Here is a 56,316-nt window from a genome sequence, read left to right on the forward strand (position 1 = left end):
GCGGGTCTCGCGCATGCCGGCGACAGCGTCGATCCGGCGATCTCCAAATTCTACGGCGACATCTCGGAGCGGCTGACGGCCGCGTCGACGCATCTGCTGTTCTTTCCGCTCGAGCTCAACCGCATCGACGACGCCGTGATCACGCGCGCGATGGAGACGCCCGCGCTCGGTCACTACCGGCCGTGGATCGAGGATCTGCGCAAGGACAAGCCGTATCAGCTCGAGGATCGCGTCGAGCAATTGTTCCACGAGAAGTCGCAGACCGGCTATTCGGCCTGGAACCGGCTGTTCGACCAGACCATCGCCGGTCTGCGGTTTCAGGTCGGGGCCAAGGAGCTCGCGATCGAGCCGACCTTGAACTTCCTGCAGGACCGTGACGGCGCCAAGCGCAAGGCCGCCGCCGAGGCGCTGGCCAAGACCTTCAAGGCCAATGAGCGAACCTTCGCGCTGATCACCAACACGCTCGCCAAGGACAAGGACATCTCCGACCGCTGGCGCGGTTTCCAGGATGTGGCGGATTCGCGCCATCTCAACAATCGCGTCGAGCGCGAGGTGGTCGATGCGCTGGTGGCCTCGGTGCGCGCGGCCTATCCAAAACTGTCGCATCGCTACTACCAGCTCAAGGCGCGCTGGTTCAAAAAGAAGAAGCTCGCGCATTGGGACCGCAACGCGCCGCTGCCGTTCGCCGCCAATGCCACCATCGCGTGGCCGGAGGCGAAGAGCATGGTGCTGACGGCCTATCGCGGCTTCTCGCCGGAGATGGCCGACATCGCCCAGCGCTTCTTCGATCACAGCTGGATCGATGCGCCGGTGCGCCCGGGCAAGGCGCCGGGCGCGTTCTCGCATCCGACCACGCCCTCGGCGCATCCCTATGTGCTGATGAACTACCAGGGCAAGCCGCGCGACGTGATGACGCTCGCGCATGAGCTCGGCCATGGCGTGCACCAGGTGCTGGCGGCCAAGAACGGCGCGCTGATGGCGCCGACGCCGCTGACGCTCGCCGAGACCGCGAGCGTGTTCGGCGAGATGCTGACCTTCAAGCGGCTATTGTCGGAGACCAAGGATGCCAAGCAGCGCCAGGCGCTGCTCGCCGGCAAGGTCGAGGATATGATCAACACGGTGGTGCGGCAGATCGCGTTCTATTCGTTCGAGCGCGCGGTTCATACCGAGCGCAAGAATGGCGAACTGACCGCGGAGCGGCTCGGCCAGATCTGGCTCTCGGTGCAGACCGAGAGCCTCGGCGAGGCGATCGAGATCAAGCCGGGCTACGAGAACTTCTGGATGTATATCCCGCACTTCATCCATTCGCCGTTCTACGTCTACGCCTATGCGTTCGGCGACTGCCTCGTGAACTCGCTCTATGCCGTCTATGAGCACGCCGCCGACGGCTTCGCCGAGCGCTATCTGGCGATGCTGTCCGCCGGCGGAACGAAGCACTATTCGGAGCTGCTCGCCCCATTCGGGCTGGACGCCAAGGACCCCAGGTTCTGGGACGGCGGCCTGTCGGTCATCGCCGGCATGATCGACGAGCTGGAGGCGATGGGGTAGGGCTGTTAAACATTTGTTGAACGGCAGAAAGGGGTGCGTTATACGTCTGTATAACACGCCCCTTTCTCGCTACCGGACCTCACCATGAAGATCGAGATCAAGAAGATCGGCAATTCCGATGGCCTGTTGCTGCCGCGCGAGTTGATGCAGCGGCTCGATCTCAAGCGCGGCCAGCAGTTGCATATCGTGGAACTGCCCGGGGGCGGATTCCAGGCGCTCCCCTACGATCCGGATTTCGAGCGGACGATGGAGATCGCCGACGACATTATGGATGAGTACCGCGACACCCTCGCCGCGCTCGCCAAATGAGCGACCAGCAAGAGCCGCTTTGGATCACCTACGAGCAGGCGATCGCGATTCACGCCCGTCAGTTGCGCCGCTTCGGCGGCGCGCCAGGACTGCGCGAAGAAGGAATGCTGCGGTCGGCGTTGGAGCGTCCAGTCAACAAATGGAGCTATGAGCAGGCGACGCTGCCGGAGCTTGCCGCGGCCTACGCATTCGGGCTCGCCAAGAACCACGCCTTCGTCGACGGCAACAAGCGCATCGCGTTCATGGCGATGATGACGTTTCTGCGCAGAAACGAAATCGCGTTCGCGCCCGACCCTGCGCAGGCAACTGCCATGATCCTCGCCCTCGCCGCCGGCGAGGTCAGCGAGGCCAGCCTGACGCGCTGGATCCGTGACAATTGGCCTGGCCAATAGCCCGATCGGAAAAGCCGATAAAATCGCCTTGCATGCCAGCCGTTGCCCTTGCATCGGCTTTGAGGTATGCGACCTTAACAAAGCAATTTTTCTCTGGGGGACCCCGATGGCAAACCATGGCGAGATCGCCTACTCGACGGCTGACGGCAACGACTACGTGGCACATGAGGCCACCTATGAGGGCTTCATCAAGCTGGTGAAGTACGGCACGATCAGCGTCGCTCTCATCGTCATCTTGATGGCTATTTTCCTCGCTTAATGTCGCTATGGGCCCGCCGGCATCTCCGCCGGCGGGCCTTCAGCTGACTGGCCGGGCCGATCCGCCGTCATGCTGAAGCCATGGACGTCCCGCCCTTTTAAGCTCGCGCGCGCATTCGCGCCGGAGGCCTCATGAAGATTGCCGTCGCCAAGGAAATCGACCCGTTGGAGCCGCGGGTCGCCGCCTCTCCCGACACGGTGAAGAAGTTCAAGGCGTTGGGTGCCGAGATCGCGGTCGAGCCCGGCGCCGGCATCAAGTCCGGCCTGCCGGATTCGGAATTCACGGCGGCAGGCGCAACCGTCAGCGCCGACGCGCTGAAGGACGCCGACATCATCATCAAGGTGAAGCGGCCGGAAGCCTCCGAACTCGCCAACTATCGGCGCGGCGCCTTGGTGTTCGCGATCATGGATCCCTACGGCAACGATGCCGCGCTCAAGGCGATGGCCGATGCCGGCATTGCCTCGTTCGCGATGGAACTGATGCCGCGCATCACCCGCGCCCAGGTGATGGACGTGCTGTCGAGCCAGGCGAACCTCGCCGGCTACCGCGCCGTGATCGAGGGCGCCGAGGCGTTCGGTCGCGCCTTCCCGATGATGATGACCGCGGCCGGCACCGTGCCGGCGACCAAGGTCTTCGTGATGGGCGTCGGCGTCGCCGGCCTGCAGGCCATCGCAACCGCGCGCCGGCTCGGCGCCATGGTCTCCGCCACCGACGTGCGCCCCGCCACCAAGGAGCAGGTGGAGAGCCTCGGCGCCAAATTCCTGGCGGTCGAGGACGAGGAGTTCAAGAACGCGCAGACGGCCGGTGGCTATGCCAAGGAGATGTCCAAGGAGTACCAGGCCAAGCAGGCGGCGCTGACGGCGGAACACATCAAGAAGCAGGACGTCATCATCACCACTGCGCTGATTCCCGGCCGTCCGGCGCCGCGCCTCGTCACCATGGAGATGGTGAAGTCGATGCGCCCTGGCTCGGTCCTGGTCGACCTTGCGGTCGAGCGTGGCGGCAATGTCGAGGGCGTCAAGCTCGGCGAGACCGTCGAGATCGACGGCGTCAAGATCATCGGCTACCCCAATCTCGCCGGCCGGGTCGCAGCGTCCGCCTCCGGCCTCTACGCCCGCAACCTGTTCTCCTTCATCGAGACGATGATCGACAAGAAGGAAAAGACACTGGCGGTGAACTGGGACGACGAGCTGGTCAAGGCCACGGCTTTGACAAAGGATGGCGCCATCGTCCACCCGAACTTCCAGCCGAAGGCCTAAGGAGCAGAGCCATGGAACATGTCGTCCAAGCCGTCGACCCCTTCGTCTTCCGGCTGTCGATCTTCGTGCTGGCGGTGTTCGTCGGCTACTTCGTGGTGTGGTCGGTGACGCCGGCCCTGCACACGCCGCTGATGTCGGTGACCAATGCGATCTCCTCGGTGATCGTTGTCGGCGCGCTGCTGGCGGTCGGCGTTCCCATGCTGTCGAGCGGCAGTGGTCTGGCGCGAGCGTTCGGCTTCATCGCGCTGATCTTCGCCTGCGTGAACATCTTCGGCGGCTTCCTCGTCACCCAGCGCATGCTGGCGATGTACAAGAAGAAGTCCAAGTAACAACGCCGCACGACGCGGGATGACAGGCACAACGGGGCATCTGCAATGAACGCCAATCTGTCGGCACTCCTTTATCTCGTGGCAGGTGTGCTGTTCATCCTGTCTCTTCGCGGGCTGTCGAGCCCGGCCTCCAGCCGGCAAGGCAACTTCTTCGGCATGGCCGGCATGGCGATTGCGGTCGCCACCACGCTGGCTGGGCATCCACCGGCGGATGCGATCGCCTGGATCCTCGTGATCCTCGGCGTTGCGATCGGCGGCGGCATCGGCGCAGTCATTGCGCGCCGGGTGCCGATGACGTCGATGCCCGAGCTCGTCGCCGCCTTCCATTCGCTGGTCGGCATGGCCGCGGTGCTGGTCGCCGCCGGCGCGTTCTTCGCGCCGGAAGCGTTCGACATCGGAACGCCCGGCAACATCCATCCGCAGAGCCTGGTCGAGATGTCGCTCGGCGTCGCCATCGGCGCGCTGACCTTCACCGGCTCGGTCATCGCCTTCCTCAAGCTGTCCGCGCGGATGAGCGGCGCGCCGATCATCCTGCCGGCGCGTCACATCATCAACATCGCGCTCGCCGTGGCGCTGGTCTTCTTCGTGGTCCGCCTGGTGATGACGGGCGGCGGCTTCGACTTCCTGATGGTGACGCTGCTGGCGCTGGCGCTCGGCGTGCTCATGATCATCCCGATCGGTGGCGCCGACATGCCGGTCGTGATCTCGATGCTGAACTCCTACTCCGGCTGGGCGGCCGCGGGCATCGGCTTCACGCTCGGTAATTCGGCGCTGATCATCACCGGCGCATTGGTCGGCTCGTCCGGTGCGATCCTGTCCTACATCATGTGCCATGCGATGAACCGGTCCTTCATCTCGGTCATCCTCGGCGGATTCGGCGGTGAGACCGCAGCGGCGGGCGGTGGCACCGGCGAGCAGAAGCCGGCCAAGCTCGGCTCGGCCGACGATGCCGCCTTCATCATGAAGAACGCCTCGAAGGTGATCATCGTGCCCGGCTACGGCATGGCGGTCGCCCAGGCGCAGCACGCGCTGCGCGAGATGGCCGACACGCTGAAGAAGGAAGGCGTCGAGGTGAAATACGCGATTCATCCGGTCGCTGGCCGCATGCCCGGCCACATGAACGTGCTGCTCGCCGAAGCCAACGTTCCCTATGACGAGGTGTTCGAGCTCGAGGACATCAACTCGGAATTCGCCCAGGCCGACGTCGCCTTCGTGATCGGCGCCAACGACGTCACCAATCCGGCAGCCGAGGAGGACAAGTCCTCGCCGATCTACGGCATGCCGGTGCTGCAGGTGTGGAAGGCCGGCACCGTGATGTTCATCAAGCGCTCGCTGGCGTCGGGCTATGCCGGCATCGACAATCCGCTGTTCTACCGCGACAACACGATGATGCTGCTCGGCGACGCCAAGAAGATGACCGAGAACATCGTCAAGGGCATGTAGCCGGCGGCATCGGGAGCCATGACGTTTCTGAAATGGCTCCTGATCGTCGTGGCGGCGGTCTACGGCATCGTGCTTGCGGCCCTATTCGTCCGCCAGCGTGCGGTGCTGTTCCCCATTCCGCCGGTGGGCCGCACGGCACCGGCTGCAGCCGGGTTTCCTCAGGCTGAGGAGCATGTGCTGACCTCGGTCGATGGCGAGCGGGTCATCGTCTGGCATGTGCCGGCGAAGCCTGGCCACAAGGTCGTTCTGTACTTCCCGGGCAATGGCGATTTTCTCGCGGGCGTGGTGTCGCGCTTCAAGGCGCTCACGGCCGACGGCACCGGTCTCGTTGCGCTGTCCTATCGCGGCTATGCGGGGTCCAGCGGCAGTCCCAGTGAGCACGGGCTGCTGCAAGATGCCGCAGTCGCCTATGCGTTCACGACACAGCGCTACGAGTCGGGACGGATCGTCGCCTGGGGCTTTTCCCTCGGCAGCGGCGTGGCCACCGCGATCGCCGCGGAGCATCCGGTCGCCAAGCTGATCCTCGAAGCGCCCTATACATCCACGGTCGATGTCGCGTCGGAGATGCTGAAGGTGGTTCCGGTCAGTCTGCTGATGCTCGACAGCTTCCATTCCGATCGGCGCATCGCCGATGTGCGTGTGCCGCTCCTGATCATGCATGGCGAAAGGGATCCGGCGATTTCGATCCGCTTCGGGGAACGATTGTTCGCACTTGCGCATGACCCCAAGCGCTTCGTACGGTTTCCCAACGGCGGACATAATGACCTGGATCTTTTCGGTGCGACTGAGACGGCCAAGAGCTTCATCGACGGCTTGTAACGTTCATCGATCGCGGTGGCCGGCTCTCCTCGGGATCGTCCTGCTCTTTGGGAGCCTGCCGGTGCAGGCGCATGCCGCCGGGCTGAACGGCGCGGCGATGACCTGGCCGTTCGCACTGCCATTCGCGGGACTGCTGTTGTCGATCGCGCTCGGGCCGTTGCTGTTTGCCAGGTTCTGGCATCATCACTACGGAAAGATCGCCGCGGCATGGGCCTTGGTGGCGTTGGCGGCGTTGACCTGGAATGCAGGGCTTGGCACGGCGCTCGCTGCCTTCGTCCACGCGCTGCTCGCCGAATATCTCAGCTTCATCGTGCTGCTGTTCGCCCTCTATACGGTCGCCGGCGGCATCCTGGTGACCGGCGACATCAAGGGCACGCCCGCGACCAACACCGCCATCCTGGCGCTCGGCACGATCATCGCGAGCGTCGTCGGCACGACGGGCGCCGCGATGATCCTGGTGCGTCCCCTGATCCGCGCCAATCTGAGCCGGCCGCATAATGTGCACGTGCTGATCTTCTTCATCATTCTGGCCGCCAATGTCGGTGGTGCACTGAGCCCGCTCGGCGATCCGCCACTGTTCGTCGGCTTTCTGCGTGGCGTCGACTTCTTCTGGACGACGCAACACCTCTGGCTGCAGACCGCGATCGTCGCCGGCCTGTTGCTCGTGATCTTTGCCGCGATCGACGCATGGCGCTTCCGTGCCGAGAAGCCTTCGAGCACGGATGGCACGAGCGAGCCGGTTCGTGTTCGCGGGCTCGTCAACGTCGTCCTGATCGCGGCCATCGTCGTCAACACGCTGGTATCGGCGACCTGGAAGCCGGGCATCTCCTTCGACGTCTTCGGCACGCATGTCGAGCTTCAGAATCTCGTGCGCGATGCCGTCCTCGTGGCGATCGCCGGCCTGTCGCTCTGGCTTACGCCGGACGAGCACCGCGAGGCGAACGGGTTCAACTGGGAGCCGATCCGAGAGGTCGCCAAGCTGTTCGCGGCGATCTTCACCGCGATCGTTCCGGTCATCGCCATGCTGAATGCGGGTCGCAGTGGCTCTTTCGGCTGGCTGTTGGATGCCGTGACGACACCCGCCGGCGCGCCGCGGGAGGTCGCCTATTTCTGGTCCACCGGGCTGATGTCGGCCTTCCTCGACAATGCCCCGACCTATCTCTTGTTCTTCGAATTGGCGGGCGGCGATCCCAAGGTGCTGATGGGCGAGCTCTCGGGAACGCTGGCGGCGATCTCGATGGGCGCAGTCTACATGGGCGCACTGACCTATATCGGAAATGCGCCGAACTTCATGGTCGCAGCGATCGCCAATGAGCGGGGCATCCAGATGCCGAGCTTCTTCGGCTACATGCTGCGGGCAGGTGCCGTCCTCATTCCGCTGTTCGTGCTGCTGACCGTGCTTCCGATTCATCCGCTGCTCAGTCCGCATTGACCTGATCGACGGCACCTTCAGAGACCGTCCTGGTTGAGACCCTGTCACGGCCGGACCGCGTGACGATCGCCTCGCTGTCGCGCATAGTCGGACAGAACGGATCGAAGGACGCGAATCATGAGCGTGAAGGGCGCAACGCCCGCATCATCGGTGATCTTTCCCGGCTTGGCGGTCGCGCTGGTCGCGATCGTCACGGCGACGCATTATGACTTCACGCCTTCGGCCGCTGGCGTGGTCTTCGCCGCGGTGCTGCTGGTGGTCCTGTTCGGCACGGTGTTCGCGGCCGTGCACCATGCCGAGGTGATCGCGCATGAGATCGGCGAGCCGTTCGGCACGCTGCTCCTGACCCTGGCGGTGACGGTGATCGAGGTGGCGCTGATCGCCACCATCATGCTCGGCGACAAGGCTGCGCCGGCGCTGGCCCGCGACACCGTGTTTGCGGTGGTCATGATCGTGTGCAACGGCCTGGCCGGCATCTGCATCTTCATCGGCGGCCTGCGCTATCGCGAGCAGGACGTGCTGGTCTCCGGTGCCAATCTGTATCTCAGCGTACTGTTCACGATGGCAACCATCACGCTGGTGCTGCCGAATTATACCTTGACGTCGCCAGGTCCGGTGTATTCTGCCGTGCAGATCGCCTTCGTCAGCGTCGTGACGATCCTGCTCTACGCGGTGTTCCTGTATACGCAGACCACCCGCCATCGGGATTATTTCGTCGGCAACTCGGCGGGGTTCGCCGATGACGATGTCAGGCTGCCGCGCGCGAAGCTGTTGCTCAGTGTCGGGCTGCTGCTGGTCGCGCTGCTCGCCGTGGTCCTGCTTGCCAAGAAGTTCTCGCTGGTGGTCGACGCCGGCGTTGCCGCAACGGGTGCGCCGCAGGCGGTCGCAGGCGTGCTCGTGGCGCTGTTGATCCTGCTGCCGGAGAGTGTCGCCGCCCTTTCGGCCGCCCGCGCCAACGACCTGCAGAAGAGCATCAATCTCGCGCTTGGCTCCTCGCTCGCCACCATAGGACTGACCATCCCGGCAGTGGCGGTCGCCGCCCATGTGCTCGACAAGCAGCTCGTCCTCGGGCTGGGCCCGCAGGGAATAGTGCTGCTGGTCCTGACCTTCGTCCTGAGCATGCTGACCTTCGGCACCGGACGGACGAACATCCTGTTCGGGCTGGTGCACATGGTGGTGTTCGCGATATTCCTGTTTCTGCTCTTCGTCCCCTGATTCAAGAGATCCAGCATGCTCAGCGCCCAGTCCGACGTCCAGGTCGATACGCCCGAAGTCCGCGTCACGGAGTGGCGGCTATTGCCCGGCAGTGCCACGGGGCGCCATGTTCATGAGATGGATTACGTGATCGTGCCGGTCACCGCGGGCGAGATGACGATCGTGGCGCCGTCCGGCGAGCGCTCGAAGGCGCAGCTCGCGGTCGGCAAATCCTATTTCCGAAAGGCCGGGGTCGAACACGATGTGCTGAACGAGACCGGTTCCGAGATCGTTTTCCTCGAAGTTGAATTGAAGCCGTAACCAATTGTTTACCGGGATGCCGCTGATTGTGGTATCTTGAGCCGGCGATCCGGAAGCTGTGGCAACACCCTCGGATTGCTGCACGGCTCCGGTTCGAAGGGTTTCAGGAAACGACTTTTCGGCGGTCGCGGCTGCACGGAGTGCAGTCCGCGAGCTCCGGAAGGTGTGGGATGGTCCCTTAATTGTGCCTCAAAGTTCCCGCAAATACCGCGCGGGAGTGGTCAGCATGCTGAAATATCTCACAAAGTTCGCCATGGAGATCATCCCGTCGGTGGTTGCCACCATCATCGGGGCCTACATCGTCAATCACTACATCAACACCAAGCCCGACTCGCCGCCATCGACCATGGCGGCGGTGGCCTCGGCTGCTTATGCCAAGCTCACAGGCTCAAAGAGCGACGCTCCGAAATCCACGGGCAAGGGGACCGACCCTGCCAAGCTGGACGCGAAGGCCGATCCCAAGTCTGACGCCAAGCCGGCGGAAACGTCGAACGAGGTCTCCAGCATTCCCGCTCCCGGCATCAAGGCCAAGGGCGTGTCGGAGAAGTCGCTGGCCGACAAGGCCGCCGAGAAGGCCGTCGAAGTGAAGCCGACCGAAACGGCGAGCCTCCCGGCCGATCCGCAGGCCTCGCGCCATCCTGCATCGTCGAAGGAAAAGCTGATCGTGCGTGGCACTTCGGCCGAGGCCCCAGCGACCCAGCAGGAAGATCGCCGGGATGCTGCCGATCTTGCCCGCGCCGCGATCGAGCGGTTGCGCGCGAGCGAAGGTGCCGGCAAGGCGGCTGCCGAGAAGCCGTCGACCGATGCAGCCCGCGGGGCTGGCGAGGCGCCGCGCGTCGCAACCGTGTCACCTCAGGTGTCGCCGGTTCGTCCGCTGCCGCCTCCGGTGACGGTCTCCGCGCCTCCGGCCGAGCAGGGTTTCATCATGCCGTCGGCCTCGAGCCCGACCTACACGGGATCATTGCAGCCGGACGGGCGCCCGACGCCGCCCGCGGAGATCCCCGTCCAGCAGTTGCGTCCGCTCGACCTGCGTGCCGACAAGTCCGATCCTTCGATCAAGGACCAGATGTCCAACGTGGCGCAGGACATGATGTCGGCGGCGAAATCGGTGTTCCACTCGGTGCTGCCGAAATAATTGATCGGCATTGCTCTCGAACGAGATCGAGCGGCGGGCCTGCTGGTCCGCCGCTTTTTCTTTGGGGCGTGCCGTGCTCTGCATCGTAGCGACGGGCGGGAACACCGCGGCCGGCTCCGGACGCCGGATGGCAGGGAGGCGCGAAATCAAAATGAGGTGCCCAAAACAAAAACGCGAGCCAGAGGCCCGCGCTTCAGACGACGTCAGATCTATCGGGCCAGATCAGCGCGGCGCGCCGGGACGGGCACCTGCGCCCGGACCACGACCAGCACCACGGTCACCGCCGGGGCCAGCGCCAAACACCGGCTTCGGCTTCATCGGCAGCAGGCCTTCACGCTGCAGCTTCTTGCGGGCCAGCTTGCGCGCACGGCGCACGGCTTCGGCCTTCTCGCGGGCTTTCTTCTCGGACGGCTTCTCGTAATGGCCGCGAAGCTTCATCTCGCGGAAAATGCCCTCACGCTGCATCTTCTTCTTGAGCGCCTTGAGGGCTTGATCGACATTGTTATCGCGAACGAGAACCTGCACGCGGCATCCTCTTTCTCAGTCTATCGGTTTGAAATCTGGTGAAGCCAGGGCTGGCAAATGGCCGCGCCCTTAACCTTGAGGGCGCCCGTGTATCAGAGGACACCGTCGCTGTCCACCCGCTGACGGGCTCTTGACCGCAAGTTTAACCCGCCCGAGCGGTTTATTTCAGCCCTGCCTCGGCGGCAGGGGCGAGACCTGGGTCACATGCCCCATCTTGCGACCCGGGCGGGCGGCGCCCTTGCCGTAAAGGTGCACGGTGGCGCCGGGAACCGTGAGCCACTGCTCGTAGGTGTCGATCTCGTCCCCGATCAGGTTCGTCATCGTGACGTGGCCATGGCGCAGCGGCTTGCCGAGCGGCCAACCTGCGATCGCGCGGATGTGCTGTTCGAACTGGGAAATCGAGGCACCGTCAAGGGTCCAGTGGCCGGAATTGTGCACCCGGGGGGCAATTTCATTGACCAGGACGCCGGGCGCAGGTCCATCGGATACCACGAACATCTCCACGGCGAGCACCCCGACGTAATCGAGGGCGGTGGCGATCCGGCTGGCAATGTCCCGGGCCTCGTCGGCGAGCGGATCGGGGATGCGGGCTGGCGCCCGCGACACCTTCAGGATGTGATCGCGATGCTCGTTCTCGGTGACGTCGAAGCACTCGACCTGGCCATCGGCCGCGCGGGCCGCTACGACCGAGATCTCGCGCTCGAACGGAACGAACGCCTCGAGGATCGCCGATTTGGTGCCGAGCTCGGCCCAGATCCGATCGAGATCGTCACCCTGGCGGATCTTGATCTGGCCCTTGCCGTCATAGCCGAACCGCCGTGTCTTCAGCACGGCCGGCAGGCCGATCCGAAAGGCTGCTTCGCGCAACGTGGCGAGTGAGGACACGTCGGCATAGTTCGCCGTGCGGATACCGAGCGAGGTGACGAAATCCTTCTCGATCAGCCGATCCTGCGTCGTCTCCAGCGCAGAGCGGCTCGGCAGCACCGGGCGCCTTGCCGCCAGCACCATCGCGGCCGCCGACGGGACGTTCTCGAACTCGTAGGTGACGACGTCGACGTCATTGGCGAACAGCTCGAGCGCCTCGACGTCGGCATATTCGGCGCAGGTGGCGTTCAGCACGACGTCGAAGGCGGGCGAGTCCGGGTCCGGCGAGAACACCTGGCAGCGCAGCCCGAGCCGCGCCGCAGCCAGCGCCAGCATGCGGCCGAGCTGGCCGCCGCCGAGAATACCGATGGTGTCGCCGGGCTTGAGCTTCACCCGATTGGAGCCGGTCACGCCGTGCCCTCCGGACGTTCGGCGATCGCATTAGTCTGCGCCTGCCGCCAGGCCGACAGGCGGCCGGCGAGCGCGGAATCCGAGAGAGCGAGCACGCTGGCCGCCAGCAGCGCTGCGTTAATGGCGCCGGATTTGCCGATGGCGAGCGTTCCGACCGGAATTCCGGCCGGCATCTGGACGATGGAATACAGCGAATCGACCCCCGACAGCGCCTTCGACTCGACGGGCACGCCGAACACGGGCAGTTCCGTGAGCGAGGCCGTCATGCCCGGCAGATGGGCGGCGCCGCCGGCACCGGCGATCACGACCTTGTAGCCCGCCGCCTTGGCACCCTTGGCGAAAGCATACAGCCGGTCCGGGGTGCGGTGCGCCGAGACGATCCGGGCGTCGTAGCTCACGCCCAGGGCTTCGAGCGTCTCGGCGGCATGGCGCATGGTATCCCAGTCCGACTGGCTTCCCATGATGATGGCGATCGGGGCGGTCATGACCTCAATTCTTCTCGGGAATCCATCAGCATGGGCCGGAGTATAGGATCGGTCCTGACAGCGGCAAGCCATGGCATGAAGGTCCGAATGGACTATCCTGTCTTGGTCAAGCCCGGCAAGCCCAAACGGTGGCGCGGCAGGTGTCCGATGAAAAAGAAGCGCATGGCGGCCGCGTGGCGAGCCGGGAAGCGAAGAACCCGGTACCGTCATCGGCCTTCGCGGCGCGCGCGGGCTCCTGAACCCGGTTCCGTACCGGCAGGCGCGCGGCAGACGATCCGACGCCTTAATGCCGAGTTGGCGACAGCACAGGCCCGGATCGCCGAGCTGACGGCCTCCGCTGAGCGCGACTTCCTGCTCGACATCTTCAATCGTCGCGGCTTCGCCCGCGAGCTCCATCGTTCGATCGCCTTCATCAAGCGCTATGACGCGACCGGTGCCCTGGTCGTGCTCGACGTCGATCGGCTGAAACCGATCAATGATACGTTCGGCCATGCCGCCGGTGACGAGGTCCTGAAGGCGGTTGCGCGTGTCCTCAGCGAGCATGTCCGATCCTCCGACGTGATCGGCCGGCTCGGCGGCGACGAGTTCGGCGTGCTGCTCTGGCATCTCAGCGCGGCGGACGCCCATGCCAAGGCGGCGGAACTGGAGCAGGCCATCGACAGCCTGACCTTCACCTTCGGCGATCAGACCGTGCGTGCCGGCGCGTCGGCCGGGATTGCTCTGCTCGACAAGCGCGTCAACCCGGTGCGTGCGCTGGAGGAAGCCGACCGCGCGATGTACATGCGCAAGGCCCAACGAAGGTACGAGAGCCCAGCGCACGCAACGGCCCGGTCGGGCGACCAGCGGTGACGCTCCCGGGCCATCCGCGCCGATGACAGAGCTTGTGGTGCACGGCGCTCACAACTCGCCGAGATCGTCGGGCAACTCGCCGAACTTGTGCAGCAGCCGGGCGTCGCTGAATTCCCCCATCAAGGGATCGCCGCTGCGGCTGAAGGCAATGGCGCCGATGTTGTCCGGCAGGCGCGACATCGCTTCGGCACGACGCAGCGCTGCGGACGAACTCTGGCATTCCTCGGCCGCGCCTGCGACCAGCATCCCTGCCTCGTCCCGTCTGAACGGCATGGCGACGTAATAGGTGATATCAGGCATTGCACGCACCTCCCGGCCTTCGTCGAAGCTGCGAGCGAGCGCGGTGGCAATCGTCCGGAGAGTCTCGACGGCCCGAGGACTCAGGTAAGACTCAGGCAGGGCTCAGGCCGCATTGCTCTCCGGACCGTCCGAAGCGGTGTTGGGCACGCAGCCGCAGGAGATCGCGGCCCGCAGCTCCTGCAGCTCCAGCTCGAGATACTCGTTCGCCATGATCAGCGCCTTGATCGTGGAGCGCAGATTGCCGTCGCACATCGCGATGGCCTGGTCACAGGCCTGTTCGTAGAGCCGATCCTGTGGGGAGAAGGAGGCGGGCATCACAACCATCCTTGTTGTCGTCAGGGGACGAGGGATGACCTGATTGTTCTCTTTTTGTTCTGTTTGTCAAGGCGCCTCGGCATATCCTGCACCGCTGATGCATATTGCCTGTGTGCATACGGTCAGGCGTGCTGACGCTTCGCCTCAGGCGATAATGTCGGGCGTGATCTGGTCTTCGATGAAGGCGATCCGATCGCGTAGCAGAAGCTTCCGCTTCTTCAGTCGTTGCAGCCGCAACAAATCGGGGGCGGGCGATTGATGCAAAGCGTCGATCGCCGCGTCGAGATCGCGGTGCTCCTGCTGCAGGCGCGCGAGTTCGGCCTGCAGTTCGCGCTCGTCTTGGTCAGCCATGATCTATGATAGCAAAAAAGCGGAAGGAAGTGGAAAGCCTTGCGAAGGCGGGCGCAAATATTGCGCCTGCGAAGCTGATAAGCAAGCCGCGCCCCTCAAGATCCGTGCAGCTGTCCCGTGAATTTCAGGTTGGCACCGGCGTTAGATTCGTCCGGATCTGCTCACGGTTCGTTACACACGGCGCTCAAATTTGCATGTGCGGTCTTTTGGCCCCATCGACAGGTCAAGCGACTTGTGTACACTCATTAGCCCTGGTCGAATCTCAGGTTCACCTACCGAGGAGGTTTCGAATGGCCATTCAGGCGCATCTCGTTGAACTGGAGCGTAAGCATAAAGTTCTTGAAAGCGAATTGCATGAAGCTCTCCTGCATCCATCGACGGACGACCTGCGAATTGCCGAACTGAAGCGACGCAAACTGATGGTGAAGGACGAGATCGAGCGCTTGAGACAGGTAACCAGCGAAACACTTCACTGACATGTGACCATCACCCGCCGTACCATCCGATCGTAAGACCGTGCGCCTGGGATGGTGACTGTCCATCCCAGACGCAACTTCAATCAAATTAGTTGCGATAGACTTAGTTGCGATAGACGATGACGCGAACGCATCTGCCTGCGTTGTCTCCCGCTATCGCCACACGCCGTTCATCCCGATATCGGGGTCTTCAGCTCAAGGCGAGATCGCGGACGTGAGCCGCAATCGCCAGCGATGACGTCAATCCAGGCGATTCAATTCCGAACAGATTGATGAGTCCGGGCACCCCGTGATCGCGGGGGCCCTGAATGACGAAATCCTGCGACGCCACGGCCGGCGGTACGATCTTCGGCCTGATGCCCGAATAGCTCGGCATCAGCGCCCCATCCGGCAGCGACGGCCAGTACTTGCGGATCGCCGGGTAGAAGCGCTCGGCGCGCGCCGGATCGACCGTATAGTCGATCCGGTCGATCCACTCGACGTCGGGGCCGAATCTGGCTTGGCCTGCCATGTCGAGCGTGAGGTGCACGCCGAGGCCGCCTGGTTCCGGCACCGGGTAGATGAGCCGGCTGAACGGTGCCCGGGCGCTGCAGCTGAAATAGTTGCCCTTGGCGAGATAGGTCATCGGCACCAGCGGCGACGGCATGCCGTCGATCAGCCGCGCCAGCTCGGGCGCGTCGAGGCCGGCGGCGTTCACCAGCAGCCGGCAGCTCAGCCTCATCGGTTGCGCGCCGCCCGCATCGACCTCGATCGATCCCCCCGTCACCTTGGCCCGCAGCAACGGCGTGTGGAAGGCGAAGGCACCGCCGGCGTCCTCGATCTCGCCGCGCAGCGACAGCATGAAGGCATGGCTGTCGAGGATGCCGGTGGATGGCGACAGCAGCGCGGCCTGGCAGGCCAGGGCCGGCTCCAGCGCCAGGGCTTCGGACCCGGGCAGCAGCCGCATCCCTTCGACACCATTGGCTTCGGCGTGCGCGCGGATGCCCTGCAGCTTCTCGGTCTCGGCTGGATTGGTTGCAACGATCAGTTTCCCGCAATTGCGGTAGGGCACGCCATGCTCGTCGCAATAGCGGTAAAGCATGCGCTTGCCGGCCACGCAGAAGCGGGCCATCAGGCTCCCGGCCTTGTAATAGATGCCGGCGTGGATCACTTCGCTGTTGCGAGACGACGTGACGGTTCCGATGCCCTCGGCCGCCTCGAGAACGATGACCTCGCGTCCGGCCCGCGCCAATTGACGGGCGACGGCAAGTCCGACGACGCCGGCGCCAACGACCACGCAATCCACTTTATCCATGCATAGTCCTGAGACGATTAGGAGAAGTCATGTCTCTCTGCAATCCCTGGTAGGTGGAGCCTCGGTCCGGAGTTCGTCTGCCCTTAGCAAACCATTCATCATAGGGCGGCCATTGACCAAATTTGCTTCGTCTTTTTCGAAGTTTGCGGAACCCGTTTACCCGATCCCAATAGGTGAAGCCAGATACTGTCGCCGAATACCGCGGGTGATTGATGGCTGGCAAGAATTGGCAGGCGAGCGACCGAAACGCGTTTTCTGCGCGTGTCGTTGCGGCCTCGGTGGCCGCCATGGCAGCGTGGGCGGCTGCGCCGACGCGCGCCTGGGCCGCTTCCTCCGATTTCTCGCCCTCCGGCTACCTGGGCACCATCGAGCCGGACGTGCTCTGGAAGGTGTTGATCGCCGGCGTTGTCGTCTGCGCCTTCCTCGCGTCGGTCGTGATCTGGATCCATTCGGCCTTGCGGCGCGCCAAGCGGGCACAACTTCGGCGTAACGTTTTCATCAGCTCCGCGCTCAACAATTTGAGCCAGGGGCTGATGCTGACGGACGCCGCCAACCGCGTCGTCTTCTACAACCACCGCTTTCTCGAGATCTACGGCATGAGCCGGGCCGACATTCCGCCCGGCTGCACCGGCCGGGATCTGGTCGAGTTGCGGCGGCAGCGTGGCCTGCTCAATCTGACGGTCGAGGACTATGCGCGCCAGGCGCGGCAGCCGGACGGGTGCCTGACCGAGCTGCCCGGCGGACGTGTGGTGCGCGCCCAGATGTTCCGTCTTCCGACCGGCGGATCAATCGGCATCCATGAAGACTGTACGGTGCAGCACCGGCTGGAGCGCGAGCTCGCCTCGACCAAGCAGTTCCTGGAATCGGTGGTCGATCAGGTTCCCGTCTGCGTCGCCGCCAAGAACATCGAGGACGGCCGCTACATCTTCGCCAACCGGGCGTTCGAGCAGTTCGCGCAGGTGCCGCGGGATCAGATCATCGGACGGCGCCCGAGCGACCTGTTCGGCGAAGAGACCGCGGCCGACATCGCGGCTGCCGACCGCGAAGCGATGCTGGCGCCCGGCACCACCTATTGCAGCGAACTCGTGGTTCAACGCGGTGACGAGAAGCGCATCCTGGACGCCCACCGGGTCGTTGCACGCAACGACAAGAACGAACCGCAATTCCTCATCGCGCTGTTCGACGATGCCACGGAGCGGCGATCGCTGAGCCGCGAGCTGGAGAACAGCAAGAAGTTCCTGGAACTGGTCGTCGACAACATTCCGGTTTCGCTCATCGTCGAGAGCGTCAGCGACGGCCGCTATCTGCTCGCCAACCGCAGCGCCGAGATCATCCTCAACCGCAAGCGCGAGGACGCCACCGGCCTGACCACCGCCGACATCTTCAATCCGCGCGAGGCCAGACTGATCACGGCGCGCGACGAAGCCGCCATCAAGAAGCGCGGCCTTCTGACCGAGGAACATCCGATCTCGACCAAGGACGGCCTGCGGCTGTTCCTGACGCGGCGGGCAACCGTGCTGGGCGAGACCGGCCAGCCGCAATATCTGATCAAGACCTATGAGGACGTCACCGATCGGCGCCAGACCGAATCGCGGATGGCGCACATGGCCTATCACGACGGCCTGACCGATCTGCCGAACCGCGCCGCGTTCCTGCAGGCCCTGAGCCAGATGATCGAGGCCTGCGCGGATACGGACGAGGAGTTTGCGGTCCTGAACGTCGATCTCAAGGGCCTGAAGGACGTCAACGACGTCTTCGGCCACGCCATCGGCGACAAGCTGTTGATCGAGGTCGCCCGTCGCGTCCATGCCGTTGCCCGGGGCGGCGTCGTTGCCCGTCTCTCGGGCGACGAGTTCGGGCTGATCATCGACGGCAAGCAACCGGAAACGGGCAGGGCCCTGGCCGAGCAATTGGCGGCGGCGATCGCGGTGGACTTCCAGATCGAGGGCAAGTCGATCCGCACCGCGCTGACGACGGGCATCTCGGTGTTCCCGCACAATGGTTCGGATCCGGCGTCGCTGCTCGCCAATGCGGGTGCCGCTCTGTTCCGCGCCAAGGCCAAATCGCGCGGCAGCATCACCTTCTACGAGCCTGAAATGGATCAGCAGATTCGCGACCGCCGCGTTCTGCATCAGGAACTGTCTGTCGCGATCAAGCATGGCGAACTGTCGCTGTACTTCCAGCCGCAGGCCGTCTCCGGCCGCACGGTCGACGCCAGCGAGATCATCGGCTTCGAGGCGCTGGCGCGCTGGCAGCACCCGGTCCGGGGGTTCGTGCCGCCGAGCGACTTCATTCCGCTCGCGGAAGAGAGCGGCCTCATCGTCGAGATGGGCGAGTGGATCCTGCGCGAGGCCTGCCGCGAGGCGGCGTCGTGGCCGAAGCCGCTGCAGGTCGCGGTCAACCTGTCTCCGGCGCAGTTCGTCCATGGCGACCTCGTTGCGCTGGTCCACTCGATCCTGATCGAGACGGGGCTCGCGCCCGGCAGGCTCGAGCTGGAGATCACCGAGGGTGTGCTGATCGAGGATTTCGATCGCGGTGTCGCGCTGCTGCGCCGGCTGAAGGCGCTCGGCGTTCGCGTCTCGATGGACGATTTCGGCAGCGGCTACTCGTCGCTGAGCTACCTTCAGGCGTTCCCGTTCGACAAGATCAAGATCGACCGCGCCTTCGTCATGAATATCGGCCGCAACCCGCAATCGGCGGCGATCATTCGTGCGGTCATCGGTCTGGGTCACGGCATGAACATGTCGATCGTGGCGGAAGGCGTCGAGACGCCGGAGCAGCTCGGCTTCCTCGCCGAGCAGGGCTGCGACTCGGTTCAGGGCTATCTGCTCGGCAAGCCCCTGCCGATCGCCAAATACGACGGCATTGTCGGTCGCGCTCACGACGACATCGCCTCCGTTCGCAAGACGGGCTGACCTGGCACTCGTGCTCAGAGGCGGTTGCGCAACAGCGCGGATTTATCCGCGCGCATGACGGCTGGGCCGCTACGAGAATCATCTCCGTCGCTCTACGATCGCTCGTCCTGGGACGCTCGAAGACCTTGCGCATGGCGGACTACGATCTGGCGATCATCGGCGGAGGTCTGAACGGCGTCAGCCTGGCGCGTGATGCGGCTGGCCGCGGTCTGCGCGTGATCCTCGTCGAGCAGGGCGATCTCGGCGGCGCCGCCTCGTCGGCGACGTCGCGGCTGGTGCATGGCGATCTCGCAGCGCTGGAGCGCCGCGGCTTTCTGCGCGTGCGCCGTGCGCTCGCGGAGCGCAACGTCTGGCTCACGGTCGCGCCGCATCTGGTGCGGCCGATCCGCTTTGCGATTCCAGCTCACGCCAATGAGCGGCCGCCATGGCAGCTGCGCGCAGGGCTCTGGCTCTATGACCGCCTCGCTACGCGCAACCGGCTGCCGGCCGCTTCGGCGCTCGATGTCACGCATCATCCGATCGGCGATGCCCTGAAGCGTCCGATCGGGACGGCGTTCGACTATTCCGATTGCGTGGTCGACGATTCCCGCCTGGCGGTCCTGACCGCGATGGATGCCGCCGAGCGCGGTGCGGAGATTCGCACCGGTGCCCGCTGCGTGCGGGCCGATCGTCATCACATATGGCAGCTCGCCATCATCGACCGGGGCCATCGCCGCATCGTCACGGCGCGCGCGCTCGCCAATGCTACCGGCGCGTGGAGCGTCTCGACGGCGGAAACCGTGCTGCGTCAGCCGCCGCCGCGGGTCACCGCGCGGCAGGTCAGCCAGATCATCGTGCCGCGGTTGTTCGACGTCGAAGCGGTCTACGTGTTCCAGAATTCGGATGGACGGCTGATCTTTGCCCAGCCCTACGAGCAGGATTTCACCCTGATCGGCACGGTCTCCCACGGCTTCAAGGGCGACCCAGCCGTGGTGGCGGTGCCGGCGGCAGACGTGGCCTATCTCTGTAAGGCGGCGAACCGCTATTTCCGCTCGGACATTCAGCCTGCGGACGTGGTCCGGAGCGTGGCTGGCGCCAACATGATGGTGCTGCGCGCCGCCGACAGCGGACGGTTGGAAACGGTCGTGTGCCTCGATGCTGGACGCGCCAGGGAGCCGGCCAAGGCGCCGCTGCTGACCATGTGCGGCGGCGACGTCACGACGGTCCGGCACCGGGCCGAGCAGGCGGTCTCCCGCCTCGCGCGCTTCTATCCAATGTCGCCACGCTGGACTGCGAGCGCGCCGCTTCCTGGGGGCGACTTCGCCTGGGACCGGTTCGAGGATCTCGTCGATGACGCACGGGACCGCTGGCGCTTTCTCGGCGAAGCCGAGGCCCGGCGGCTGGTCGGCGCCTATGGCACCCGGCTGGCGAAGATCCTCGGCGAGGCGAGATGCCGGGACGATCTCGGACAGGCGTTCGGGCCGCAGCTGACCGAGGCGGAGGTCCGCTACCTCATGACGCGCGAATGCGCACGCTTTGCCGACGACGTGCTGTGGCGGCGAACCAAGCTGGGCCTGACGCTTCCCGCTGCCGACCGCGACGCGCTCGCTGCGTTCATGGCCGCTGCGACCTGTGGCCGGAGCACGCCGCAGGCGGCTGACGCGAGCGGGGATAGTCCGGCCCGTGCGGTTGAGCTGCAATCCGCGGGCGGCTAGCTTGCCGACTGGCCCGGCGTTGTGGCCGGGCAGGGTGACTAGATCAGGACATGGCTGACGAGACCGCAAATCCAGCACCCGCCGAGGAGCCGGTAGCATCGCCACCGCCGGATCCGCGCCCCGATCCTCAGCCGCCGCTCCTGCGCATCGAGAACGTCGTCAAGACCTTCGGCAGCTTCCGCGCCGTCGATGGCGTCTCGCTCGACATCCGCGCCGGCGAGTTCTTCGCGCTGCTCGGCCCCAGCGGCTGCGGCAAGACGACCTTGCTGCGCATGCTGGCCGGCTTCGAGACGCCGGATGAAGGACGCATCCTGCTGTCGGGCGAGGACATCGCGCAGGTGCTGCCGCATCAGCGGCCCGTCAACATGATGTTCCAGAACTACGCGCTGTTCCCGCATCTGAACGTGCGCGACAACATCGCCTTCGGCCTGAAGCGTGCCGGCATGCTGCGCGCCGAGATCGCCACCCGTGTCGCCGAGATGGTGGCGCTGGTCCGGCTCGAAGGCCTGGAGAAGCGCAAGCCCGATCAACTGTCCGGGGGCCAGAAGCAGCGCGTCGCCTTGGCGCGCTCGCTGGCGCGCCGGCCGCAGGTGCTGCTGCTGGATGAGCCGATGGCGGCGCTCGACAAGAAGCTCCGCGAGAGCACGCAGTTCGAGCTGATGGAGCTGCAGCGCAAGCTCGGCATGACCTTCATCATCGTCACCCACGATCAGGAAGAGGCGATGACAGTGGCGAGCCGCATCGGGGTGATGAACGCGGGACGGCTCGAACAGGTCGCTGCACCGCGCCGGCTGTATGAAGAGCCCGTGTCGCGGTGGGTCGCGGAGTTCGTCGGCGACATCAACCTGTTCGAGGGCGAGGTGATCGCGCGGGAGCCGCACCGGCTGCGGATCACGACTGCCTCGGCCGGCGAGCTCGCTGCGGCACAGCCCGTCACTCCCGTCAGCGAGAGCAGGGTTGCGGTCGCGATCCGTCCCGAGAAGATCCGTCTCGCGCTTCGCCGGCCGGCCGGCGATGCCGCCGCGATCAACTGTGTCGAGGGGACCATTTCCGATGCGAGCTATCTCGGCGGCAAGACCGCGTACAAGATCCAGCTCGACGGCGGCGCTGTCCTGCACGCCTCTCAGGCCAACACGGCCCGGCTCGACGTCGACGGCTATGGGCTGAACCAGCGCGTCGTGGCCTGGTTCACGCCCGATGATTGTGTGGTGCTGGAGCGATGAGCGCGCGCCGCATCTTCTCGCGTCCGGCCCGCTTCGCGGCGATCGCGCCCTACGTCTGGATGGTGCTGTTCTTCCTGGTGCCGTTCGCCTTCGTCGCCAAGATCAGCCTGTCGCAGACTGCGATCGCGCAGCCGCCCTATACGCCGGTGTTCTCGCTGGCTGATGGTTTGTCGTCGCTCCGGGATGCATTTGCGGCGCTGTCGCTCGACAATTTCCGTCTGCTGCTGTCGGACGACCTGTATCTCGCGTCCTATCTGCGCAGCGTCGTCGTCGCGGCGACGTCGACGGCCATCCTGCTGCTGATCGGCTATCCCGTCGCCTATGGCATGGCGCGGCTGCCGAGGCGCTGGCAGGGCGTCGCGATGATGCTTGTGATCGTGCCGTTCTGGACCTCGTTCCTGATCCGCATCTATGCCTGGGTCAACATCCTCCAGCATGACGGGCTGTTGAACCAGGTGCTGCTCGCGCTGCATCTGGTCTCGGCGCCGGTGGTGTGGTTGTCGACCGACAGCGCCATGTATGTCGGTATCGTCTATTCCTATCTGCCGTTCATGATCCTGCCGCTGTTTGCGACGCTGACGAAGCTGGAGCCGGCGCTGGAGGAGGCCGCTGCCGATCTCGGCGCCTCGCCGCGCGAGACCTTCTGGCTGGTGACGTTTCCACTGTCGCTGCCGGGAGTCGGCGCCGGCGCGCTGCTGTGCTTCATCCCGATCGTCGGCGAGTTTGTCATTCCCGACCTTCTCGCCGGTTCGAAATCGTTGATGATCGGCCAGACGCTCTGGCTCGAGTTCTTTACCAACAAGGATTGGCCGGTGGCCTCCAGCATCGCCGTGGTGCTGCTCGCCGTCCTGTTGCTCCCGCTCCTGCTCTACGACCGGCTGCAACGCCGGCAGCTGGAGGAGAGCCGGTGATGGCTGGAGTGCAGCGAGGCACGCTCTCTCGCTCCCCTCCCCCTTGCGGGCAGGGGTTGGTGGTAGGGGTCCGCATCGGCAGTCTTTGCTGGGGGCCGCCCTCCTTGACCCTCCCCCACAAGGGGGGAGAGAACGGAGAAAGCTTCGCCCGGGTCGACGGAGGAGGCGCTCATGCCTAAAGCCTCCCGCCTTTCTCGCTTCAATGTCGCCTCGCTGACGCTCGGGCTGGCGTTCCTGTATCTGCCCATTCTGATCCTGGTGATCTACTCGTTCAACGCCTCGCGGCTGGTGACGGTGTGGGGCGGCTGGTCGCTGCGCTGGTATCACGAGTTCTTCAACGACCGTGCCATGATCGATGCGGCCTGGATGAGCCTGCGTGTCGGCGCCACCGCGGCGACGGCGGCGACGGTGCTGGGGACGCTGGCCGCGGTGGCGCTGTCGCGCGGCCAGGGCTTTCGCGGCCGCATGCTGTTCTCCGGCATGCTGTATGCGCCGCTGGTGATGCCCGAGGTGATCACCGGCCTGTCGCTGCTGCTGCTGTTCGTGGCGCTGGAGGCCGAGCGCGGCTTCTGGACGGTGACGATCGCCCACACGACCCTCACGATGTGCTTCGTCGCTGTCGTCGTGCAGTCGCGTCTGGTGTCGCTCGACCGCAGCCTGGAGGAGGCCGCGATGGATCTCGGCTGCGATCCGCTGCGCGCGTTCGTGATGGTCACCTTGCCGCTGATCGCCCCTGCGGTGATCGCTGGCTGGATGCTCGCCTTCACGCTGTCGCTCGACGATCTCGTGATCGCGAGCTTCACCACCGGACCGGGCTCGGCGACGTTGCCGATCCGAATCTACTCGGAGGTGCGGCTCGGGGTAAAGCCGGAGATCAACGCGATCTGCACGCTGGTGATCGGAGTCATCGCCGTGGTGATCGTGATCGCATCACTCGCCTCGAAATTGTCGAGCGACCGCGGCGAGAGCGCGGCCCCGCTCTAACTTCTCGTCATTGCGAGCGAAGCGAAGCAATCCAGGGCCGAGCAAGGACTCTGGATTGCTTCGCTTCGCTCGCAACGACGGAGGATGTTGTCGCAGCGTCACTCAACAGCGAACAGCTCTAACGCAGCAGCGATGACCGAGCGATGAACCGCGCCGCGATCGACCGACGGCGGATCGACGCAGCTGGCCGGATCGGAGCTGCGGCCGAGGTCGGTGCTCTCGGGCAAGAAGACATAATGGCCGGCGTCGGCGGCGACCATGTCGAACGTGCTGCGCGGCAACCGCTCCTGCAGCCAGCGTGCGGCCGGCAGCAGCGCGTCCGCACCTCCGACCATGATGCGGGTCGACACGCGGATCGCGGTGACGCTCTCCTCCGAGAAGCTCTGCACCGATCGGCCCGGCGCCAGCAGCAGCGCCGCCTTGATGCGGGGATCGCGATAGGAGGCCGACATCCGCGCCCAGGAATCGCGGAAGATCTGGCTCTTCTCCATCAGCCGCGGCAGATGATCGACCAGATCGGGAAACTCGCGCGGTCCGCGGCCGAGATTGGCGCCGGGCTCGAACGGCGAGCGGAGCATGATGGCGCCGAGCAGGGCCGTCGCCGTGACGCCACCGAGCGAATAGCCGACGGCGTAGTTGCGGGCGAGGTTGATGCGGCCTTCGAAATCGGGATGAGCGACGATGTGGTCGATCAGCAAGGACACGTCGCGCGGGCGTTCCCATGAGCAGAGGAATCCCTCTGCGCGGTAGGGCTCGGCGTTGCTGTTGCCATGATGATTGACGGCGACCGCGACAAAGCCGCGGGCCGCCAGCTCGCGCGCCAGCCATTCGAACTGCAGGCCGTTGCAGCCGGTGCCGTGCGAGTACACGACGAGAGGACAGGCGTCCGCGCTTGCAGCGAGCGGCGAATTCAAGGCCGCTGGTCCCGCATTGAACCAGCCCTGCGGCCACGGTGCGAGCGGGAGCGCCGTCTCCTCGGCGTCGTCGGCGACCGGGTACCAGGCGAACCAGTCGATCGGTCGCGGCCCGTCGCCATCCCAGTTCGCCCGCGATGCGTCGGCGAACCGTCCCTGACGAAATCCGACCCTCATCGCTCCGTCACGACTTCACGGCGCCCGCGGTCAGCCCGCCTACCATATAGCGCTTGAAGGCATAGTAGACCGCGGCGGGCGGCAACGCGTAGATGAAGCCGGTGGTCATCAGCAGCTCCCACGGCGAATCGTCGGCGGCCAGGAAGTTGCCGAGCGCCACGGGCAGCGTGATATCCTTGTCGTTCGACAGCAGCAGGAATGCGTAGAGGTACTCGTTCCAGGCCAGCAGCACGGCGTAGGTGCCGATCGCGACCAGCGAGGGCATCATCAACGGCACATAGACGAGGCGGAAGATCTGCAGCGGGCTGGCGCCATCCATCACGGCGGCCTCGTCCAGCTCGACCGGCAGCTTGTCGGAGGCCTGTTTCAGCACCCAGATCGCATAGGGCGAGGCGATCGTCACCATCGCCAGGATCAGCGACCAGTCGTTGTTGAGGAGGCCGTATTTGCCCATGGTGCGATACATCGGCACCGCGAGGAACGCGGCCGGGATGAAATAGGTGAACAGCGCAAGGTTCATCACCACGCGGCTGCCGGGCACGCGCAGGCGCGAAATGGCGTAAGCCGCGCAGGTCGCGATCACCAGGGTCAGCGCGCCGACGGCGGCGGCAATGAGGACGGAGTTGCCGAACTGGATCCAGAAGTCGCGCAGGAAATAATGCTGCTGGTGGAACACGATCGAGAAGTTGTGCAGCGTCGGATGATCCGGCCACAGCTTACCCGAGAACGCGTCCTCCTTCGGAGAGATCGCGAACAGGAACATGTGGTAGATCGGAATCATCGTCCAGATGAAGACGGGAATGCCGATCAGCAGCAGCCGGGCCTCGGTGCCAACCTCGCGCAGGGTGGGGAGCTTCATCGCGACAACCGCTTCATCATGAAATAGACCAGGGGGAGCACTAGGGGCATCGCGCAGACGATCGAGGCCATGGCAAGGCTGAGCTGATCGAGCCGGAGATAGCGGATGCCGAGTGTCGACAACACGTGGGTGAGATCGGCGGGACCGCCGCCGGTCAGGAGATAGACGCTGTTGAAGTCGCCGAGCGTCCAGATCATCGAGAGCAGCGTGCAGGTGATGTAGAGCGTCTGCATCGACGGCCAAGTGATGAAGCGGAACTTCTGCCACCAGGTGGCGCCATCGACCTCGGCCGCCTCGAACAGGTCCTGCGAGATCGCGAGCCGCCCGGTCATCAGGATCAGCGTCCAGAACGGCAGCGACTTCCAGATGTGCATGCCGATCGCCATCGACAGCGCAACGGTCGGATCGTTCAGCCAGTTCGGGCCGTCATCGCCGGTGAACTTGAAGATCAGCTGGTTCACCACGCCCCATTCGGGATTGAGCATGAAGCGCACCGACAGGATGGTCGGGATCGAAGGCACCGCCCAGGGCAGGATGAAGATGACCGACAGCCATTTGATCCAGCCGCGCTGCTGAATGAAGAAGCCGGACAGGAACAGCGCGACCACCATCTTCAGATTGATGCCGACCAGAAGGAAGATCAGCGTGTTGACGGCGGCGCGCGCGAAGATGGGATCGTTATACAGCGCGACATAGCTGGCCGGCTCCCGGGCGAGCCACAGGCCGTAGCCGACGGGATAGACGACGAAGGCGAGGAAGACGAGCAGATAGGGGGCAAGCATGACGATGCCCCACACCTGTGACGGTGTCAGCAGCACCGGGCGCGGCGCCTCCGCGATCGCGGAATCGGAAGCTGAGAGCGTGATCGCCATGGTCGTTTTTCCCGGGTCGTCTCTTCCCGCCTATAAGCCATCCCGGCCGCATGCGCTGCGGCCGGGATTTGTTGTCTTGTCAGGATCTCGCCAGTGCCTCGCGAGGCGAGAGACTAGCCGGCGACCTCCTTGAGCCGCGCGATCAGCTCGTCGACGGCCTTCTCGACCGGCACCTTCTCGCTGACAACGCGGTTCATCGCCTTCGCCCAGACGTTCTCATTGTTGAGGATCGTGAACTTGTAGTTCTTGGTGAAGTCGAACGGCGTGGTGCCGCCGGTGAACTGGGTGTACACGGCCTTGCGATGGCGGTCGGCCTGCCAGAACGGGCTCTTCTGGCCGGCGGTCGTCACCGGGAACCAGCGGCCCAGCGCGCCCTCGACGTAGGGACCGAGGTTCTCCTCCTGCATCAGGAACTTGATGAACTCCTTGGCCTGCGCCTTGTGCGGCGCATTGGCGAAGATCAGGCCGGTCTTGACGTCGGAGCGGTACTTGATCGGCGTGCCGTCGGGCTTGTTGGGGAAGGACGCGGTGATGATGTCCTCCTCATAGGCCTTCTTGCCGGCCGCGCGCTGCTCGGGTGTCAGCGCCGGGTTGGTGGAGTCCTCGAACCACTTGGCCGCGATCGAGATCGTGAAATTGTGGGTCATCACGATCGTCTTGTTGTGGAAGGCGACGTTGTTGTCCGGATCCTTCCACGTCGTGGACGAGGGCGGCGTGCAGCCCTTGATGTAGGTGTCGGTATAATCCTTCATCGCCTTGACGAGGCCGTCGCGCACCTTGGGGTCGTCGACCAAGAGCTTGCCATCGTCATCGACCAGCTTGACGTTGTAGGCGTCCATGAAGGTGTAGAACGACTGGAACGAGTCGGTGGATTCCACACCCATCGGCTGGCCGACGCCGTAGATGCGCTGGCCGGTCGCCTTGCGGATCGCCGGCTGCACCTTGTCGCACCAGAACGTCCAATAGTCTTCCCACTTGGTCGGGATGTCGCTCTGCTTGAAGCCGGCCTTGCCCAGCATGTCGCCCCAGATCTGGACGTGCATGCTCTGCTGCTTCAGCGGGAAGCCGTAATAGGCCTTCTTCTTGGCGACGTTGTTGTAGAGGTAGGCGGTCTCGAGCGTGTTCGGAGCGAACGCCGACTTCATCGGCTCCAGGATGTCGGTGAGATCCTCGAGCTTGCCTTCGTAGGCCCACTTGCCCTGCGCCTGAACGTCGTAGGTGTCCGCATAGGCTACGTCGGGCACGGTGCCGGAATCGAGCGCGGCGACCGTCTTCGGAATCATGTCCTGGATCGCGTATTGCGACAGCTCGACCTTGATGCCGGTCTTGGCCTCGAACTTCTTGACGACGTTGAGCAGCGCATCGTCCTCGGACTTGTAGAAGCCCTTGCTCCACCAGATCGTGATGGTGTCCTGAGCGATAGCTGGTGCTGCAGCGCAAAAAAGCCCGGCGGCTACTGCGATTGAAAGCGCACCCATTCCCCTGGATTTCACATGTCTCTCCCTGATCCGCCGATCTTGCTCGATCGGTTGTGGCGGGACACTAGCCCAGGGACCCGACGTGATCCAGAAGTAATATATCAGACATAGGTCGTGGCGGCGGCCGCGTCTCGGCACGCGAAGCAAGCCGAGTTGGTCAGTTCTGCTTGGTGGGAGTGCCGCCCGTCGGCGCGTCAGCCTGCGGCGCATTGTCCGGCTGGGCCGGGCGCAATCCGCCGCCGGTGAATCGTTCCAGCACCGAGCGCACCGCATCCCTCGTCTTGCGGTCCTTGACTGCATCGAGCAGAGGGGCGGCGGCCGGGGCGCGGCGGATCAGGCTTTCCGGATCGGGAAAGATCAGTGGATCTTCCCAGGGGCCCTGGACGACGAAAGGCAGTTCGAAGCCGTTGCTGCCATTGCCTGACGACAGCAGGCTCGCGACGCCCTTGAAATCGTATTCCCGTGTCGGCACCGAGGCCGTACCGGTCATCGTGATGCGCGCGGTCGGGCTCTCGACGCGGATGTCCTCCGCGGTCGCGATACCCTCGGAGAATTTGACCGCGATCGTCAGCGAATCGTAAGGCGTCGAGCCGGAGCGGAAGCTGCCGCCGCGCGACAGCGGGCTGCGCTCGAGGCGCTTCAGGAGCTGCTCGACGTTGAAGCCGGAGATCGCGCCATCGCGGCCCTGCAAATTGGCGCTGCCGTCGAGCGACTGGGCGAGCCCGAACGGGCTCGAGCCCGAAGCCGTCAGCGAGACGTTGAGATTGCCGCGTCCCGACAGCGACGACACGCCGAACATCTCGTTGGCGCAGGCCTGTAGATCGACATCGTTGAATTGCAGCTCAGCCTTCACGTCGGCCACGGTGTCGGCCCGGGCGATTCCGAACGAGCCGCGCACGATGCCGCCATACATCTGAGCCTCGCCGACCGAGAGGGCGAGCACGCCGTTGCGCAGGTTGGCGCCGAAGGCCGTGCGTCCGATTTTCGAGGAGCCGACCGTGACTTTTGCGGCCGATAGCCGCATGTCGAGGTCGGTGGTGGACAAGGCCTTGAGGTCGAACAGTTGCCGGTTCCAGTCGCGCGCACCATTGGCCAGCAGCCGGACTGTCGAGATGTAGGGGGTGAAGTCGAGCGCGTCGGCCGCCAGCGTCGCCTGCAGCGTCTGCCGGCCGTTATTGGCGTAGGTCATCACGCCTTCGGCGGTGTTGCCGTCGAGCTCGACGTTGACATTGGTGAGGGCGACCGAGGCGCCGACCACGTTGGCGCGGGCACGCAAGGCGAAGCGCCCGAAGCCGCCGCCGCCGAGCGGCGTCTGCCCCGTCCAGCGCAGCGCATCGCGGAGCGACGGGCTGTCCACGGTCAACGTGCCTTCCATCAGCGCGCTGGTGCGGTTCGCGACCGTGCCATCGAAGGCGACCTTCAGTGGCGGGCTGGCGAGACGCATCTTCAAGCCCGACCGGTCCCCCGACAGCGCAGCCAGGAAGTCGCTGACGCTGATGGAGCCCTCGATGCGCTGGCCGCGCCAATCGAACTGCCCGGTCGCCGCGAACGAGCGCGAGATCGACGGCCAGGCGAGCGACAGATCGATATCGTCGAGCCGCTCGGAAGCATGGTGGTCGGTGTCCTCGTAGACCAGGATGCCGTCCTGGATGCGGATCTCGGAGAACGACATCTGGCTGTCGGGCCCCGGACGCATCGTGCGCGCGATGGTCTCGATGAAGGGAGTCCAGTTGCTGTTGCCGTCGGCCTCGCGGGTGACGTTGATCTGCGGCCGCAGCATCATGACATCGGCGATTTCGAACCGCTGCAACAGCAGCGGCAGCAATTGCAGATTGGCGGTCAGCACGTCGACGCGCAGGGCCGGATCCTCGGTGCCGCTGCCCTTCAGGCCGACATCGTGGAACGAGACGTAGCTGCCCGGAAACAAGGAGACGTCGATATGTCCGTTGACGACGAGCTCGAGCCCGGTCACGGCGCGGATCTGGCGCTCCACCGCCTGCCGCAGTGCCTCGCGATTGACCAGCCAGGAGCTCGCCAGCAGGGCCACGAACGCGATGCCCAGCAGCACCGCGATCGGTGTGCCGAGGCGCCTCATTCCTTGGGCCATGGTCACGGACATGTCCTGGGATCGTCGGATCGCTGGTTGCGCGGGATGGGCAGGGTGCGCCGAAAACCCCTGCCAACATCAACAACTTGATGCGCTTTCTTGACGCTTTCAAGGCCACGCCGCCGGTGTGGCCGGATTGCGGCGGATCCCCGATATTCCTGACTCCGGATCGCCCCGGAGGCGCAGGCTGGCGCCACAGCTAAAGCAGGATGTGCGCGTTGGGAAGGCATCATTGACGCATTGCGAAGATTTCGCCTAATAATCCGGTCGATATCCGCGCGGTCGCCGCTCTGCATCAGGTCATTTCCGTATGAACAAGGTCTATCCGGACGCCAAATCCGCCCTTGCTGGCCTCCTCAAGGACGGCATGACCATCATGTCGGGTGGGTTCGGTCTTTGTGGCATCGCAGAAACCCTGTCCGACGCCATTCGCGAGTCCGGGGTGAAGGACCTCACCGTCATCTCCAACAATGCCGGGGTGGACGGCATCGGCCTCAGCCGGCTGCTGGAGACACGGCAGATCAAGAAGATGATCTCGTCCTATGTCGGCGAGAATAAGCTGTTTGCCCAGCAATATCTGGCCGGCGAGCTGGAGCTCGAATTCTGCCCGCAGGGCACCCTGGCCGAGCGCATCCGCGCCGGTGGCGCCGGCATCCCGGCCTTCTTCACCAAGACCGGCGTCGGCACGCTGGTCGCGGAGGGCAAGGAGGTGCGGGAGTTCGACGGCGAGAAATATCTGATGGAGCGCGGCCTGTTCGCCGATCTGGCGATCGTGCACGCCTGGAAGGGCGACACCGCCGGCAACCTCGTCTACCGCAAGACCGCGCGCAACTTCAATCCGATGATGGCCACTGCGGCCAGGGTGACAGTCGCGGAGGTCGAGCATCTGCTGCCGGCCGGCCAGATAGATCCCGACCACATTCATACGCCCGGCATCTTCGTCAAGCGCATTATCCAGGTCGGAACCGAACTGAAGCGCATCGAGCAACGCACCGTGCGCAAACGTGAAGCCGCCGCTGCAGCCGGGGAGGAAGTCTGATGGCCTGGACGCGAGAGCAGATGGCGGCGCGCGCCGCCAAGGAGCTGCGGGACGGCTACTACGTCAATCTCGGCATCGGCATTCCGACGCTGGTCTCCAACTTCATTCCGCCGGGCGTCGACGTCGCGCTGCAGAGCGAGAACGGCATGCTCGGCATGGGTCCGTTCCCCTATGAGGGCGAGGAGGATCCCGACCTCATCAATGCCGGCAAGCAGACCGTCACCGAGCTGCCGATCACCAGCTATTTCTCGTCAGCTGAATCCTTCGCCATGGTCCGCGGCGGCCACATCGACCTGTCGATCCTCGGCGCCATGCAGGTCGCCCAGAACGGAGATCTCGCCAACTGGATGATCCCCGGCAAGATGGTGAAGGGCATGGGCGGCGCGATGGATCTCGTCGCCGGCGTCAAGCGCGTGGTCGTGGTCATGGAGCACAGCGCCAAGGACGGCCCGAAGCTGCTCAAGCAGTGCACCTTGCCGCTGACCGGCGAGCGCGTGGTCGACATGGTGGTGACCGATCTGGCGGTGTTCACGATCGACAAGCACGGCAATGACGGCATGGCCCTGATCGAGCTCGCCGATGGCGTGACGCTCGACGAGGTCAAGGCCAAGACCGAAGCCGAGTTCCGGATCGCGCTCAAGAATGCCTGAGGGCGCGACTACCAGCGACGGCACAGCATCTCCGCGACCTTGACGGCGAGCCGGCACGCAGCATGCCGTGGCGGGCTCGCAGCAGCGGGCGGCGCGGTCTCCGCCAGCCCCTGGATGATGAGGCACGGCACACTGCGGCTGAGGCAGATCAGCCCCATCGCATAGGCCACGTTGTCCGTCGCAAGCGCACCTGGAAACGCTGCTGATATCTCGGCATCCGTGCCGTCGCCATCGCACGTCACTGTCATTCCTTCGAAGAACACGCCGATGTCATCCAGCATGCCATCCGTGGCCTCGTGCGCGAGGCGGCAAAGCTCGGGGTCGGCCGGAATGATCATTCCGCTGTCATCGACCGAGGGCGGCTCGGCAATGCTGAGCGCGTCGCGCAGCTTGATCTGAATCCGGAATGGCGCGACCGAGGTGGCAATGACGAGGTCACCGGGGCCGGCCCCGACGAATCGCGGGCCGCGGGAGACGTGCGGGAGATTCGGTCCCAGTGCCTCGGCCCGTCCCGGCATGATCAGCCACTGCGCCCCATGCTCTTCGATCGCCACTGCGGCCGCGCTCGCCACCTCGGCCATCGATCGCCCGAGGCATACGACCGCATGGAAGCAGGAATGCCTGATGATGGCGCGCGCCGCGTTGCGCTGTTCAATCAGTGTGCCCGGGCCCATGGCCTGGACCAGGGCTTCGATATCCTCCGGCGTTTCGACCACGAAACCGATCGTGTTGGCTTTGGCATGGAGAAATCGCAGCGCGTCGAGCATCGCGTTGATGCTGGCCTTCTCCCGACCATCGAGCTGCTGCCACAGCGCTTCGAGCACATCCAGGGAGGCCTCGATGCCGGCGCCGATCACGCCCTGGCCGAGCGGGCGGCCGGGTGTCTCACAACGGTAGAGCTCCTCCAAGGCCTGCTGGACGGTTCTGCGGTCTTTGACGGCGTAGGCTCCTTGCAGGATGCGCGCGAGAACCTGGGCGCGCTTGCCAAGTTCGAGCGGAACGGCAAGCCAGGCAAAATCAGCCAGCTCGGCGGCCTGCTCGCTGGCGGCACGCTGAAATTCGCCGACGACCTGACCGTAGTGCCAGCTCAATTGCCACGGGGTCACCTGCCTCCCGCGATACCTGCCGCGCTCGATGCGTTCGAGCGATTGTGCCTGCAACTCGTTGCGCAGGTCGGGATCCATTCCCGATGCGCGGGAATCCAGCAGCCGATAGGCGCGTGTTGCGATCGCCGGTCCGAACCATTCGTGCTCGGGGTCGCCGACCGAGAGACCGCTGGGCATGCGGATGTGGACCGTCCTGCGAAACTGGTCGAGCTCGCGTCTTGCCACCTGGGCCGCGGTCACCGAAACCTGCTGTACCTCGAACAAGCCGTCGACGACACTGGCCCAGTCCCAGAAGTCGTCGCCATAGAACGGAATGCGATATTGGCGGCTCGCGACGATCCGTGCGCAAACCTGTTCGATGGCGGGAGCCACACGATCCAGAATATCCTTGCGCGCCAGCGCGCCGTCCGTGAGACATTGGTGCACGAGACGCGCCGCGCCCGCATTCACCACATGCCAGTCCTTGGCGGCGAACTTAGGCGATGTCCGCAGATATTCGAGCGCGTCGATGAGGCAGCGTCCAGCCAGTGCGCGAGGCGAATCGTCGTCGAACCAGCTGGTGTTGCCAATTCCGTAACCATGCAGGTCGGACGTGAAGAAGACCGGCGGATGTCGAGAATTCACACTCGCCTCCTGGTCCGCTCATCGCGTCTCTCAACGGAAATTGTCTAACGTTTGTAGCTTACATCTCGCAACCGAAAGTTGATTTTGTATGACTGTCATTTGTGCCAGTGTCAGGGCACCGCCGATCCGGCACCGGCGTCGGCTGCTGTCGAGCGTGCTTGAGGCTGAGCATGTCGCGTCAGGCGCGAATGGCGCCGAGGAGCCGGCTGAGGCGCTGCGTCAGGCTGCGGCTCCATGAAGGCTGTTCGCGGACCAGCCGGAAGCCGAGATTGGCAGGTGGCGTGCCGGAGGCGCAGCCGCCGGCGCGCGCGTCGCGGATGAAGTCGGTCACGTAGGCTCGATGCGCGCCTTCGGCCAGCCGCACGCCGCAATTGCTGACGGTCTTGGTGACGCGACCTGCACTATCCTGCATCTTGCGTGTGAAGCAGGTCGAGGTCCATTCCCAGACATTGCCCGCCAAGTCAGCAACGCCGTGCTCATTGATGCCGAAGCCGCCGAAGCCGCGCGTCTCGGAGTCCTCTTGCAGGGCGGCTTCCCGTTCGTAGCGGGCAATCCAGCGCCGCGAGGGATCGGCGTCGTCGATCGAGACGCCATCGTCCTTGAAGCGGCTGCCCGCCGCATAGGCCCACTCGGTATCGGTCGGCAGACGATAGCTGTGGCCGGTCCGGCGTGAGAGCCATTCAGCGTAGGCCACCGCGTCATGCCAACTCACCTGCACGGCCGGGCGATCGATGGCGATGGGAACGTTGCGATCGAGCGCGCGGCACGCATGCGCTTGGACGCAGGCGTGGTAGTCTGCGGCACTGACCTGGTTCGTCATGATCGTCAGCGGATGATCAAAGCGGACCGTCGTGATGGGAGCTTCGGCCTGCCGCCCGCTGCGGAGATGGTCACCAGAGTCGCGGTAGGCGATCGCACCGGGTGCGATCTCGGTGAGGGCAGGGCCGTCGAGGCCCGCAGCGCGGTTTGGCAGATCTGCAAGGATCGGTGCCATTGCGGTCGGGCCAGCCAATCCGACGACGCAGGCGATGGTGAGCTTGATCTTGAAAGCGAGCAGCATGGCAGCACACTCAGGAGAGTGGGGGCCGGATACGCCGGCCCCCCTGGGCCGATCAGTTCGTCGTGCCGGTCGGAATGTCCGCCGGGGCTTTGACCTGCGTCATCAGGTCGTCATTCCACTTGCCTTCGACCTTGAAATGGGCGGTCGCGCCGAGATTGGCCGCCTCGATCAGGTTGTGGGTGACGTAGGCGTAGATGCCGGGCTGCAGGAATTTGTAGAGCGCGGCGCCCGCCGAGCCGCCGCGGATGAACCAGGTCTCGAGCCCGGTCTCCGGCGCGTTCGAAAATTTTCCGGTCTCCCAGACATAGTCGCCGTGGCCGCCGATCAGATGCGGACGACTATCGCGATTCGCCTGCGAGTGCACGATCAGAACGTTCTCGCCGACATTGGCCGTGAGCGCATTCTTTCCGGTGAGCGCGCCGGCCTTGCCGTTGAACACCACATGGGTCGGCGTGAGCTTGCGCATGACCTCCTCGGTGTCGCTATAGGCTTCGCCGGGCGAGTCGTAGGACTTGAAGTTTCCCTTGTCGTCGCGCGGGACGTAGAGGTCCTGCTCGCCGATGTAGTAGATGCGATCATAGCGCAGCGCGTGTCCGCGGCCGTCATTGAGACCGTCGCGCGGCAGCACCATCACGGCGCCGTTCATGCCGGAGACGACATGCCAGGGGATCATCGGTCCGCCCGGGGCGCAGTGGTAGACGAACACGCCGGTCCGCGTCGCCTTCCAGCGTAGCACGACCTGCTCGCCCGGATTGACCAGGGTCAGCGCGCCGCCGCCCAGCGCTCCGGTCGCGGAGTGGAAGTCGATGTTATGCGGCATGCTGTTGGTCGCGGGATTGACCAGGGTCACCTCGACATAGTCGCCCTCATGGACCACCATCAGCGGGCCTGGCATCGAGCCGTTGAACGTCATGGCCTGGAAGGTGGTGCCCTTCTCGTCGATCACCATCTTCTTCTCCTGGACCACGAGCTTGAACTCCATGATCTTGGGTCCCTGCTTGGTCGCCTGCTCGTGCGCATGCACGAACGGCGGAGCCACCAGATCGACCTTCTGGCGCGGCAGCTTGAGGTCCTCGGCAACAGCGGGAGCCGCAATCATCATCGCGGCGATGGCTGCACTGAACATGGCGGTGCGGCGGGTCAACATGGATCGCTCCTTCATTGGATCTGTTGTAGTGCCGCAATCAGCATGCTCCCGTTGGAACTCGGCTTGTTTGTGCTGCAACAAGCAACTTCGCAATTGCGGAATCAGACGGCGGATTTCGAGCGAGATTGGCGCGACTGTACCCGCGCAGAGCGCTAATGAGTTGCATCGGCGCGCAGTTTCTTGGGAGGCCGGACAGGGTGCGGAGCAAAGCGGGGCAGACTGTCCCGCGCGACTACGCGATTAGACGGGCCTCTATCCGTTTGCCGATACAGCACGAGAATCGCGGGCGCTATGATGCGCGCTTCAGAGCAGAGCCCTGGACCGACAATGGGCTCCCGAACTCATCAGCTCAGCCAGCGCACCGTCAGCAACACAACGAAGGCCACTGCTGCCGCGATGCAAAACACCGTGGTCATGAACATGGCGATGTTGCCGAGCAGGCCCGTTGGCCCCGACTCGTCGCGGAACGATTCAAAGCCGTCGGACTGGGGGATATGGCCGCGGATGCCGGCGAGGAGAGCAAATGAACGGATCAGCAGTTGCAGAGCTTCCATTGCGGCTTCCTCGAATCGTCAACAAATCAATGATGACGTGAAATGAGCCGGCCACTTTGAGGAAGCGCAAAGTCCGCGGTGATCACCGGCGTTCTACTGCGTCAACAGGTATCTGCCGGCCGCGCCTTGAGAAAGCTCAAGGCCGTCCCTCTTGCCTTGTGTCAAGAAGCTCCCAACCCCAGGTCGATACGCTCAGGTGACAGGCAGGACATGAGACCAGATCTTGCAGCATGCTACGGACAGGAGCGCCTCCCGCGCTACACCAGCTATCCTACGGCGCCTCATTTCTCCGCCGCGGTCGGCCCGTCCACCTACGCAGAATGGCTGCGCGCGATACCAGCGAGCGCGACGGCATCGTTATACCTGCATGTGCCCTTCTGTCGCTCGATGTGCTGGTATTGCGGCTGCAACACCATGGTCGCCAAACGCGACGAGCCGATTGCGGTCTACGAATCGGCCCTGCGTTGCGAGGTCGACATGGTGGCGCGCCAGATCGGCCGGCGGCTGCAGGTCGGGCACATTCATTTCGGCGGCGGCACGCCCACCATCATGGCGCCGGAGTCCTTTGTCGATCTCGTCGGATCGCTGCGCCATTCCTTTTTCGTGCTGCCGTCGGCGGAGATCGCCATCGAGATAGATCCGCGCACGCTGACGCCGGAGATGATCGCGGCGCTGGGGGTGAGCGGGGTCAATCGGGCCAGCCTGGGCGTGCAGAGCTTCGATCCGCGGGTGCAGCAGGCCATCAACCGGGTGCAGAGCTTCGAGCAGACCGCGGCGGCCACGAACGGATTGCGTCAGGCCGGCGTTGCCGGCATCAACTTCGACCTGATCTACGGACTGCCGCATCAGAGCGTTGAGTCGTGTCTCGACACCGTCCGGCGCGCCATCGACCTGCGCCCCGACCGGCTCTCCGTGTTCGGCTACGCTCATGTGCCATCGTTCAAGACGCACCAGCGCAAGATTCAGGACTCGGCGTTGCCGGACAGCCTGGAACGCTACGATCAGGCCTGCGCGATCGCTGACGCGCTGAAGGACGCAGGCTACGTGCAGATCGGGCTCGATCATTTCGCCTTGCCCACGGATCCCATGACCATCGCGTTCCGCGAAGGCCGCCTGCATCGCAATTTCCAGGGCTATACGACCGATGCAAATGATCTGCTGCTCGGCTTCGGGGCCTCGGCGATCGGGCAGCTGCCGCAAGGTTATGTCCAGAACGCGCCGCAGGTCCGGGCCTATGAGCAGAAGATCGCCTCCGGCAGCCTCGCGACCGTGAAAGGCTATGGACTGACCGATGACGACCGCCTGCGGGCCGACATCATCGAGCGCATCATGTGCGACTACGGCGTGGACCTCGATGTCATCTGCACCCGCCATGGCACGGACACCGACGACATGCTGAGATCGGCACCGCGGCTGCAATCGTTGATCTCCGACGGTGTGGTCGAGCTCAACGGCGGTGCGCTCGCGGTGACCGAGCATTCCCGGTTCCTGGTGCGCAGTGTCGCCGCGGCGTTCGATGCGCATCTCGACGCGTCGAAGCAGCTGCACAGCCGGGCGGTCTGACCGTCGAGGTGCCGCGGTGCTTGTGCCGCGACAAAGACCGCCAACGGCATGCCCGCTACCATTCGCGCTGGACTTGGAATGGAGGCGCGCATGCCAATCTCCTTCGATGAACTGGTCGACGATGTCATGCGGCGAAGCCCGGAGACCATCGGCGTCTTTCTTGCTTTCCAGATGCGTTGCGTCGGTTGCCCGATCGCCTGCTTTCACAACGTCGCGGATGCCTGCCACGAGCATGGCGTCGATCCCGACGCGTTCCTCTCGGCGCTGTGTGCCTGCGCGTGATCAGCTACGCGATGCGGCCGCATCGCCGGCGCCCTGCTGCGCCAGCAGCACGATCTTGTGCGGCTCGCGCAGGACGATCTTCTGACGCCCGCTTTCGACCAGGCCGAGCTGCTCCCAGCCGGAGAGGATGCGGCTCACCGTGTGCAGCGTCGTCCCGGTCATCTGCGCAATGTCCTGCCGGCTGATCGGGAAATCGATCTGCACGCCATGATCGAGCTTGCGGCCGGCCTGGTTGGCGAGCCGGAGCAGCGCATGCGCGATGCGCTGCTCCACCTGCTGGGTCGACATCTCGATCACGCGCGCATGGGTTTCCTGCAGCCGCTGGCCGACCGTCTGCAGCGTGTTCGCCGCCAGCGACGGAAACCTCGCGACCAGTCTCGGCCATGCGGCGGACGGCCAGGCCAGCACGATGCTGTCGTCGACGGCGGTCGCAGTCGCCGGATAGTGCTGCAGGCCGATGGCCGGGGCGACGCCGAACGTATCCCCGGGCACGACGTAGCGCACCACGATCTGGTCGCCGGTCGGCGTCGTCTTGCTGGCGCGGACATGGCCGTGCAGCAGCAGGAAGAACGAGATCGCATCGGCGCCCTGCTCGAACACCGCGCCGTTGCGTGGAACGCGAATCGAACGGGCTTCGCGCAGCACATCCGTCAGATCCTCCGCGGACAGCCCCGCAAACAGCGGCAGATGCGCGACCAGCGAGCGGTCGATGGAAGCCATGATATTCTCCGGGCCGACGGCGGATTTTGCCCGCTCAATAGCACGTTTTTGCGATCCGTCGGAAGTTTGTGCTGGCGCAAGCCATATCGGACGACGCGCAACTACATGTTAAGCACACAGCGCCATATCGGCGCGGTTCCCGTCGCCCATCGAGCGAGCATGCACATGGCCATTCCACGCAACTATCAGGGCTGGACCGTCCTCGCCAACGGGTTCAGGCCGTTCTTTCTGCTCGGCGCGCTCCAGGCTGCGCTGGCGATCCTGATCTGGCTCCCGGCCTTTTACGGCGAGCTGAAGCTGAGTTCGGGCTTTGCCCCCCGAGACTGGCACGTGCACGAGATGCTCTACGGCTACCTGCCGGCCATCGTCACCGGCTTCCTGTTCACGGCGATCCCGAACTGGACCGGACGGCTGCCGATCCGGGGCGTGCCGCTGCTCACCCTCGTGCTGGTCTGGATGGCCGGACGACTGGCGGTGACGATGTCTGCGCTCGGTCCGTGGTGGGCCGCGATGCTGATCGATGCGAGCTTCCTGGTGCTCGTCGTGCTGGCTGCCGCCCGCGAGATCGTCGCCGGGCGGAATTGGCGGAATCTGCCGGTGGTCGCGATCGTCACGGTGCTGTGCGCCGGCAACATCGCGTTCCATGTCGAGGCTCATCTGCGCGGTTCGGCCGACTACGCGATCCGTATCGGCGTTGCCGTGATCGTGCTGCTGCTCGCACTGATCGGCGGCCGCATCACGCCGAGCTTCACCCGCAACTGGCTGGTCAAGCACAATCCCGGCCGGCTGCCGGTGCCGTTCGGCCGCTTCGACCTTGCCGCCGTCCTGTTCAGCGCGCTGAGCCTGCTCGGCTGGATCCTGGCTCCCGAAAGTGCGGCAACGGCGCTCGCGCTCGCTGCGGCCGGCGCGCTGCACGGGGCGAGGCTCGCGCGCTGGGCCGGTGATCGCACCTTGCGCGAGCGTTTGCTGGTGATCCTGCATGTCGGCTATTTGTTCGTGCCGCTCGGCTTCCTGCTCACGGCCGCCGCCAGCCTCGGATGGATTCTGCCGAGCGCGGGGCTGCACGCCTGGATGGTCGGGGCCGCCGGCATCACGACGCTCGCCGTCATGACGCGGGCCACGCTCGGCCACACCGGCGAGGCGCTGACGGCCGCGCCCGCGACCCAGGCGATCTATCTGGCGATCATCGTCGCAGCGGTCACGCGGGTCTGCGCCGTGTTGGCGCCGACGCATGCCGAGGCGCTGCTGCACGTCGCGGCGTTGGCCTGGATCATTGCCTTCGCCGGCTTCGTGGTGGCGTTCGGTCCGCTCCTGCTCGGCCTCAAGCGTCGTTCACTGGCGGTGCGACGGGCGGGATCGGCTCAGCCGGTGCTCTGATTGCGCGCCACGGCGCGCGAGAACACCACCTCGATCAGCGTGCCGGATTTCGGCGCCGCCTTGATGTGAAACTGCGCCCGGTTGGCCTCGACCAACGCCTTGGTGAGCGACAGGCTGAGACCGGCGCCGTCGGAGCCTTGCTCGGCCGCCGAGGGCGCACGGAACGGTTCGAGCGCGGCGGCCACCTCCTGATCGTTCAGGCCATGACCGGTGTCGCGCACGCGCAGCGCGACCTCGCCGAAATCGGTCAGCGCGGTCGAGACGATGACCTGGCCGCCGGGATTGGCCAGCGAGATCGAGGCCGAGATCAGGTTCATCGCGATCTGGCGCAGCGCCCTGACGTCGGCGATCACCGGCGGCAGCAGTTGCGACAGCGAGGTGCGGATGATGATGCGGGCGCGGTTGGCCTGCGGCTGCATCGCTGCGACGCAGCCCTCCACCAGCTCGTTCAAATTTTGGCTGGTGAAAGCGAGCTCGAGCTTACCGGTCTCGATGCGCGACAGCTCCAGGAGATCGTCGATCAGGGACACGACGCGCTCGCCCGAGGCGCGGATGTCCTTCATGTATTCGGCGTAGCGCGTGTTGCCGATCGTGCCGAAACGTTCGCCGATCATGACCTCGGCAAAGCCGATGATCGCGTTCAGCGGCGCGCGCACCTCGTGGCTGATCCGGGCGAGCATGTCGGCCTTGGCGTTGGCGGCACGATCGGCGACGCGACGGGCCTGCAGCAGCTCGCTTTCGCCGCGGCGGAGCTGCGACAGATCGCGAAACACGGCGAAGAAATTCGGACCGTCGGTCCTGGTCCGGCCAATTGCCATCGACAACGGAATGACGCCGCCCTGAGCGATCTTCCCGAGCACCTCGTGGCCCTTGTCGAGCCCGCTCGACGCGCCGGACTGCTGCGCGCTGTCGAGATAGTCGAGCACGAGGCGTGCGCTCTCCGGTGCGAACAGCTCGATCAGGTTGCGGCGGACCAGCGCCGCGCCATCGTAACCGAACAGCGCCTCGGCGCTGCGGTTGCAGGCGTGGATGTTGCCGCCGGCGTCGAACATCAGGATGCCCTCGGCGGTGACGTCGAGGATCGCCGCCAGATCTTCGGCTTCGGCGTGGCCCGCAGCCGGAGGCGGGGCGACGACCAGCGCGGCGGGGGCCGGGGCCGGCATCGGTGCCACGTCGGTCGTCGGAATCGCAGCCGCAGGGCCGGGCAACGGAGCGAAGATCAGGGCATGCGCGCTATCGCCGTCCCAGGTGATCGTGAACAGGCGGGCTTCCGCCTTCACCTCCTCGCTGGAGGAGCCGTCGGCGGCCGAGATCGTGACGGGAGTGCCGGCCTCGGACTTGTTGGGTGCAGATGACACGCCCGGCTCGACATAGAGCGCATCGAGCCCGCCGGCCTGCTCCAAGGCCGCAAGGTCGGCGTAGCCCATCTGCTTGAAGAAGGCCGGGTTACCGTAGAGCAGGCGGTCGAGCCGGTAGATCAGCATGCCCGTGGGCAGCAGGTCGAGCAGGATGCGGTCGCGCTGGCTGTCGCCCTGGGCCGGCGGCTCCTCGGGTGTGAGCCATTCGGTCTGCAGCTCCGCGCCATGATCGGGCGCCGTCTCCGTCGCCGACGGAGCCTGCTGCGGCGGCGGGACGAGCGGATCGCTCATTCGCGATCCCGGCTCGGGCGCCACGCCCTGGACGTCCGCGGGCGCGTTGCGGATCTCACCTTCGAGGCGGGCCGACAGCTGGCGCGCGAGCTCATGAAACGCACTGTTCTCCACCGGCGTGAGCACAGGATGCTTGGACTCGCCCGGAGCGCGGAACGGGACCACGTTCCCGGTCGTTTCGAGCCCGATGCCCTCGATGTGGTGTACGTCCGGCGCAATGGAAGCCTCACGCGATGACGCAGTGACGTTGTCCTGCTGCGGCGGCACATCTGCGGCCCGCACATGGTCGGATTGGGCGAGCTCGGTTTCGTCGGCGTCCGGAACATCGGTCGCGGCTGCATCGGTCGATGCGGGGCGACGCAGTGCGGCCAGCCGGTCCAGGGCGTCGAGGTCGCGACAGACACCGAAGCCGCGATAGCCGGCATGGGTCCTGTCCTCCGCCAGGACGGGCAGTCCCGACAATTCGACCGCAAGCCGCTCGCCCTCGGCGGGCCAGCTGACGACGAGCCCGCTCCAGGTCTCTTTCGTTTCGATCGCGGCACCGACCCGCCCGTCGGGATCGAGGCCTAGCGATGCAGTGAGCTCATGCCAGGGACGGCCGAGCTCGGCGGCGCCGTGCCGCCCGATCAGGTGGGTGAATTCATCGGAGCCGATCGAGAACCGTCCCTCGGCATCCATCTGCCAGGAAAATCGGAGCGGATGGCGACGGCCGACTAAAGGCTCCGCCGCGCCGGATTCGGCAGGATGCGCGTGATCTTCCGTTTGCGGCGCCGGCGCCTTGAACAGATCAGCTTTGGCCGGATCGTCAATCAGCAGGAACTCGGCCGGCGCGTCGTTCGACAGCGCGGGGGATTCGTCGTCGGTTTGGCGTTCAGTCATTGCATCCATCGGAAGAGGAGGCGAAGTCACGACCGCGGGCCCAGCGGCAACATCCACGGGGGCTGATGATGCCGGGGCGGCATCTGCGGTTGGCTCAGGTATTGGCGCCGAGCCCGGTGCCTCGATCTCGTCGGCAGGGGCCGGCATCGGGACGGCCACCAGCCCGACCTGATTGCCGCGGCCGATGCGGTAGAGCGCTGCGCGCTCCGTGCCGAACGTCACCTCGGCCATGCCATCGGCCAGCGCCGCCCTGCGTATCTCGACGAAATCCGGCTCGGTCAGGTCGCGCATGCCGAACAGGCGCCGTCCGGCTGAACTAATGCCGGCGAACTGGCCGTCCTGGGTGAATGCGATCAGCGCATGCTCGCTCGTCTCCGCCAGCCGCTTCAGGCGATCCGCCAGTGGGAAGCTACGTCCACCCCCGTCAGTGCTGGTGATCAGCACCGCGCGCGTGCCATCGGGCAGGTCGATCCTGGCGCAGCCGCAGGTCGCGAGCGTGCCGAGCGGCGCGCCGAAACCACGTAGACGTTCCAGCCGCAAAGCGCCGGTCTCGGGCAGCCGCCGTCCCAATTGAGCGACCTGGCGGCGATGCGCGTCGGCGGGGCCGAACGTTTTCGCGATCAGCGCCGCTGCGCTTGTCGCACCGAGGGCGCGCGCACCGGCCGCATTGGCCCACAGCACACGGCCGCCATCGGCCGACCATAGCCAGGCCGGCAGACTACCGGCGGCGTGGACGGCCAGCCGGGGGTCGCTGAGGGCCTGCAATTCGAGATCGGCGTGGGTCATGGGCGACGACGGCGAACGGCTCTTGTGATGTTGATCGGCCGTGGATGACCGGCGGCCGGAACTGGAAGCGTTAAGAATTCGTTACTATCGCGCGTTTTGAGGGCCGAGGTCCACGGCGGGGCCGCACTCCTGTCCTGCTAAAGCTTGGATAACCTTAATGTGTTCCTCGTGAGCCCCCCGGGCTCGGAATCGCGGCGAAACCGGCATGGACCGTGCAATCTCGGCTCTCGATAGCACGATGATACCCTGGACTGGTTCGGGGCCGCTCGGCAGCGGGAAAGCTGCTGAGAGACGAGGGCGCAGCCAATCGGGACTTCAGAAGGAGGAAAGCATGACCGACGATGGACGACGGTTCGAAATTCCGAAAGACGTGCGGGCAATGGCGGAGGCGGGCTTCGACCAGGCACGTCAGACGTTTGAGAAGTTTCTGGCCGGAGCGGAGGCGACGGCCGGCTCGCTCGAACAGCGCGGTGCGACAGTGCGGGCCGGAGCCAAGGACATCGGCTCCAAGGTCTTGTCCTACGCGGAAAAGAACGTCCAGTCGTCGCTCGACTACGCCCAATCGCTGGTCCACGCCAAGGACCTGCCCGAGGTGCTGCGGCTGCACAGCGAATTCGTTCAGGGCCAGATGCGATCGCTCGCCGAACAGGCAAGCGAAGTCGGCCAGGCCATCGGCAAGGCCGCGATCGACGCAACCAAGCCCAAGGCCTGATCAGACATGCCTCGATCCCCCTTTTTCTGGAAGCGGGCGCGGCAACAGTTCCTGATAGTGGAATTTCCGTTGCGTTGCACAAAAGCGCCACGATATAGCTCTACGCGAGGTTGTTACCTCCCAGGGGCGGTTCCTCTGCGTGATCCGAAGTGACTTCCCGATTGCCGGGCCGGTCCAGTCTCAATGTTTCGAAGGATGCATGCCATGACCAATGCCACCGATCCTTTCTCCGCGTCGATCATTCCGTTCGAGGTTCCCGAACAGGTACGCGCGCTCGCCGAAAAAGGCGTGTCGCAGGCCCGCGAGAACTACGCCAAGTTCAAGGACGCTGCGGAAACCCACAATTCCGCCATCGAGGCCTTCTTCGCCAACGCCAGCAAGGGCGCCGGCGTCTACTCGTCGAAGGTCATGGAATTCACGAAGGCCAATACCACCGCGTCGCTCGACTTCGCCCAGGAGCTGTTCGGTGTGAAGTCGCCGTCGGAGGCGATGGAGCTGTGGACCGGTTTCGCGCGCAAGCAGTTCGAGACCTTCACCGCCCAGGCCAAGGAGCTCGGCGAGCTCGGCCAGAAGGTTGCGGCCGAGACGGTCGAGCCGATCAAGGAAAGCGCCACCAAGCTGTTCAAGACGGCGGCCTGAGGCAGCCTCAAGTCTCGCCAGGTGCGCGATGCGGCCGCGCGCCGGCATGGACGGCGGTAGATCCAGAACCCGGGCGCGTTGCGGCCGGGTTCGATGCTTTCTGGGCTCCCCGCTTGAACGGGGGCTCGCTCGGGCCGAAACGGCGTCAAAAAACGCAGTCATGGCAGGGGACTTTATCCGTTCTCGGCCTTGCCAAATTCGCCCGTTGCACCTAGTTTCCGGCCCGTTCGGACGCCCCTCGCGGGCAGTCCCATGGCGGATGCAGTTGTAGCTCAGTTGGTTAGAGCGCCTGTCTGTGGAACAGGAGGTCGGTGGTTCGAGCCCACCCAACTGTACCATGGCCGGGACCATCGCTGGGCCGTTCGCAAGCTCACCTCTATCCGTGCTCCGCGTCCCACCCGTCGCGACCTCTCGCGCATGGCTGTGGCCGGGGCGTGGCCGCAGAGCTTTGCCCGCGGAAGCCTGAGCCCGGTCTCCGTATTTCGACGGATATATCGCCGGGCGTGCGCTCGCTTGCGGTTTGCCGCGCCGGATCGGTAGCACGACGTGGCACTGTTGCTTGCGAATCCGGTCTCCTTCAATCACACTTTGCGGCAACGAGGGGGAGGGGACGATGAGAGGGATTGATCTCGATCCACGCATCTCTGCCGTACTGATCGTAATGGCCGCGCTGTTAGTCCCCGTAACCGCACGGGCCTATACCGCCGAGCAGGAGCAGGCATGCACAGGCGATGCGTTCCGGCTTTGTAGTTCCGACATTCCCGACGTCGATCGTGTCACCGCCTGCATGGTTCGCCGCAAGGCCGAGCTGTCGCCGTCATGCCGCGCCCAATTCGGGCCGCCAGAGCGCCAGGCAGCGTCATCTGGCCGCGCGGAACGGCCGATGAGCATTCGTCCTGTCACCAGGAAGCCGGTCACTGCGCGCGCTGGCAAATCGAAGAAGTCGACGCGACCAGACGCGACCTGAGCGATGCCGATTGCCGCCTTTGGCGGCACTCGGCATGACCGCAGTCTTCGGACGCACACCTCGATGCGCAGCCTCAACATGTAAATGCGATGGGGCATGACCGGATGTTGTCGAACATCGCCGCCTGATCTGCTGTTTTGCCTGCTTTGGTGTGACTCAAAAACCAATGCGTTTCGGCAATCAGGAGTTACGTCTTATCAATCGCTAAATTTATCTTCCGCGAATCAGTCCGCTGATTCATTTTCGCTGCCGGGGTCAATCTGGAGGCCAAGGTATGAACGTTATTGTTTTCGCATCGCGTAAGGGCGGTTCAGGCAAGAGCACCCTGGCCGCCCATCTCGCTGCGCAGATCAAGTCGAGCAAGTCTTGTCTGCTCATCGATGCCGACCCTCAGGGGTCGCTCACGCTTTGGCACAAGCTGCGCGGCACCAACGAGCCGCCGATCAAGACGGCCGTGAACTCGGTGAGCGCGATCGTGTCCGCCGCCCGCCGCGACGGCGTCGAGTGGGTGCTGATCGATACGCCGCCGACCATCTCGGCCGTCGTCGAGGATGCGATCAAGAATGCGACCATGGTGATCATCCCGGCCCGCCCCGGCGTGTTCGACGTCAACGCGGTGCAGGAGACGATCCAGACCTGCCGCGCCGCGCGCAAGCCCTACGCGGTCGTTCTCAATGGCGCGCCAGCGCGCCGCGACGATGCCGAAAGTCCGATCGTCACCATCGCCCGCGAGGCGCTGGCGAAGTTCAAGGCCCCGGTGTGGGGCGGCCAGATCACCAACCGCGCCGATCTGCTGATGGCGCTGGGCCAGGGTGAAGGCGTGCGCGAATATTATGCGGAGGGCCGTGCTGCGGCCGAGATCGCACGCCTCTGGGCTGCGATCGAGCGTTCGGTGCGGGCTATTCGCGGTACTGTGTCGGCCAACGGCGCCATGCACAAGCAGGCGGCCTGATCGCGGCATCAGATGGGGCATCGACGCGCGGTCCTCCGCGCGTTTTTTGCGTCGGGTCACAAGCTCTCGCGTGAGTGCCGAATTCGCGCCGCGCGAGAGGGCGCGGCGAGGTCAGGCAACCATCAGGAAATAGAAGGCGATTGCCGGCGTCAGGGTCAGGATCACGGACCAGATCCCGACCGCCCAGAGAATGTCTTCGACGCTGAAACCCTGATGCTCAGGGTATGGATGATCCTGCAAAGCCACGACGTCCTCGCGCTCTTTGACGTTTTCAACATCCATAGCGGAACATCTTTAAACACGAGGTTGCGGACTGCGCCGCTTTTGATCGCGTTTGTTAGCTCGGATTAACCACGGAGATTCTGCTCCGGCTCCGCAGCGGTGGCGCGGCTCTGCCTGGCCTTTCCGATCGGGAAGGCCAGGCAGAGCCGGCGAATAGGTCGGGGCGTGCTCAGGCAACGCGGTTCTGCGTGGTCGTCGGCTGGCGCCGCTCGATCTGCTGATCCAGCCGTGCGGCCAGCTCAGCGCCAACCTCCACCATTGGCAGCCGTACTTCGGGGCTCGCAATGACGCCGGTGCGCGCCAGCCAGTACTTGGCCGGTGCGGGGCTCGGCTCGGTGAACAGCAGTCGCGTGAGATGCTCGACCAGCGCCCAGCACGCTGCTGCCGCGTCGTGACGGCCGGCCTTCACGTGCTGCAGGATTGCGGCAAACGTCTCGGTCTCCAGATGTGCCGAGAGCAGGATGGCGCCGTCGGCACCGGCCTGCAGCGCATCGAAGCTCTGGGCGTCTTCGCCCGTCAGGATATGAAACCCTGCGCGCCGACGCGTGATCAGGTCGCGCGTCTGCGTGCGGTTGGCGCAGCAATCCTTGAGGCCAGCGATAGCGGGATGCTCGGCGAGCTGCAGCAATGTCTCGTTGTCGAGGCCAACCGCCGAGCGATAGGGAATGTTGTAGAGCACGATCGGATGGGCGGTGCGGTCGGCCAACGCGGTGAAATGCGCCAGCAGGCCGCGCTGCGACGGACGCACGTAAGGCGGACTCGAGATCAGATAGAAGTCGATCGGCCATGACGCGGTTCGGTCGAGCGCTTCGATCACCTCGGCCGTCGCCACGCCGCCGACACCGAGACAGATCGGCAGCGGCCGGCCGATGGTGTCGAGCTCGTCCCGGACCACGCTGATCAGACGGGCGCGCTCGTCCCATGACAGCGCCAGTCCTTCGCCTGACGTGGCACCGAGCACCAGTCCATCGATCGGCTTGGCGGCGTAGTGCCGAACCAGATTGCGTAAGGATGGTTCGTCGAGCGCGCCATCGCGGAACGGCGTGATCAGGGGCAGCCAGAGGCCCTGCAGTCGGGTCGTAACGTTGGTCATGGTCCATCTCCTTGGGTGGCAGGAGCCGGCGACGGGACACGCAAAAAAGCCCCGTCCTCGCGGCGGGGCTGGTGATGCGGCGGTGAATTCGAGAGATTCTAGCGCGCGCGTCCACATGTCCCCGGGAGGGGAGCTTTTTTCGACAACAACTTGGCGTGCGAAGACGTGGACATGCGATCTAGATGCGCGGTGCAGGCGATGCTGTCAACGCCGCATCGGGCACGACACGGAAACATTCGGCAAAAAAATAGCCGGGCCCAAATGAGCCCGGCCGGAGGTATTGGCCAAAGAGGCCGACACAATCACCTTCCAAGAGGGATTTCTGAGCGCTCGCGCCACTGGAGGAGGGGGACAATGCGCAACGCCAACGCTCAGCACATGCTCACTATGGGCTCTCACATGGCGTCGCAGCAACCATGCAAGCCGCATGTCAGACATGCACAATGTCACGCCGGCCAGCGCTGCGCTTTGCTCACGACGAAGTCACGGAACACTTGAACGCGTGCGACCGTCTTCAATTCCTCGGGATAGACGAAGTAGGTGTCGAGCTGGATCGAATCCGACTCTCCGAACAATTGCACGAGACGGCTGTTTTCCTCGACGAGGTAGTCCGGCAGCGCGGCGATGCCGAGCCCTTGCTGGCAGGCGCGGACCAGGCCGAGAATGTTGTTGACCCTGAAATAGGCCTCGCGCGGACCGGATCCGTTGCGGCCGGCATCGACCAGCCAGCTGCGGTTCTGCAGATGCGGGGCGACCTGGCCGTCGGCCAGCATGATAATGCGATGATCATCGAGCTCGTCGAGGGTGCGCGGCGTACCGAAGCGCTTGACGTATTCCGGCGAGCAATAGGCGTGGAAGCTGATCGCGAACAGCTTGCGCTGGATCAGATCGGGCTGGGTCGGCTTGCGGGTACGGATCGCCACGTCGGCCTCGCGCATCGACAGATCGAGCTCCTCGTCGGTGACGATCAGCGAGATCCGGATCTCCGGATAGAGCGCGGTGAATTCCCCGAGCCGCGGGATCAGCCAGTTGATGCCGACGCCCGGGGTTGTCGTGATCTTCAGATCGCCGCTCGGCCGCTCGCGGCTGTCGGTCAGCTTGGCGCGCGCCGCCTGCAATTGCATGAAGACGTCATGCGCGGTCCGGAACAGCAGGTCGCCCTGCTCGGTAAGGATCAGCCCGCGGGCGTGACGGTGGAACAGCGAGACTGCGAGCTCCTGCTCGAGCGCACTGACTTGGCGCGACACCGCCGATTGCGACAGCCCGAGCTGCTCCCCGGCATGCGTGAAGCTGCCTGCTTCTGCCGCTGCGTGAAACACCTTCAGCTTGTCCCAATCCATATCCGTAAATCCATCCCGTGATCGTGGCATCGTCAGTTCATTCCGCCGCGGCGCGTTCGCTCGCGGCGTGGGCGAGGAAGCGTTCGGCTTCGAGGGCAGCCATGCAGCCCATGCCGGCGGCGGTGATCGCCTGCCGATAGGTTTCATCGGCGACGTCGCCGGCGGCAAACACGCCGGGAACGGAGGTCGCGGTCGAGCCCGGCACCACCTCGACGTAACCGGACGGTTTCAATTTGAGCTGACCGGCGACCAGCTCCGTGGCCGGCGCATGGCCGATCGCGACGAACACGCCGTCGGCGGGCAGCTCGGTGAGCGCGCCGGTCTTGACGTTCTTCAGCCTGACATGCGTGACCTTGGATGGCGAGCTCGCGCCGCAGATCTCATCCAGGGCGCTGTCCCAGACGACCTTGATCTTGGGATGCTTGAACAGCCGCTCCTGCAGGATGCGCTCGGCGCGGAAATGGTCGCGCCGGTGCACGACGGTGACGGCCGACGCGAAATTGGTCAGGAACAGCGCTTCCTCGACCGCGGTGTTGCCGCCGCCGACGACGATGACCTCCTTGCCGCGATAGAAGAAGCCGTCGCAGGTCGCGCAGGCCGAGACGCCGAAGCCCTTGAACGTCTCCTCCGACGGCAGCCCGAGCCAGCGCGCCTGGGCGCCGGTCGCCAGAATGACGGTCTCGGCGAGGTAGACGTCACCGGAGTCGCAGGTCAGGCGGAACGGACGCTGACCCAGCTCGAGCTTGGTCACGAGGTCGGTCTTGATCTGGGCGCCGACATGCGTCGCCTGCTTCTCCATCTGCTCCATCAGCCAGGGACCCTGGATGACGTCGGCAAAGCCCGGATAGTTCTCCACGTCGGTGGTGATGGTGAGCTGCCCGCCGGGCTGGATGCCCTGGATCAGCACCGGCTCCAGCATAGCTCGTGCCGCGTAGATCGCCGCCGTATAGCCGGCAGGGCCGGAACCGATGATGACGACTTTGGCATGGATCGGAGCTTGCATGTGACCGAAGACTCGCTGGAAGAGGGAGAATTGACGACGCAGCGAGCGGAATGCGCAAAAGAAACGCCCCGAAGCCCCATCGAAAATGTCAAATCCAAGTCTAAGCCATCTGGCAAGCTATGCAAGAATTGCAACGCATCTCGGCGAATTTTCCCTTCACGACCCGGTCAACGGGGGAAATCTAAAGTAATAAAATTGCGCAAATTGACCAGCCTGCGCTAAGAGAGTTGCCCATTGTCCCCCGGCGCCCCTGCGCCTCCTCCTATCCCGCCAGAGCCCACAATCCCCGTGTCCAAGAATCTTGATGAGATCGATCTCAAAATCCTGAGCGAAATCCAGGCCGATGGCAGGATCACCAATGTCGAGCTCGCCAAGCGGGTCGGCATCTCGCCGCCGCCTTGCCTGCGCCGGGTCAGGACCCTGGAGGAGGAAGGCTACATCACCGGCTACCGGGGCCTGCTCGACCCGCGCAAGCTCGGCTTCGATGTGACCGTGTTCGCCTCGGTCCACCTATCCAGCCAGGCGGACGCCGACCTGAAGGCGTTCGAAGAGTTCGTGCGGTCCGAGCCGCTGGTGCGGGAATGCTGGATGCTGTCCGGTGAGGTGGACTTCATCCTGAAATGCGTGGCACCGGACATGGCGACGTTCCAGGAGTTCGTGACGCATCTGACGGCGGCGCCCCATGTGCGCAACGTCAGGACCTCGCTGGTGCTGCATAACTCCAAATACGAGGCGGCCGTGCCGCTCGAGGTCAAGGGACGGAGCTAGGCCTCGAGGGTCATTCCGGGGCAGCCCCGCAGGGGCTGAACCCGGAATCTCGAAATGGCGTCGATAAGCTCTGGATTTCGGGTTCGATGCTGTCGCATCGCCCCGGAATGACAGTGGAGCGAGTGATCAGCTCTTCTTCCGCAGCAGCGCGTCCAGGCTGATCGGGCCGCCGCCGGCCGTCGCCAGATACAGGCAGGAGAAGCAGAACGCGATCGCCGCGGTGCCGTTGTTCAGGAGCGGCAGCCATACCGGCTCACCTGTCTTGAACATGTGGCCCATGAAGTAGGCGAAGGCCATCTCGCCAGCCAGGATGAATGCGACGGGCCGCGTGAGCAGACCGACCATCAGCAACGCGCCGAGCACCAGCTCGATCATGCCGGCCGTGTAGATCAGCGGCGGAATGTTGGCGAAGTACGGGATGACAGGAAACTTGAAGATCTTGGCCACGCCGTATTGAAACAACAGCAGGCCGGTGATGAAGCGAAACAGGCTGAGTGCAGCCGGTTGCCATTTCGAGAGCATCTGCTCCATGTGTGATCGTCCCCCAACAGAAAACCATGATGCGACGATGGCCGGTTCGGTCGTTGCCGCCCCGGCTCGTCGGCCGCAGATTTAGCTGATTACCGCAACTGCGTCACCGGCATGCGTCGTGACAGGCGATGAATTGGGCGTGTACTGCCGAAGTGGCGGCCTTCCGCTGCCCTGCAACCACCGGAAACGACGAAGGGCCGCGCCTTGGCGCAGCCCTTCGATTCGCTCCGGCGGGACGTTGCCCTGTCTCAGCGCCACTCGACCTTGGCGATCTCGTAGGACTTGGCGCCGCCGGGCGCCATGACCTCGACGGTGGTGCCCATCTTCTTGCCGATCAGTGCGCGCGCCAGCGGCGAGGTGATCGAGATCTTGCCCTTCTTGGCGTCCGCCTCGACCTCGCCGACGATCTGCCAGACCGTCTTCTTCTCGGTGTCCTCGTCGATCAGGGTCACCGTCGCGCCGAACTTGATCGTGTCGCCGGAGAGCTTGGTCACATCGATGATGTCGGCGCGCGCGAGCTTGTCCTCGAGCTCGGCGATGCGGCCCTCGTTGTGAGACTGCTCTTCCTTTGCGGCGTGATATTCCGCGTTCTCGGACAGGTCGCCATGCGAACGCGCTTCCGCGATATGTTCGATGATGCGCGGACGGTCCACCGATTGGCGCTGCTTGAGCTCGTTCTCCAACGCGGCGTAGCCCATCGAAGTCATGGGAACCTTTTCCACCATCTCTTCTCGTCCTTCAGTCGTGCGGGCGGGGGCGCGCACGATCAGCATCTTCAGAATAGGCCTTTGCGGCTCAAAGCAAAGCCTGAAGGCCCGGCAAGACCGTCCCGTCAAAGGCCGGTACAACATCGAACGGGGCGGCGAGTTCCTGAAAGCTTCTATTGCCGATTGTTGCCAACCGCTTAGCGGGCGTTCGCCCGCGCGCTGCGATTAGTTTTCGGAAAAGTAACTCTGCAGGGTGCGGACCTCAAGGTCTCCCCCGAGATAGGCACGGATGCCTTGCGCGGCCGCCACGGCACCCGAAAGAGTGGTGTAATACGGCACTTTATGCAAGAGGGCAGCGCGCCGCAGCGAGCGGCTGTCAGCCAGCGCTTGCGGGCCTTCGGTGGTGTTGAAGACCAGCTGGATGTCGCCATTGGTGATGGCGTCCACGATGTGCGGCCGTCCCTCCAGCACCTTGTTGATCTTCTCGGTCGGCACGCCCTGGTCGGTCAGGAAACGCTGGGTGCCGGACGTCGCCACCACCTTGAAGCCGAGTTCGTGGAGCATCCGCACCACCTCCGTGATGCGCGCCTTGTCGCTTTCACGCACCGACACGAACACCGTGCCTTTGCGCGGCACGCGTGTGCCGCCCCCAAGCTGGCTCTTGGCGAACGCCACGGCGAACGAGCGGTCGATGCCCATCACCTCGCCGGTGGAGCGCATCTCCGGGCCGAGCACGGTGTCGACGCCGGGGAAGCGGGCGAACGGGAAGACCGATTCCTTGACCCCGACATGCTTGAGCGCGCGCTTTGTCAGCCCGAAATCGGCGAGCTTCTCGCCCGCCATGATCCGGGCCGCGATCTTGGCGACCGGCGTGCCAACCACCTTGGCGACGAAGGGCACCGTGCGCGAGGCGCGCGGGTTGACCTCGAGCACGTAGATCGTGCCGTCCTTGATCGCATATTGCACGTTCATCAGGCCGACGACGTCGAGCCCGAGCGCCAGCTCGCGGGTCTGCCGCTCCAGCTCGGCGATGGTCGCCTCGTCGAGCGAATGCGGCGGCAGCGAGCAGGCGGAGTCGCCGGAATGGATACCGGCCTCCTCGATGTGCTCCATGATGCCGACGATGAAGGTGTCCTTGCCGTCGGACAGGCAGTCCACATCGATCTCGGTGGCGTCGGACAGGTAGCGGTCGAACAGCAGCGGGTTCTTGCCCAGCACCGTGTTGATCTGGCCGGTCTTGTCGTTGGGATAGCGCGCCTTGACGTCGGCAGGCACCAGCTCCGGCAGGGTGCCGAGCAGGTAGTCGCTGAGCTGGTTGTCCTCGCGGATGATCTGCATCGCGCGGCCGCCGAGCACATAGGACGGACGCACCACCAGCGGCAGGCCGAGATCGGCCGCCACCAGGCGCGCCTGCTCGACCGAGTAGGCGATGCCGTTCTTCGGCTGCTTCAGATGCAGCTTGTCGAGGATGCGCTTGAAGCGGTCGCGGTCCTCGGCCAGGTCGATGGCCTCAGGCGAGGTGCCGAGGATCGGTACCTCGGCGGCTTCGAGCGCGCGCGCGAGCTTCAGCGGCGTCTGGCCGCCGAACTGCACGATGACGCCATGCACGGTGCCGTTCTTGCGCTCGGTGGCGATGATCTCGAGCACGTCCTCGGCCGTCAGCGGCTCGAAATACAGCCGGTCGGCGGTGTCGTAGTCGGTCGAGACCGTCTCCGGATTGCAGTTGACCATGATGGTCTCGTAGCCGGCATCGGCCAGCGCGAAACAGGCATGGCAGCAGCAATAGTCGAACTCGATGCCCTGGCCGATCCGGTTCGGGCCGCCGCCGAGAATGATGACCTTCTTCTTGTCCGACGGCGCGCTCTCGTCGCCGAGTCGGCCTGCAAACGGCGTCTCATAGCTCGAATACATGTAGGCGGTCGGCGAAGCGAACTCCGCCGCGCAAGTGTCGATTCGCTTGAACGCTGGACGGACGCCGAGCGCCTGCCGCTTGGCGGCGACCTCGGCTTCGGTGGTGTTGGCGAGCACCGCGAGCCGCGCGTCGGAGAAGCCCATCGCCTTCAGCGTGCGCATGCCGCTCGCGTTCGGCGGCAGGCCGTGGCGGCGGACCTTGTCCTCCATCTCGACGATTCCACGCATCTGCGCCAGGAACCATGGATCGATCTTGCAGGAGTTGAAGATGTCCTCGTCCGACCAGCCGAGGCGCATCGCCTGGGCGACCTGGAGCAGGCGGTTCGGGGTCGGCGTGCCCAGGGCGGCGCGGATCGCATTCTTGTCGTCGCCGCGGCCGAGCCCCTCGATGTCGATCTCGTCGAGGCCGGTGAGACCGGTCTCGAGACCGCGCAGCGCCTTCTGCAGGCTCTCCTGGAAGGTGCGGCCGATCGCCATGACTTCGCCGACCGACTTCATCGAGGTGGTCAGCGTGGTCGACGCGCCCGGGAATTTCTCGAAGGCGAACCGCGGAATCTTGGTGACGACGTAGTCGATGGTCGGCTCGAACGACGCCGGGGTCGCGCCGCCGGTGATGTCGTTGGCGATCTCGTCCAGCGTGTAGCCGACCGCGAGCTTGGCCGCGACCTTGGCGATCGGGAAGCCGGTGGCCTTCGAGGCCAAGGCCGAGGAGCGCGACACGCGCGGGTTCATCTCGATCACGACCATGCGGCCGTCGGCCGGGTTGACGCCGAACTGCACATTGGAGCCGCCGGTCTCGACGCCGATCTCGCGCAGCACCGCCAGCGAGGCGTCGCGCATGATCTGATATTCCTTGTCGGTCAAGGTCAGCGCCGGCGCGACCGTGATGGAGTCGCCGGTGTGCACGCCCATCGGATCGAGATTCTCGATCGAGCAGACGATGATGCAGTTGTCCTTCTTGTCGCGGACGACCTCCATCTCGTACTCCTTCCACCCGAGCACCGATTCCTCGATCAGCACTTCGTTGGTGGGGGAGGCATCGAGACCACGCTCGATGATGTCGAGATACTCTTCCTTGTTGTAGGCGATGCCGCCACCGGTGCCGCCCATGGTGAAGGACGGACGGATGATCGCGGGCAGGCCGATCTCGGACAGCGCCATCAGCGCCTGTCCCAGCGCATGCTCCTGATAGCGCTTGCGGCGCTCGTTCTCGCCGAGCGTCCATTGCCGGTCGAGTTCGTCGCGCGCGGCGCCCGACAGCGTCTCGCGCTCGGCCAGATATTTGTCGCGATATTGTTTCTTCAGCGCCGACGCATTGGCGAGCCGCGACTTCGGCGTCTGCAGCCCGATCTTCTCCATCGCGTTGCGGAAGAGCTGGCGGTCCTCGGCCTTGTCGATCGCGTCAGCCGTGGCGCCGATCATCTCGACGTCGAACTTCTCCAGCGTCCCCTGCCGGCGCAGCGACAGCGCGCAGTTCAGCGCGGTCTGCCCGCCCATGGTCGGCAGCAGCGCGAAACCGCCGGGGATGATG

General features: G+C 64.9%; 54 protein-coding genes and 1 tRNA gene (2 of these 55 running past the window's edge). 30 read left to right on the forward strand and 25 right to left on the reverse strand.

Annotation, left to right across the window (positions count from 1 at the left end; all coding sequences use genetic code 11):
• The 12 genes from QW845_RS16365 to QW845_RS16420 form a co-directional block, all read left to right on the forward strand.
• Positions 1–1,548 carry the 3' portion of a M3 family oligoendopeptidase gene (locus QW845_RS16365; RefSeq protein WP_315802602.1) on the forward strand. 435 nt of this gene lie to the left of the window's left edge, so the window shows 1,548 of its 1,983 coding nt (coding positions 436–1,983); the start codon falls outside the window, past its left edge; it ends in the stop codon at positions 1,546–1,548.
• A gap of 84 nt (positions 1,549–1,632) precedes the next feature.
• Positions 1,633–1,857, forward strand: coding sequence for an AbrB family transcriptional regulator (locus tag QW845_RS16370; protein ID WP_315802603.1), 225 nt, complete (start codon positions 1,633–1,635; stop codon positions 1,855–1,857).
• Positions 1,854–2,249, forward strand: a complete 396-nt coding sequence (locus QW845_RS16375) for a type II toxin-antitoxin system death-on-curing family toxin (RefSeq protein WP_315802604.1) — start codon at positions 1,854–1,856, stop codon at positions 2,247–2,249. The genes QW845_RS16370 and QW845_RS16375 overlap by 4 nt, the downstream gene beginning before the upstream one ends.
• A 106-nt stretch (positions 2,250–2,355) precedes the next feature.
• Positions 2,356–2,508 (forward strand): aa3-type cytochrome c oxidase subunit IV, encoded by a 153-nt coding sequence (locus QW845_RS16380; RefSeq protein ID WP_315736334.1) that lies wholly within the window; start codon positions 2,356–2,358, stop codon positions 2,506–2,508.
• Positions 2,509–2,639: 131 nt separating this feature from the next.
• A complete protein-coding gene (locus QW845_RS16385) occupies positions 2,640–3,767 on the forward strand; it encodes a Re/Si-specific NAD(P)(+) transhydrogenase subunit alpha (protein ID WP_315753919.1) in 1,128 nt (375 codons plus the stop codon).
• 11 nt (positions 3,768–3,778) lie between these two features.
• Positions 3,779–4,096, forward strand: coding sequence for a proton-translocating transhydrogenase family protein (locus QW845_RS16390; RefSeq protein WP_284420324.1), 318 nt, complete (start codon positions 3,779–3,781; stop codon positions 4,094–4,096).
• 45 nt (positions 4,097–4,141) lie between these two features.
• Complete coding sequence (locus QW845_RS16395; RefSeq protein ID WP_315736336.1) at positions 4,142–5,539, forward strand: NAD(P)(+) transhydrogenase (Re/Si-specific) subunit beta; 1,398 nt, start codon at positions 4,142–4,144, stop codon at positions 5,537–5,539.
• 18 nt (positions 5,540–5,557) lie between these two features.
• Positions 5,558–6,358: an alpha/beta hydrolase gene (locus tag QW845_RS16400; RefSeq protein ID WP_315802605.1), complete on the forward strand. Its 801-nt coding sequence runs from the start codon at positions 5,558–5,560 to the stop codon at positions 6,356–6,358.
• 97 nt (positions 6,359–6,455) lie between these two features.
• A complete protein-coding gene (locus tag QW845_RS16405; RefSeq protein ID WP_315802859.1) occupies positions 6,456–7,790 on the forward strand; it encodes a sodium:proton antiporter in 1,335 nt (444 codons plus the stop codon).
• Positions 7,791–7,907: 117 nt separating this feature from the next.
• Complete coding sequence (locus QW845_RS16410) at positions 7,908–9,005, forward strand: ionic transporter y4hA (RefSeq protein ID WP_315802606.1); 1,098 nt, start codon at positions 7,908–7,910, stop codon at positions 9,003–9,005.
• Between the two features lie 15 nt (positions 9,006–9,020).
• Entirely contained in the window at positions 9,021–9,305 is a 285-nt protein-coding gene (locus tag QW845_RS16415) for a cupin domain-containing protein (protein ID WP_315717559.1), read from the forward strand.
• Between the two features lie 226 nt (positions 9,306–9,531).
• Entirely contained in the window at positions 9,532–10,440 is a 909-nt protein-coding gene (locus QW845_RS16420) for a hypothetical protein (RefSeq protein ID WP_315802607.1), read from the forward strand.
• 222 nt (positions 10,441–10,662) lie between these two features.
• On the opposite strand, the gene rpsU is transcribed toward QW845_RS16420, so the two are convergent.
• From rpsU to purE, 3 genes are all read right to left on the reverse strand, one after another.
• A complete protein-coding gene (gene rpsU / locus QW845_RS16425; RefSeq protein WP_011924350.1) occupies positions 10,663–10,965 on the reverse strand; it encodes a 30S ribosomal protein S21 in 303 nt (100 codons plus the stop codon).
• 165 nt (positions 10,966–11,130) lie between these two features.
• Positions 11,131–12,240 (reverse strand): 5-(carboxyamino)imidazole ribonucleotide synthase, encoded by a 1,110-nt coding sequence (locus QW845_RS16430; protein ID WP_315802608.1) that lies wholly within the window; start codon positions 12,238–12,240, stop codon positions 11,131–11,133.
• The gene (gene purE, locus QW845_RS16435; RefSeq protein ID WP_315802609.1) at positions 12,237–12,725 is read right to left on the reverse strand and encodes a 5-(carboxyamino)imidazole ribonucleotide mutase; all 489 of its coding nucleotides are present in this window, start codon (positions 12,723–12,725) and stop codon (positions 12,237–12,239) included. Before purE ends, QW845_RS16430 begins: the two co-directional genes overlap by 4 nt.
• A gap of 147 nt (positions 12,726–12,872) precedes the next feature.
• On the opposite strand from purE, the gene QW845_RS16440 reads away from it, so the two are divergent.
• Entirely contained in the window at positions 12,873–13,574 is a 702-nt protein-coding gene (locus tag QW845_RS16440) for a GGDEF domain-containing protein (RefSeq protein WP_315802860.1), read from the forward strand.
• Between the two features lie 48 nt (positions 13,575–13,622).
• Here the strand turns inward: QW845_RS16440 and QW845_RS16445 are convergent, their stop codons facing one another.
• The 3 genes from QW845_RS16445 to QW845_RS16455 all read right to left on the reverse strand — a co-directional run bounded on the left by QW845_RS16445 (position 13,623) and on the right by QW845_RS16455 (position 14,540).
• Positions 13,623–13,874 (reverse strand): hypothetical protein, encoded by a 252-nt coding sequence (locus QW845_RS16445; RefSeq protein WP_315802610.1) that lies wholly within the window; start codon positions 13,872–13,874, stop codon positions 13,623–13,625.
• 102 nt (positions 13,875–13,976) lie between these two features.
• Positions 13,977–14,189, reverse strand: coding sequence for a hypothetical protein (locus tag QW845_RS16450; RefSeq protein ID WP_315802611.1), 213 nt, complete (start codon positions 14,187–14,189; stop codon positions 13,977–13,979).
• Positions 14,190–14,333: 144 nt separating this feature from the next.
• On the reverse strand, positions 14,334–14,540 hold the full coding sequence (locus tag QW845_RS16455; protein ID WP_009028242.1) for a YdcH family protein: 207 nt from the start codon (positions 14,538–14,540) through the stop codon (positions 14,334–14,336).
• A 290-nt stretch (positions 14,541–14,830) separates the two neighbouring features.
• Here QW845_RS16455 and QW845_RS16460 point away from each other — a divergent pair, with 290 nt between their 5' ends.
• On the forward strand, positions 14,831–15,016 hold the full coding sequence (locus QW845_RS16460) for a YdcH family protein (protein ID WP_315802612.1): 186 nt from the start codon (positions 14,831–14,833) through the stop codon (positions 15,014–15,016).
• 190 nt (positions 15,017–15,206) lie between these two features.
• Here the strand turns inward: QW845_RS16460 and QW845_RS16465 are convergent, their stop codons facing one another.
• On the reverse strand, positions 15,207–16,310 hold the full coding sequence (locus QW845_RS16465; RefSeq protein WP_315802613.1) for an NAD(P)/FAD-dependent oxidoreductase: 1,104 nt from the start codon (positions 16,308–16,310) through the stop codon (positions 15,207–15,209).
• Positions 16,311–16,522: 212 nt separating this feature from the next.
• Between QW845_RS16465 and QW845_RS16470 the strand changes: the two genes are divergently transcribed.
• The 5 genes from QW845_RS16470 (at position 16,523) to QW845_RS16490 (ending at position 24,037) form a co-directional block, all read left to right on the forward strand.
• A complete protein-coding gene (locus QW845_RS16470) occupies positions 16,523–19,225 on the forward strand; it encodes an EAL domain-containing protein (RefSeq protein WP_315802614.1) in 2,703 nt (900 codons plus the stop codon).
• Between the two features lie 131 nt (positions 19,226–19,356).
• On the forward strand, positions 19,357–20,919 hold the full coding sequence (locus QW845_RS16475; protein ID WP_315802615.1) for a glycerol-3-phosphate dehydrogenase: 1,563 nt from the start codon (positions 19,357–19,359) through the stop codon (positions 20,917–20,919).
• A 50-nt stretch (positions 20,920–20,969) separates the two neighbouring features.
• Positions 20,970–22,142 (forward strand): ABC transporter ATP-binding protein, encoded by a 1,173-nt coding sequence (locus tag QW845_RS16480; protein ID WP_315802616.1) that lies wholly within the window; start codon positions 20,970–20,972, stop codon positions 22,140–22,142.
• Positions 22,139–23,053 carry an ABC transporter permease gene (locus tag QW845_RS16485; RefSeq protein ID WP_315802617.1) on the forward strand — a complete coding sequence of 305 codons (915 nt, stop codon included), beginning with the start codon at positions 22,139–22,141 and terminating at the stop codon, positions 23,051–23,053. Before QW845_RS16480 ends, QW845_RS16485 begins: the two co-directional genes overlap by 4 nt.
• Before the next feature lie 171 nt (positions 23,054–23,224).
• Positions 23,225–24,037, forward strand: a complete 813-nt coding sequence (locus tag QW845_RS16490; RefSeq protein WP_315802618.1) for an ABC transporter permease — start codon at positions 23,225–23,227, stop codon at positions 24,035–24,037.
• Between the two features lie 98 nt (positions 24,038–24,135).
• Here the strand turns inward: QW845_RS16490 and QW845_RS16495 are convergent, their stop codons facing one another.
• The 5 genes from QW845_RS16495 to QW845_RS16515 all read right to left on the reverse strand — a co-directional run bounded on the left by QW845_RS16495 (position 24,136) and on the right by QW845_RS16515 (position 30,444).
• A complete protein-coding gene (locus QW845_RS16495) occupies positions 24,136–25,128 on the reverse strand; it encodes a signal peptidase (protein WP_315802619.1) in 993 nt (330 codons plus the stop codon).
• 7 nt (positions 25,129–25,135) lie between these two features.
• Positions 25,136–25,987 (reverse strand): carbohydrate ABC transporter permease, encoded by an 852-nt coding sequence (locus QW845_RS16500; RefSeq protein ID WP_315802620.1) that lies wholly within the window; start codon positions 25,985–25,987, stop codon positions 25,136–25,138.
• Complete coding sequence (locus QW845_RS16505) at positions 25,984–26,859, reverse strand: sugar ABC transporter permease (RefSeq protein ID WP_315802621.1); 876 nt, start codon at positions 26,857–26,859, stop codon at positions 25,984–25,986. Before QW845_RS16505 ends, QW845_RS16500 begins: the two co-directional genes overlap by 4 nt.
• A gap of 113 nt (positions 26,860–26,972) precedes the next feature.
• The gene (locus QW845_RS16510; RefSeq protein WP_315802622.1) at positions 26,973–28,352 is read right to left on the reverse strand and encodes an ABC transporter substrate-binding protein; all 1,380 of its coding nucleotides are present in this window, start codon (positions 28,350–28,352) and stop codon (positions 26,973–26,975) included.
• A 142-nt stretch (positions 28,353–28,494) separates the two neighbouring features.
• Positions 28,495–30,444 carry an AsmA family protein gene (locus tag QW845_RS16515; protein WP_315802861.1) on the reverse strand — a complete coding sequence of 650 codons (1,950 nt, stop codon included), beginning with the start codon at positions 30,442–30,444 and terminating at the stop codon, positions 28,495–28,497.
• Positions 30,445–30,754: 310 nt separating this feature from the next.
• On the opposite strand from QW845_RS16515, the gene QW845_RS16520 reads away from it, so the two are divergent.
• The gene (locus QW845_RS16520; protein ID WP_315802623.1) at positions 30,755–31,483 is read left to right on the forward strand and encodes a CoA transferase subunit A; all 729 of its coding nucleotides are present in this window, start codon (positions 30,755–30,757) and stop codon (positions 31,481–31,483) included.
• Positions 31,483–32,133: a 3-oxoacid CoA-transferase subunit B gene (locus QW845_RS16525; RefSeq protein ID WP_315802624.1), complete on the forward strand. Its 651-nt coding sequence runs from the start codon at positions 31,483–31,485 to the stop codon at positions 32,131–32,133. Before QW845_RS16520 ends, QW845_RS16525 begins: the two co-directional genes overlap by 1 nt.
• 8 nt (positions 32,134–32,141) lie before the next feature.
• On the opposite strand, the gene QW845_RS16530 is transcribed toward QW845_RS16525, so the two are convergent.
• The 4 genes from QW845_RS16530 to QW845_RS16545 form a co-directional block, all read right to left on the reverse strand.
• Positions 32,142–33,863: a hypothetical protein gene (locus QW845_RS16530; protein WP_315802625.1), complete on the reverse strand. Its 1,722-nt coding sequence runs from the start codon at positions 33,861–33,863 to the stop codon at positions 32,142–32,144.
• 178 nt (positions 33,864–34,041) lie between these two features.
• Entirely contained in the window at positions 34,042–34,923 is an 882-nt protein-coding gene (locus QW845_RS16535) for a formylglycine-generating enzyme family protein (protein ID WP_315802626.1), read from the reverse strand.
• Between the two features lie 52 nt (positions 34,924–34,975).
• The gene (nirK, locus tag QW845_RS16540) at positions 34,976–36,070 is read right to left on the reverse strand and encodes a copper-containing nitrite reductase (protein WP_315802627.1); all 1,095 of its coding nucleotides are present in this window, start codon (positions 36,068–36,070) and stop codon (positions 34,976–34,978) included.
• Between the two features lie 344 nt (positions 36,071–36,414).
• On the reverse strand, positions 36,415–36,624 hold the full coding sequence (locus QW845_RS16545; protein ID WP_315802628.1) for a hypothetical protein: 210 nt from the start codon (positions 36,622–36,624) through the stop codon (positions 36,415–36,417).
• Positions 36,625–36,834: 210 nt separating this feature from the next.
• Here QW845_RS16545 and hemN point away from each other — a divergent pair, with 210 nt between their 5' ends.
• Complete coding sequence (gene hemN / locus QW845_RS16550) at positions 36,835–38,187, forward strand: oxygen-independent coproporphyrinogen III oxidase (protein WP_315802862.1); 1,353 nt, start codon at positions 36,835–36,837, stop codon at positions 38,185–38,187.
• A gap of 78 nt (positions 38,188–38,265) precedes the next feature.
• Positions 38,266–38,469, forward strand: a complete 204-nt coding sequence (locus QW845_RS16555; protein WP_409997929.1) for a DUF1858 domain-containing protein — start codon at positions 38,266–38,268, stop codon at positions 38,467–38,469.
• Here QW845_RS16555 and QW845_RS16560 read toward each other — a convergent pair whose 3' ends face one another.
• Positions 38,470–39,189 carry a Crp/Fnr family transcriptional regulator gene (locus QW845_RS16560; protein ID WP_315802629.1) on the reverse strand — a complete coding sequence of 240 codons (720 nt, stop codon included), beginning with the start codon at positions 39,187–39,189 and terminating at the stop codon, positions 38,470–38,472.
• Positions 39,190–39,354: 165 nt separating this feature from the next.
• Between QW845_RS16560 and QW845_RS16565 the strand changes: the two genes are divergently transcribed.
• Positions 39,355–40,566, forward strand: a complete 1,212-nt coding sequence (locus tag QW845_RS16565) for an NnrS family protein (RefSeq protein ID WP_315802630.1) — start codon at positions 39,355–39,357, stop codon at positions 40,564–40,566.
• On the opposite strand, the gene QW845_RS16570 is transcribed toward QW845_RS16565, so the two are convergent.
• On the reverse strand, positions 40,551–43,880 hold the full coding sequence (locus QW845_RS16570) for a PAS domain-containing sensor histidine kinase (RefSeq protein WP_315802631.1): 3,330 nt from the start codon (positions 43,878–43,880) through the stop codon (positions 40,551–40,553). The genes QW845_RS16565 and QW845_RS16570 overlap by 16 nt on opposite strands.
• A 331-nt stretch (positions 43,881–44,211) precedes the next feature.
• Here QW845_RS16570 and QW845_RS16575 point away from each other — a divergent pair, with 331 nt between their 5' ends.
• The 5 genes from QW845_RS16575 to QW845_RS16595 all read left to right on the forward strand — a co-directional run bounded on the left by QW845_RS16575 (position 44,212) and on the right by QW845_RS16595 (position 47,150).
• Positions 44,212–44,592: a phasin gene (locus QW845_RS16575; RefSeq protein WP_315802632.1), complete on the forward strand. Its 381-nt coding sequence runs from the start codon at positions 44,212–44,214 to the stop codon at positions 44,590–44,592.
• Between the two features lie 204 nt (positions 44,593–44,796).
• A complete protein-coding gene (locus QW845_RS16580) occupies positions 44,797–45,231 on the forward strand; it encodes a phasin (protein ID WP_315802633.1) in 435 nt (144 codons plus the stop codon).
• 261 nt (positions 45,232–45,492) lie between these two features.
• Positions 45,493–45,569: transfer RNA gene (locus tag QW845_RS16585), tRNA-His, on the forward strand.
• Between the two features lie 275 nt (positions 45,570–45,844).
• Positions 45,845–46,198: a hypothetical protein gene (locus tag QW845_RS16590; RefSeq protein WP_315802634.1), complete on the forward strand. Its 354-nt coding sequence runs from the start codon at positions 45,845–45,847 to the stop codon at positions 46,196–46,198.
• A 274-nt stretch (positions 46,199–46,472) separates the two neighbouring features.
• Positions 46,473–47,150 (forward strand): ParA family protein, encoded by a 678-nt coding sequence (locus QW845_RS16595; protein WP_231327589.1) that lies wholly within the window; start codon positions 46,473–46,475, stop codon positions 47,148–47,150.
• A 111-nt stretch (positions 47,151–47,261) separates the two neighbouring features.
• Here QW845_RS16595 and QW845_RS16600 read toward each other — a convergent pair whose 3' ends face one another.
• The 4 genes from QW845_RS16600 to trxB form a co-directional block, all read right to left on the reverse strand.
• A complete protein-coding gene (locus QW845_RS16600; RefSeq protein WP_315802635.1) occupies positions 47,262–47,432 on the reverse strand; it encodes a hypothetical protein in 171 nt (56 codons plus the stop codon).
• 169 nt (positions 47,433–47,601) lie between these two features.
• Entirely contained in the window at positions 47,602–48,525 is a 924-nt protein-coding gene (gene dapA / locus QW845_RS16605; protein WP_315802636.1) for a 4-hydroxy-tetrahydrodipicolinate synthase, read from the reverse strand.
• Positions 48,526–48,971: 446 nt separating this feature from the next.
• A complete protein-coding gene (locus QW845_RS16610; protein WP_315717522.1) occupies positions 48,972–49,895 on the reverse strand; it encodes a LysR family transcriptional regulator in 924 nt (307 codons plus the stop codon).
• A gap of 7 nt (positions 49,896–49,902) precedes the next feature.
• On the reverse strand, positions 49,903–50,868 hold the full coding sequence (trxB, locus tag QW845_RS16615) for a thioredoxin-disulfide reductase (RefSeq protein WP_315802637.1): 966 nt from the start codon (positions 50,866–50,868) through the stop codon (positions 49,903–49,905).
• A gap of 288 nt (positions 50,869–51,156) precedes the next feature.
• Between trxB and QW845_RS16620 the strand changes: the two genes are divergently transcribed.
• Entirely contained in the window at positions 51,157–51,636 is a 480-nt protein-coding gene (locus tag QW845_RS16620) for an Lrp/AsnC family transcriptional regulator (protein WP_015664493.1), read from the forward strand.
• A gap of 126 nt (positions 51,637–51,762) precedes the next feature.
• On the opposite strand, the gene QW845_RS16625 is transcribed toward QW845_RS16620, so the two are convergent.
• The 3 genes from QW845_RS16625 to carB all read right to left on the reverse strand — a co-directional run.
• Positions 51,763–52,167, reverse strand: a complete 405-nt coding sequence (locus QW845_RS16625; RefSeq protein WP_315802638.1) for a DoxX family protein — start codon at positions 52,165–52,167, stop codon at positions 51,763–51,765.
• A 248-nt stretch (positions 52,168–52,415) separates the two neighbouring features.
• Entirely contained in the window at positions 52,416–52,892 is a 477-nt protein-coding gene (gene greA, locus QW845_RS16630) for a transcription elongation factor GreA (RefSeq protein WP_315717519.1), read from the reverse strand.
• A 207-nt stretch (positions 52,893–53,099) separates the two neighbouring features.
• Positions 53,100–56,316, reverse strand: partial view of a carbamoyl-phosphate synthase large subunit gene (carB, locus tag QW845_RS16635; protein ID WP_315802639.1) — the 3' portion only. It continues 248 nt past the right edge of the window; the window shows 3,217 of its 3,465 coding nt (coding positions 249–3,465); the start codon falls outside the window, past its right edge; its stop codon occupies positions 53,100–53,102.

The sequence above is a fragment of the Bradyrhizobium sp. SZCCHNS3002 genome, assembly GCF_032377435.1.
Classification (GTDB): domain Bacteria; phylum Pseudomonadota; class Alphaproteobacteria; order Rhizobiales; family Xanthobacteraceae; genus Bradyrhizobium.

Coding starts and splice junctions, on each gene's coding strand:
- QW845_RS16390 (WP_284420324.1), top strand. CDS start 3,779: ATGGAACATGTCGTCCAAGCCGTCGACCCCTTCGTCTTCCGGCTGTCG.
- QW845_RS16460 (WP_315802612.1), top strand. CDS start 14,831: ATGGCCATTCAGGCGCATCTCGTTGAACTGGAGCGTAAGCATAAAGTT.
- QW845_RS16570 (WP_315802631.1), bottom strand. CDS start 43,880: ATGACCCACGCCGATCTCGAATTGCAGGCCCTCAGCGACCCCCGGCTG.
- greA (WP_315717519.1), bottom strand. CDS start 52,892: ATGGTGGAAAAGGTTCCCATGACTTCGATGGGCTACGCCGCGTTGGAG.
- QW845_RS16595 (WP_231327589.1), top strand. CDS start 46,473: ATGAACGTTATTGTTTTCGCATCGCGTAAGGGCGGTTCAGGCAAGAGC.
- QW845_RS16575 (WP_315802632.1), top strand. CDS start 44,212: ATGACCGACGATGGACGACGGTTCGAAATTCCGAAAGACGTGCGGGCA.
- QW845_RS16565 (WP_315802630.1), top strand. CDS start 39,355: ATGGCCATTCCACGCAACTATCAGGGCTGGACCGTCCTCGCCAACGGG.
- QW845_RS16480 (WP_315802616.1), top strand. CDS start 20,970: ATGGCTGACGAGACCGCAAATCCAGCACCCGCCGAGGAGCCGGTAGCA.
- QW845_RS16385 (WP_315753919.1), top strand. CDS start 2,640: ATGAAGATTGCCGTCGCCAAGGAAATCGACCCGTTGGAGCCGCGGGTC.
- QW845_RS16395 (WP_315736336.1), top strand. CDS start 4,142: ATGAACGCCAATCTGTCGGCACTCCTTTATCTCGTGGCAGGTGTGCTG.
- QW845_RS16475 (WP_315802615.1), top strand. CDS start 19,357: ATGGCGGACTACGATCTGGCGATCATCGGCGGAGGTCTGAACGGCGTC.
- dapA (WP_315802636.1), bottom strand. CDS start 48,525: ATGACCAACGTTACGACCCGACTGCAGGGCCTCTGGCTGCCCCTGATC.
- QW845_RS16500 (WP_315802620.1), bottom strand. CDS start 25,987: ATGAAGCTCCCCACCCTGCGCGAGGTTGGCACCGAGGCCCGGCTGCTG.
- QW845_RS16420 (WP_315802607.1), top strand. CDS start 9,532: ATGCTGAAATATCTCACAAAGTTCGCCATGGAGATCATCCCGTCGGTG.
- QW845_RS16535 (WP_315802626.1), bottom strand. CDS start 34,923: ATGCTGCTCGCTTTCAAGATCAAGCTCACCATCGCCTGCGTCGTCGGA.
- QW845_RS16625 (WP_315802638.1), bottom strand. CDS start 52,167: ATGGAGCAGATGCTCTCGAAATGGCAACCGGCTGCACTCAGCCTGTTT.
- trxB (WP_315802637.1), bottom strand. CDS start 50,868: ATGCAAGCTCCGATCCATGCCAAAGTCGTCATCATCGGTTCCGGCCCT.
- QW845_RS16370 (WP_315802603.1), top strand. CDS start 1,633: ATGAAGATCGAGATCAAGAAGATCGGCAATTCCGATGGCCTGTTGCTG.
- QW845_RS16515 (WP_315802861.1), bottom strand. CDS start 30,444: ATGGCCCAAGGAATGAGGCGCCTCGGCACACCGATCGCGGTGCTGCTG.
- QW845_RS16555 (WP_409997929.1), top strand. CDS start 38,266: ATGGAGGCGCGCATGCCAATCTCCTTCGATGAACTGGTCGACGATGTC.
- QW845_RS16600 (WP_315802635.1), bottom strand. CDS start 47,432: ATGGATGTTGAAAACGTCAAAGAGCGCGAGGACGTCGTGGCTTTGCAG.
- QW845_RS16400 (WP_315802605.1), top strand. CDS start 5,558: ATGACGTTTCTGAAATGGCTCCTGATCGTCGTGGCGGCGGTCTACGGC.
- QW845_RS16545 (WP_315802628.1), bottom strand. CDS start 36,624: ATGGAAGCTCTGCAACTGCTGATCCGTTCATTTGCTCTCCTCGCCGGC.
- QW845_RS16410 (WP_315802606.1), top strand. CDS start 7,908: ATGAGCGTGAAGGGCGCAACGCCCGCATCATCGGTGATCTTTCCCGGC.
- QW845_RS16450 (WP_315802611.1), bottom strand. CDS start 14,189: ATGCCCGCCTCCTTCTCCCCACAGGATCGGCTCTACGAACAGGCCTGT.
- hemN (WP_315802862.1), top strand. CDS start 36,835: ATGAGACCAGATCTTGCAGCATGCTACGGACAGGAGCGCCTCCCGCGC.
- QW845_RS16520 (WP_315802623.1), top strand. CDS start 30,755: ATGAACAAGGTCTATCCGGACGCCAAATCCGCCCTTGCTGGCCTCCTC.
- QW845_RS16490 (WP_315802618.1), top strand. CDS start 23,225: ATGCCTAAAGCCTCCCGCCTTTCTCGCTTCAATGTCGCCTCGCTGACG.
- QW845_RS16505 (WP_315802621.1), bottom strand. CDS start 26,859: ATGGCGATCACGCTCTCAGCTTCCGATTCCGCGATCGCGGAGGCGCCG.
- QW845_RS16470 (WP_315802614.1), top strand. CDS start 16,523: ATGGCTGGCAAGAATTGGCAGGCGAGCGACCGAAACGCGTTTTCTGCG.
- purE (WP_315802609.1), bottom strand. CDS start 12,725: ATGACCGCCCCGATCGCCATCATCATGGGAAGCCAGTCGGACTGGGAT.
- QW845_RS16465 (WP_315802613.1), bottom strand. CDS start 16,310: ATGGATAAAGTGGATTGCGTGGTCGTTGGCGCCGGCGTCGTCGGACTT.
- QW845_RS16485 (WP_315802617.1), top strand. CDS start 22,139: ATGAGCGCGCGCCGCATCTTCTCGCGTCCGGCCCGCTTCGCGGCGATC.
- QW845_RS16610 (WP_315717522.1), bottom strand. CDS start 49,895: ATGCCACGATCACGGGATGGATTTACGGATATGGATTGGGACAAGCTG.
- QW845_RS16455 (WP_009028242.1), bottom strand. CDS start 14,540: ATGGCTGACCAAGACGAGCGCGAACTGCAGGCCGAACTCGCGCGCCTG.
- QW845_RS16380 (WP_315736334.1), top strand. CDS start 2,356: ATGGCAAACCATGGCGAGATCGCCTACTCGACGGCTGACGGCAACGAC.
- QW845_RS16580 (WP_315802633.1), top strand. CDS start 44,797: ATGACCAATGCCACCGATCCTTTCTCCGCGTCGATCATTCCGTTCGAG.
- QW845_RS16445 (WP_315802610.1), bottom strand. CDS start 13,874: ATGCCTGATATCACCTATTACGTCGCCATGCCGTTCAGACGGGACGAG.
- QW845_RS16590 (WP_315802634.1), top strand. CDS start 45,845: ATGAGAGGGATTGATCTCGATCCACGCATCTCTGCCGTACTGATCGTA.
- QW845_RS16405 (WP_315802859.1), top strand. CDS start 6,456: ATGACCTGGCCGTTCGCACTGCCATTCGCGGGACTGCTGTTGTCGATC.
- QW845_RS16525 (WP_315802624.1), top strand. CDS start 31,483: ATGGCCTGGACGCGAGAGCAGATGGCGGCGCGCGCCGCCAAGGAGCTG.
- QW845_RS16495 (WP_315802619.1), bottom strand. CDS start 25,128: ATGAGGGTCGGATTTCGTCAGGGACGGTTCGCCGACGCATCGCGGGCG.
- QW845_RS16560 (WP_315802629.1), bottom strand. CDS start 39,189: ATGGCTTCCATCGACCGCTCGCTGGTCGCGCATCTGCCGCTGTTTGCG.
- nirK (WP_315802627.1), bottom strand. CDS start 36,070: ATGTTGACCCGCCGCACCGCCATGTTCAGTGCAGCCATCGCCGCGATG.
- QW845_RS16415 (WP_315717559.1), top strand. CDS start 9,021: ATGCTCAGCGCCCAGTCCGACGTCCAGGTCGATACGCCCGAAGTCCGC.
- QW845_RS16375 (WP_315802604.1), top strand. CDS start 1,854: ATGAGCGACCAGCAAGAGCCGCTTTGGATCACCTACGAGCAGGCGATC.
- QW845_RS16440 (WP_315802860.1), top strand. CDS start 12,873: ATGAAAAAGAAGCGCATGGCGGCCGCGTGGCGAGCCGGGAAGCGAAGA.